This window comes from Paracoccus sp. FO-3 (assembly GCF_006386455.1).
Lineage (GTDB): Bacteria > Pseudomonadota > Alphaproteobacteria > Rhodobacterales > Rhodobacteraceae > Paracoccus > Paracoccus versutus.
In genome coordinates this window covers 1-45,164 of sequence record NZ_VCBQ01000038.1, presented here as the reverse complement: position 1 = coordinate 45,164, position 45,164 = coordinate 1, and the positions used below count along the sequence as shown (strand labels likewise).

The window sequence follows — 45,164 nt, the reverse complement described above, 5'->3', positions numbered from 1 at the left end:
CCGGCCCCCGCCGCCGCCGTTCCAGCCGCTGCCGCGCCGGGCGTCGGGCGGCGAGCCGCTGTTTCTGGCCGGCTGGCACTGGCAGGCGCGCACCTTGCGCGCCCGCGCGGCGCAAGCCGTGGCCCAGGGGCGGCCCACCGAACTGCTGCTGCTGACCCCCAGTTTCCTGCCGCATCGGCGGACCCGCGCCGCGGGCGGCTGGTGGGAACAATGGGGCGGTGTTTGGGGCGCCTCGCTGCCCAGAGACCCGCCTGTCATATTTCTGAGCAAGAATGCGCGCATTCTGCGCGAGCGAGGAAATTTGCCTGGACGGCGGAGCGAGATCAGCGGAAAATCGCCGCAAAACGCAAAAATTGAATCGCTTTAACATTTTAAAGGAACGACTGTGCCGGCCAGGCGCTTGTTGCGCAGGCGCCCGCAAAAAGGGATAAATGCCCTGCGTCGGTGCAGAAATCAGGAGACCGAATTCATGACTCGCAAAGTCACCAAGGCCATCTTCCCCGTGGCTGGACTGGGCACCCGCTTTCTTCCCGCCACCAAGAGCATTCCCAAGGAGATCATGACCTTGGTGGATCGCCCGCTGATCCAATATGCCATCGACGAGGCACGGGCGGCAGGGATCGAGGAGTTCATCTTTGTCACCTCGCGCGGCAAGGGCGCGCTCGAGGATTACTTCGACCACGCCCATGAGCTCGAATCGAGCCTGAAGAAATCCGGCAAGAACGAATTGCTGGACATCCTGCGCTCGACCAACATGGAATCGGGCGCCATCGCCTATGTCCGCCAGCACAAGGCGCTGGGGCTGGGCCATGCCGTCTGGTGCGCCCGCCGCCTGGTCGGCGACGAGCCCTTTGCCGTCATCCTGACCGACGACGTCATCATGGGCGAGCCGCCCTGCCTGCAACAGATGATCGAGGCCTATCAGGAAACCGGCGGCAGCATGGTCGCCACCATGGAGGTTCCGGCCGAGAAGACCAGGGCCTACGGCGTGCTGGACGTGTCCGAGGACATGGGCGCCATCGTCCGCGCCCGCGGCATGGTGGAGAAGCCCAAGGACAACCCGCCCTCGAACCTGGCCGTGATCGGCCGCTACATCCTGGCGCCCTCGGTGCTGAGCAACCTCAACAAGCTCAAGCAGGGCTCGGGCGGCGAGATCCAGTTGACCGACGCCATCGCCGACGAGATCGCCGAGGGTCGCGACGTGTTCGGCCTGCGCTTCCGCGGCCAGCGCTTCGACTGCGGCTCGAAGGCGGGCTTCCTGCAGGCGACCGTGGCTTTCGGCCTGGCGCGCGACGATCTGAGGGATGAATTTGCCGACTATCTTTCCGACGTCCTGGCAATGCGCAAGGCGGCGGAATAAGCGGGCATGACGAACAAGGTTCTGGTGACCGGCGGCGCGGGCTATATCGGCTCGCACGCCTGCAAGGCATTGCGCGCGGCGGGCTTCGAGCCCGTCACCTATGACAATCTCTGCACCGGCTGGCGGCAGGCGGTGAAATTCGGCCCCTTCGAGCAGGGCGACCTGCTGGACCGGGCCCGGCTGGACGAGGTCTTTGCCCGCCACAAGCCCGTCGCGGTGATGCATTTCGCCGCGCTGAGCCAGGTCGGCGAGGCGATGCGCGAGCCGGGCAAGTATTGGCGCGGCAATGTCAGCGCCTCGCTGAGCCTGATCGAGGCGACGCTGGCGGCGGGGGTGCGGAATTTCGTCTTCAGTTCGACCTGCGCCACCTATGGCGACCATGACGGTGTCGTGCTGGACGAGACGACCGCGCAGACGCCGCTGAACGCCTATGGCGCCTCCAAGCGCGCGATCGAGGACATGCTGAAGGATTTCGGCGCCTCGGACGGGCTGAAATCGGTGATCTTCCGCTATTTCAACGTGGCCGGCGCCGACCCGGATGCCGAGGTGGGCGAGTTCCACCAGCCCGAGACGCATCTGATCCCGCTGATCCTGGACGCCATCGACGGCAAGCGCGCGGCGCTGACCATCCACGGCACGGATTATCCGACCCCGGACGGCACCTGCATCCGCGACTATGTTCATGTGATGGACCTGGTGGACGCGCATGTGCTGGGGCTGAAACACCTGCTGGACGGCAAGGTGGCCGAGGGCGGGCACGAGGTCTTCTGCCTGGGCACCGGCAACGGTTTTTCGGTGCGCGAGGTGATCGACCATTCCCGGCATGTCACCAACCGCCCGGTGCCGCTGACCGAGGGGTCGCGCCGTGGCGGCGATGCCGTCAAGCTGGTCTCGGGCAGCGAGAAGGCGGTCTCGGTTCTGGGCTGGAACCCGGCGCGCTCGACCCTGCCGCAGATGATCGGCGACGCCTGGCGCTGGCACCAGAACGGCGGATATGAGGCCTGACCCGGCGGTTCTGCTGGATGTCTCGCGGCTGATCTCGCGGCTCGGCGGTGGCCCGGCGACGGGCATCGACCGGGTCGAGGCGGAATGGCTGGCCCATCTGCAAGACCGCCCGCATCTGCTGCTGTGCCGGGTGCGGCGCGGGCAGTTGCTGCTGCCGCCCCAGGCCGGGGCGGCGATCCTGCGCTGGCTGGGCGGGGCGCTGGACGACCTGCCGCCGCCCGACCTGCTGGACCGGCTGCGCGGGCGGCGCACCCTGGCTGCGCGGGCCGAGGCGGCTTTGCGCGGCATGGCGCTGGCACGGGCCGGTCGCGACGGGCGGGGCCTGGGCCGCGCCGCCCAGGCGCATCTGGGGCAGGGCGTCTACGTCAACGTCGGCCATGCCAACCTGCAACCGGCGCTGCTGGCGAACCTGCGCCCCCTGCCGCGGGCGGTGCTGATCCACGACACCATCCCGCTGGACCATCCCGAATTCACCCGTGCCGGCCAGGCCGGGAAGTTCCGCGACCGCTTCGCCGCCGCGCTGGGGCAGGCAGAACTGATCCTGACCGTTTCGCAGGCCACCCGCGCCGATGTGCTGCGCTGGCGCGAGCGGCTGGGGCTGCCGGGCCATGCGCCGGTCGTCGCCGCGCCCATCGGCACCAGGCTGGCCGCGCCCGATCCGGCCGGCCTGCCGGCCGGCCTGGACCTGTCGCGCCCCTTCTTCATCACCCTGGGCACCATCGAGCCGCGCAAGAACCACGGGCTGCTCCTGGACGCCTGGCAGTTGCTGGAGCGCGGGCCGAAGCCGCCGCAGCTGTTCGTCATCGGCCGCCGCGGCTGGGAGAATCGCGCGGTCTTTGCCCGGCTCGACCGCCTGCCGCCGCGCGGGCCGGTGCAGGAGCTTTCCGACCTGGACGACGGCGCGGTGGCGGCGCTGCTGAACCGCAGCCATGGGTTGCTGATGCCCAGCCGGGCCGAGGGCTTCGGCCTGCCGCTGACCGAGGCGGCCGGGCGCGGCATCCCGGTCCTGGCCACGCCCTTGCCGGCGGCGCGCGAGATGCTGGGCGATTACGCGACCTGGCTGTCGCCCGACGCCCCCGCCGACTGGGCGGCCGAGATCGCGCGGCTGGCGGCCGCCCCGCCGCTGCGGCGGCCGGCCTGGCCGGTGCCGGCCTGGGACGGGCATTTCGCGCATTTCCACGCAGGGTTGAGCGAAACATTGCGCCTCTCGGAGGTTGCGTCTATGTGACGGGCAGTAAAAGGTAAAAAGAGTTCCCGTGCCGCGCCCGTTCAGGATTATCCGGCGTAAACTGAGGCTCCGCGCCCGCCGTCAATGGCTGCTGGGGCGCGCGATCCGCCGTCGCCGGCAGTTGCATCCGGTCTGGGACCGCACCGCCCGAATCGCGCCGGGCGACATCCTGCTGTTCATGACCATGCGCAACGAGGCGCCGCGCCTGCCGTGGTTTCTGGACTATTACCGGGCGTTGGGCATCCGGCACTTCCTGGTGGTGGACAACGGCTCGCAGGATGGCGGGCGCGAATACCTGGGCGAGCAGCAGGACGTCTCGGTCTGGCTGACCCATGCCAGCTACAAGGCGGCGCGCTTCGGCATGGACTGGATGAACTGGCTCTTGCACCGCCATGGCGCGGGGCATTGGTGCCTGACGGTCGATCCCGACGAATTCCTGGTCTATCCCCATCACGACACCCGGCCCCTGCAGGCGCTGACCGACTGGCTGGACGCCAGCAACATCCGCGCCTTCTCGGCCATGCTGCTGGACATGTATCCCCAGGGCTCGCTGGCCGCCGAGCCCTATCGCGCCGGGCAGGATCCGTTCCAGATCGCGCGCTGGTTCGACCCGGCCAATTACGTCATCCGCAAGAACGGCGAATACGGCAACCTGTGGATCCAGGGCGGGCCGCGGGCGCGGGCCTTCTTTGCCGACGATCCCGAAAACGCCCCGGCGCTGAACAAGATCCCGCTGGTGCGCTGGCAGCGGGGCCAGGCCTATGTCAGCTCGACCCATATGCTGCTGCCGCGCTCGCTGAACCTGGTTTATGACCAGGACGGCGGCGAAAAGGCCTCGGGTTGCCTGCTGCATGCCAAGTTCCTGTCCAGCTTCGTCGAGAAATCCGCCGAAGAGCTGAGCCGGCGCCAGCATTACGCCGACAGCCAGGAATACCTGGCCTATCACGCCGGGCTGCGCGACGACCCGGATTTCTGGTGCGAGCAGTCCTGCGCGCTGCGGGACTGGCGCCAGCTCGAGGATCTGGGCCTGATCTCCAAGGGGAACTGGGCATGAGCGACGCGCCGGTGCGGCTGGGCGTGGTCATGCTGTGCCACGAGGAACTGCCCATCGCCGCCCGCATGGCGCGGGTCTGGGCCGAGGGCGGGGCGGCGGTCGCGGTCCATGTCGATGCCCGGACGGCCGAGGATGCGGTCCGGCCCATGCGCGCCGGGCTGGCCGACCTGCCGCAGGTGCTGTTCAGCCCGCGCCATCCCTGCGAATGGGGCACCTTCAGCCTGGTGCGCGCCACGCAGGACGCCGCATCCCTGCTGCTCGGGCGGTTCGGGGACGTGACGCATGTGCTGGTCGTCTCGGGCGCCTGCCTGCCCTTGCGGCCGGTGGCGGATCTTTGCGCCTATCTGGCGTCGCATCCCGGACGCGACTTTATCGAAAGCGTGACGGCCGAGGATGTCGGCTGGACCGTCGGCGGGCTGAACGAGGAACGCTTCACCCTGCATTTCCCCTTTTCCTGGCGGCGCCGGCACAAGCTTTTCGACCGCTATGTCGCGCTGCAGCGCCGGCTGGGCTACAAGCGCCGCATCCCGCGAGGCCTGGTGCCGCATCTGGGCTCGCAATGGTGGTGCCTGACGCGGGCCACGCTGGGCGCGATCCTGGCCGATCCGCGCCGGGCCGAGTTCGACCGCTATTTCAGCCGGGTCTGGATCCCGGACGAAAGCTATTTCCAGACCCTCGCCCGCCGCCATTCCAGAAGCATCGAAAGCCGCTCGCTGACGCTGGCCAGGTTCGACGACCAGGGCAAGCCCTATATCTTTTACGACGACCACCTGGAGCTTTTGCAGCAATCGCGCTGCTTTGTCGCGCGCAAGATCTGGCGGGGCGCGGATCGGCTTTACCGGCATTTCCCGCCGGCCGAGGCCGCGGTCCCCCCGGCCGCCGAGCCCCGGCCCGAGCGGGTAGAACGCATCATCGCGCAGGCGGTGGCGCGCCGGCGGCTGGGCCGGCCGGGGCTTTACATGCAAAGCCGCTTTCCGCTGAAGGATCGCGAGAACGGCAAGACCGCCGCGCCCTATGCTCTGTTCCAGGGCTTCACCGACCTGTTCCCCGGTTTCGAATCCTGGCTGGCTGGGCGGATCGACGCCGATGTGCATGGCCATGTCTTCGCCGTGCAGGGCGTCGAGTTCGCCGGCCGCAAGCCGCTGGGGCCGGGGGCGCTGCCCGACAGCGCCGGGCTGCGCGACCTGGACCAGCGCGGCTTCCTGGCCAACCTGATCCGCAGCTCGCAGCGGATGCAGGCCTGGCAATTCAGCCCGCGCGACGGGCAGGAAATGAACTGGTTCCTCGCCACCGATCCCAATGCGCGCATCTTCGTCGTCACCGGCGCCTGGGCCGTGCCGCTGCTGCATTCCGACATGCCCTTCGACGACATCCGCCGGGTCGCTGCCATCCTGCAACGCACCGAACTGGCGCAGATGGAGGTGCTGAACTCGGTCTGGCTCAAGGCGCGCACGCAGGTCTGGGATCTGGGCGATGTCTGCGCCCGGCCCGCGGCCGTGCTGGGCGGCGTCCTGCAAGGGCTGGGCGGCGATGCCCGCGCCGCCGCCGACCTGCCCCGGATGTGCGACATCGCCGGCATGGGGCGGTTCCTGCAAAGGCTGCGCAATGCCGGGCTGCATCCGCGGCTGATGGGGGATTTCCCGGTGGCCGATCCCGCCCCGCCGACCAGCCAAGGAAACCCCGCGCCATGACCCAGCCCTTTCGCAGCTTCGTCATCTTCGCCGAGATGCGCACCGGCTCGAACCTGCTCGAGGCGACGCTGAACGCCGTCAAGCGCGTCACCTGCTTTGGCGAGGCCTTCAACCCCTACATGATGGGCTGGCCCGACAAGGACGAGCTGAAGGGCATCACCATGGCCGAGCGCGAGGCCGATCCCCACCGGCTGCTGGCCGCGATCTTCGACAAGCCGAACCACCTGCCGGGGTTTCGCTATTTCCACGACCACGACCCGCGCGTCTTGGACGCCATCATCGAGGATCGGTCCTGCGCCAAGATCGTGCTGACCCGCAACCCGGTGGACAGCTATGTCTCGACCGCGCTGGCGCGGGCGACGAACCAGTGGAAGCTGAACGAGACCGAGACCCCGATCCCCGCCGCCGTGCGCTTCGACGGCGCCGAGTTCCGGCAGGCGGTGGGCGAGATCGAGGCGTTCCAGCTGAAGGTCATGCACCGGCTGCAAGTGACCGGCCAGGCCGCCTTCTGGCTGGGCTACGAGGATCTGCGCGACGCCGAGGTGATGACCGGCCTTTTGCACTGGCTGGGCCGCACCGACCTGGAGCGGGTCGAGCCGGCCAGCGACCAGGTGCCGCAAAACCCGCGCGAACTGTCCGAGAAGGTCGAGAATTTCGACGAGATGCAGGCGGAACTGGCGCGCCTCGACCCGTTCATGCTGCGCCGCATCCCGAATTTCGAGCCGCGCCGCGGTCCCGCCGTGCCCTCGTTCCTGGGGGCCGAGGCGGGCAGGGGGCTGATCTTCATGCCGGTCAAGGGCGGGCCGACCGGCCGGGTCTCGGACTGGCTGCGGGCGATGGGCGAGGTCGCGGGCGATTTCACCCAGGCCAGCCTGCGGCAATGGAAGCGCCAGCATGGCGGCCATCGCAGTTTCACCGTGCTGCGCCATCCGTTGCTGCGGGCCTGGAAGGCGTTCGAATCGCTGACCCAGGGCAGGAATGCCGAATTGCGCGACCTGCTGCGGCGGATCCATCGCGTGCCGCTGCCGCCCGATCCCGAGCTTGCGGCGCTGGACCAGGGCCGCAAGGCCGAGCTGTTCGCGGCCTTCCTGGACCTGCTGCGCCGCAACCTGAACGGCCAGACCACGCTGCCGACCTATCCCGGCTGGGCCAGCCAGTCCGAGGTGCTGGCCGGTTTCGCCCGTCTCGGCGCCCCCGACATGGTGCTGCGCGAGGCGGACCTGCCGCGCGAGCTGTCCTGGCTCGCCGCCAGCGCCGGCATCGGGGCGCCGGCCGAACCGCCCAAGGCCGAGCCCTTCCCGGATTTCCTGAACGACCAGGAACTGCGCGCCGCGGCGAAAAGGGCCTATCTGCGCGACTACGTCGCCTTCGGCTTTGCCGGCCAGCCCTAGCCTGGCCCGGCCCAGCCGTGACTAGCCCTGCGGGGTCATGGCCTTGCGCTGGCGGTTGCGTTCCAGCCCCAGCTGCCGCTCGCGCCAGATGATCAGGATGCCGGCGGTGATGACCAGCGCCGCGCCTGCCAGCATGACCAGCGTCGGCGCCTCGTCGAAGATGAACCAGCCGATCAGCAGCGCCAGCAGCATCGAGGCATATTCGAAGGGTGCGACCAGCGAGGCATCGGCATAGCGATAGGCCGAGGTCAGCAGGATCTGCCCCAGCCCGCCCAGCAGCCCGATCGTGACCAGCAGCGCGGCGGTCTCGGCATCGGGCCAGACCCAGCCGAAGGGCAGCGTCAGCAGCCCCAGCAGCGTCGACGTGACCGAGAACCAGAACACGATGGCCGAGGTGCGTTCCTCCTGCACCAGCTTGCGCACGAAGATCTGCGCCAGCGCCGTGCAGGCGGCGCCCGACAGCGTGACCATGGCGCCCAGGCTTTCCCTGTAGCCCATGGCGGCGCCGAAGCTCAGCCGCGGCGACAGCACGATGACCACGCCGACCAGCCCCAGCACCACCATGGACAGGCGGAACAGCCGCACGTCCTCGCCCAGGAACATGGCGGCGAAGATCACCGTCAGCAGCGGCGCGGCATAGCCGATGGCCGTGACCTCGGGGAAAGGCAGCAGGGCCAGCGCCCAGAAGCCCAGCCCCATGGCCGCAGTGCCGATCACGCCGCGATAGAAATGCCCCATCGGGCGAAAGGTCTTCAGCCCCACGCCCAGCTCGTGCCGGAAGGCCAGCCAGACCAGGATGACCGGGATGGCGAAAAGCGAGCGGAAGAACACCTGCTGGCCCGGCGGCACGCCCAGGCCCCCTTGGGCGGTGGCCTTGACGATCGAGGCCATGATGGTGAACACCAGCACGCTGAGGCATTTCAGCAGGATGCCGCGCAGCGGGCTTGGGGGCGTATGGATCATGGCAATCGCTCGCATGCCCAGCGTGCCGCATCGGCGACCGCGGGGTCGGGGTCATCGGCCAAGGATTCGGCCAGCGGGCGCAGATGTGCAAGCCCCGAATTGCCGATGGCGTAAAGCACGTTGCGCACCATGCGGTCGCGCCCGATGCGCTTGATCGGGCTGCCCGAGAAACGCTCGCGGAAACCCGCATCGTCCAGCGCCGCCAGTTCCGCCAGCGCCGGCGCGCCATGGGGCCCGTGATAGCGCAGCTCGGTCGCTTCCTGCGCGAACTTGTTCCAGGGGCAGGCGGCCAGGCAATCGTCGCAGCCATAGATGCGGTTGCCCAGGCTCGGCCGCAGCTCGGGGTCGACCGGCCCCTTGTGCTCGATGGTCAGGTAAGAGATGCAGCGCCGCGCATCCAGCTGGTAGGGCGCCGGAAAGGCCCCGGTCGGGCAGGCGTCGAGGCAGGCCCGGCACGAGCCGCAATGGCTGCGTTCCGCCGCGTCCCTGGGCAGCTCCAGCGTGGTGAAGATCGCGCCCAGGAAGAACCAGCTGCCCAGCTCGCGCGACAGCAGGTTGGTGTGCTTGCCCTGCCAGCCCAGGCCCGCCGCCTGGGCCAGCGGCTTTTCCATCACCGGGGCGGTGTCGACAAAGACCTTGATCTCGCAGCCGGTCAGCCCGACCAGCCAGCCGCCCAGGCGCTTGAGCCGTTTCTTGACCAGGTCGTGGTAGTCCTTGCCCTGGGCATAGACGCTGACCGCGCCGCGGTCCTTGTGGCCGATGACCTCCATCGGATCATGCTCGGGCGTGTAGAGCTCGGCCAGCATGATGACCGAACGCGCCTCGGGCCACAGGCTTCCCGGCGAGGCGCGCCAATGCGCCCGCTCGGCCATCCAGCCCATCTGGCCGTGGCGGCCCTGCTCCAGGAAGGCGGCCAGCCGCTCGGGCAGCTGCGGGTTGGCGTCGGGGGCGCAAATGCCAAGGGCCGAGAAACCCTCGGCCCGTGCCTGCTGTTCCAGCCGCGAACGGATCTCCGCCGGGTCGGTCGGCCTAGAAGTCGAGCAGCGCATAATGCGGCGCCGGGTGGACGCCCGGCAGGTGGTCGGCCAAAAGGCTGCGGAAGGCGGGCCGCGACTTGATCTTGGCATACCATTCCTGCACCTCGGCCGAATGGGTCCAGTCCACGTCCGAGATATAGTCGAGGCAGGACAGATGCGCGGCGGCGGTGAAATCGGCCAGCGTCATCACGTCGCCCGCCAGCCAGCGCCGATGTTCCAGCAGGCCCTTCATGTAGTCCAGGTGATAGCGGATTGCCGAAAGCCCGGCCTTGACCGTGCGCGAATCCGGGTAGCCCAGGCGCATCACCTTCTTCCAGACCCGCTCGTTCATCACCGGGCGCGTCACCTCGGCGTTGAACTTGTCATCGAACCAGGCGCAAAGCCGGCGCACCTCGTAGCGCTCGGCCGGCAAGGCCGGCATCAGCGAGGGCTGCGGCTGGATCTCGTCCAGGTATTCGCAGATCGCCTGGCTTTCGGCCAGAAGCCGGCCGTCCATGCGCAGGACCGGCAGCTTGCCCGCCGGGTTGCGGCGCATGATTTCCGAGCCCGGCTCCCAGAAACGGTCCTCGACCAGCTCGACCTCGATGCGCTTTTCGGCCAGCACCAGACGGACCTTGCGGCAAAAGGGCGACAGGGCGACATGGTAAAGGCGAATCGTGGAACTGGGCGAGGGCGTGTTCATGGGTGGAAAAACCGGTTCGTTCTCGGGCTTCCGGTTGATACGCTTGGGGACGCGCAGTTTCAACCGCGATGCGCGGCAGGGCGCGGATCAGCGCCCAAGCCCCAGGCAGGAATCGCGGCCATCCGCCCGGATCGTCTCGGCGCCGCTGACGATCGAACGGGTGCGGGCCGAGCCGGTCTGCGGGTTGCGCGTGCGCGGCGCCGGCAGGATCGAGGCCAGCGCCGCCGCCTGCCGCAGGCTCAGCTTGTCGGGCGTGGTCTTGAAATAATACTCCGAGGCGGCCTTGATGCCAAAGACGCCGCGGCCGAATTCGGCGATGTTCAGGTAGACCTCGACGATGCGGCGCTTGGACCACAGCGCCTCGATCATCGGGGTATAGGTCGTCTCCATCACCTTGCGCGGCCAGCTGCGCCCCTGCCACAGGAAGACGTTCTTCGCCGTCTGCTGGGTGATGGTCGAGGCGCCGCGCGACGAGCCCGAGGCGATCACCCGGCGGATCTCGACCATGTCGAAGCCCCAGTGGTTGCAGAAATTGGCGTCCTCGGCCGCGACCACGGCGCGGACCATATGCGCCGAGACCTGGTCCAGGCCGACCCATTCGCGCGTGGCCCGGCCGGGAAATTCGCGCTGGCCCTGGATGATGGTCCAGGTGGTCGGCGGGTTGATGAAGGAAAACAGAAAGACCAGCACGAACATCAGCGCCAGCAGCCGCGCGCCGATCCAACTGGTCCAGGACCAGAGCCACCGCACCAGGCGGCGCAGCGGCCGCCCGACGCGCAGGCCGCGGCGCCGGCGCGTCACCTGCGCCTCGGGGTTGTCGTCAAGGGTGTCCGTGCGGTGGGGCATGGGGGCGTCCTGTCACGCCCATGCCCCTTGCGTCAAGCGTCAGGCCGAGGGCGAGGGGTCCGATCCCTCCGCCGTGGCCCCAGGGTCCGGCCGGTCCACATGCGGCATGCCGAGTGCCGTGCCCAGCTTGCCGCCGGCAAAGGCCTTGCGCAGGCGATCCTCCTCGGCCTCGGGCAGCGAGCTTTGCAGCACCCGGCCCCTCAGGTGGAAGCTTTCCAGCCGCGCCAGCACCTTGTCGGCGGTCATCTTGCGCACCAGGATGAACACGGCCGAGCCGCCGGGCGGGACGGATTGGCCAAGCTCGCGCATGAAATCGTCGTTGATGCCGATGTCGGACAGCGTGCCGGCGATGGCGCCCGCGCCCGCGCCGACCGCGGCGCCGATCAGCGGGTTGAGGAAGATCAGCCCGACCAGCGTGCCCCAGAAGCCGCCGCCAAGCGCGCCCGCCGCGGTCAGGTTCACGGCCTGGTGCAGCTGGATATCCTCGGCCGAGGGGCGGGTGACGACCACGGCATCCTCGAGCTCGATCAGATATTCCTTCTGCATCTTGACCAGTTCGGTGCGCAGCTCGAAGCCGGTCGCCTCGTCGTCGAAGGCGATGACAAGCAGGTCGGACATGGCGGAAATCCCTCTTGGCTGATGGCGGGCCAACGCCCCGCCCGCATCGCGGGTTCCTTGCTGCGGCACAGGGTCGCGGCCGCCGAAATCCCCGCCTGCTTCTTTCGTGGCCAAATATCCTCGGGGGTCCGGGGGCAGACAGCCCCCGGCCGCGACGGAGCGGCCGGGCGCCGCCGCCCGCCTATTCGCCGCGCGGAAAGCGCTTGGCCTCCTCCAGCACGTTCAGGTCCATGTGGTTGCGCATGTAGCGTTCGGATGCCTTCATCAGCGGCTGGTGGTCCCAGGGGAAATAGGCGCCGTTGCGCAGCGCCTCGTAGACCACCCGGCGCCGGGCCTGGCTTTCGCGCACCTCGGCGTCATAGGCGGCCAGGTCCCAGCGCGCCCCGGCCATGTCCCGCATCCGCGCCAGCACCCCGGCCGCCGCCGGATCGGCGGCGCGGTTCACCCGCTCGTCCGGGTCCGCGGCCAGGTCGAACAGCATCTCGGGATCGGCCGCGCAGGCGATGTATTTCCAGTCGCCGTCGCGCAGGCAGACCAGCGGCGCGATGCTGCCCTCGGCCGCGTATTCCATCGCTACCGGCCCGCGCGCCCCGGCGCCCTGCGCCAGCGACCGCCCGTCGGTCCAGGGCGCGACCTCGGCCATCGAGATGCCGGCAAGTTCGCAGAGCGTCGGCAGCACGTCGATGGTCGAGACCGGCGTGTCCACCCGCCCCGGCGCCATGCCCGGCGCCGCGATCATCAGCGGCACCCGCGCCGCACCCTCGAAGAAGTTCATCTTGAACCACAGCCCGCGGCTGCCCAGCATCTCGCCATGGTCCGACAGGAAGACCACGATCGCCTCCCGCCGGGTGCGCTCCAGCACGTCCAGGATCTCGCCCAGCTTGTCGTCGATATACGAGATATTGGCGAAATAGCCCTGCCTTGCACGGCGGATGTGATCGGGCGTCACCTCAAGGCCCCGCCAGTCGCAGGCATCCATCAGCCGCTGCGAATGCGGGTCCATCCGGTCATATGGGATCGCCTCGGGCGGCTCCAACTCGGGGATGCCCTCGTAGAGATCCCAATACCTCCGCCGGGCGACGAAGGGGTCGTGCGGATGGGTGAAGCTGACGGTTAGGCACCAGGGCCGCGCGTCGCCGCCGCGCGCCAGGTCGTAGAGCTTGCGGGTGGCGTGATAGGCCACCTCGTCGTCGTATTCGTATTGGTTGGTGATCTCGGCCACGCCGGCGCCGGTGACAGAGCCCAGGTTGTGATACCACCAGTCGATGCGCTCGCCGGGGCGGCGGTAATCCGGGGTCCAGCCGAAATCGGCCGGATAGATGTCGGTGGTCAGCCGTTCCTCGAACCCGTGCAGCTGGTCGGGGCCGACGAAATGCATCTTGCCCGACAGGCAGGTCTGCCAGCCCGCCCGGCGCAGGTGATGGGCATAGGTCGGGATGTCCGAGCAGAACTCGGCCGCATTGTCATAGACCCGCGTGCGGCGCGGCAATTGCCCGGACATGAAGCTGGCGCGGCCGGGCGCGCAAAGCGGGCTGCCGGTATAGGCGTTGGCATAGCGGGTCGAGCGCGCGGCCAGCCGGCGCAGATGCGGCACATGCAGGAACTCGGCCGGGCCGTCGGGGAACAGCACCCCCGACAACTGGTCGGCCATCACGATCAGGATATTGGGTCGTTGCAATTACTTCACCGATGCCATGACTGCTTCCGCGCCGGGTTTTCCATCCAGCGTGGTCACGCCGTCAAGCCATGCCGCCACCGCATCCGGGTTCTCGGCGATCCAGCCCTTGGCGGCCTGGGTCGGGTCCATGCCCTCGTCCAGGATCTTGCCCATCAGCAGGTTCTCCATCTCCACGGTAAAGACCAGCTGGCCGAAGAGCCTGGCGGCATTGGGGCAGGCGGCGGCCCATTCCTTGCGGGCCAGCGTGTGGACGGTGGCGCCGCCGTAATCGGGGCCGAATTCCTCGTCGCCGCCCGACAGGTAGGTGATGTCCAGCGCGACGTTCATCGGATGCGGCGCCCAGGCCAGGAAGACCGAGGGCTGGCCGGCGGCATCGTTGCGCTGGACCTGGGCCAGCATGCCCTGTTCGCTCGATTCGACCAGCTCCCAGTCGCCCAGGCCGAACTTGTCCGCCTCGATCATGGCCTGGATGGTCTGGTTCGCCGGCGCGCCCGGCTCGATGCCATAGATCTTGCCCTGGAAGGCGTCCTTGTGGCCGTCGAGATCGGCGAAATCCTGGACGCCCAGGTCCGCGGCCGCAGCGGTGACGGCCAGGGTGAACTTGGCGCCGGTCAGGTTCTGTACCAGCTCCTCGGTCCGGCCCGAAGCGTCGAGGTCGTCGCGGAACTTCTGCTGCGCCGGCATCCAGTTGCCCAGGAATAGGTCGGTATCGCCGTTCTTCAGCGCCTCGTAGCCGACGGGGACCGACAGCGTGCGCAGGTCGGGCGTATAGCCCAGCCCTTGCAGCAGCGCGGTGGCGACGCCGTTGGTCGCGGTGATGTCGGTCCAGCCGGGGTCCGAGAAGCGGACGGTGCCGCAGCTGGCGGGATCGTCCGCCAGCGCGGGCGCGGCGGCAATCAGGGCAAGGGCAAGCGAGGGCAGCAGGGCGGTTCTGGACATGATCGGGCCTCTGGTTTCCTGCCGCGGCCGGGCCGCGGCTTCCTGCGCCATCAGCCCACAGGCGGGATGCGGGATCAAGAGCCGATGCCGGCCCGCCTGCCGCGGATTTCCCGCCATGCGACGTTCCCGGCCTTGACGCGGCGGGCCTGCTCGATCAATGGTGGCGCCGTTCGGGGCCTGTAGCTCAATGGTCAGAGCAGGGCGCTCATAACGCCTGGGTTGGGGGTTCGAGTCCCTCCGGGCCTACCAAACCCCGCCATTTTTCATTGTCCTGAAATCGCCCTGTCCATCGACAAGGCGGCCGCCCGTCATCCCCCGCCTGCGCCCAGCCGTTTCAGACGCCGCGCCGGTCCAGGAAGCCTGCCAGCACATCGGACAGGCGCTCGGCCCAAAGCTGCTGGCCCGCCGCATCGGCGATCAGGTCGTTCCTGACCTCGATCAGCACGTTCGGGCGGCCATGCGCCAGCGCATGGCGGTCGATGGAATCGCCGTCGAGATGGCCGGAATAGGGCTCGTTCTCGCCGGTGATCCAGCCCAGGTCGCGGCATTCGCGCACCAGCGCCGGGCCGAGCCGCTTGTCGCGATGCGAATAAAGCACCCCCACCGCCCAGGGCCGGCGCGGCCGGCCGCGCAATTGCCGGGTAAAGCTGTGGATCGCGCAGATCGCCCGGCGCGGATGCATCGCCGCCAGCCGGGCATAGGCCTCGTGATAGGGGCGGTAGAGCCGCTCGAGCCGCCTTTCGCGCTCGGCCGCGTCGATATGGCGGTTGGCGGGAATCACCGTGCCGTCATAGATGCGCATCACCAGCGTCGGGTCGTCCTCGCCCCGGTTCGGGTCGATCACCAGCCGCGAGAAATCCGACAGGATCGCCGGCGCGTCCAGCCGCTCGGCCAGCGCGCGCGTCAGCCCCGCCGCGCCCACGTCATAGGCGATGTGGCGCGCCATGTCCTCGGGCGCGATGCCCAGCTCGCCGCCGCCGATCCAGCCCGGCACGCGGTTCGTCGCATGGTCGCAGGTGATCAGCCAGCGCGAGGGCCGGTCCTCTCCGATCGTTGAATAGGGCTGTGCCGTCATCCGTCCGTCGCCTTTCCGCTGCAAGGTTTAGGCAATCGCCGGACCAAGCACCAGTTGCCGCAAGCGCTCCGATAGGCCATAACAGCGGCGACGATAGCGCAAACATGCACGGAGAGACGGATGAGACGGCATCGCAAGGTCAAGATCGTGGCAACCCTGGGCCCCGCATCCAGCGATTTCGCCACCATCCGAGCCCTTTTCGAGGCCGGCGCGGACGTGTTTCGCCTGAACATGAGCCACGGCACGCATGAGGAACAGCGCGCCCGCTATGACATCATCCGCCGGGTCGAGGCCGAATCAGGCCGCCCCATCGCCGTGCTGGCCGACCTGCAAGGGCCCAAGCTGCGCGTCGGCACCTTCGCCGACGGCCCGCACGACCTGGCCGACGGGCAGGCCTTCCGCTTCGACCTGGACCCCGCGCCGGGCGATGCCAGCCGCGTCCAATTGCCGCATCCCGAGATCTTTGCCGCGCTGGAGCCCGGCGCCGAGCTTCTGGTCAACGACGGCAAGATCCGCCTGCGGGTCGAGGCCTGCGGCGCCGATTTCGCCGATTGCACGGTGACGGCGGGGGGCGCGATCTCGAATCGCAAGGGCGTGAACGTGCCCGACGTGGTGCTGCCGCTGGCGGCGCTGTCGGACAAGGACCGCGACGACCTGGAATTCGCCTGCGCGATGGGCGTGGACTGGCTGGCGCTGAGCTTCGTGCAGCGCCCCGAGGACGTGATCGAGGCGCGCGAGCTGACCAAGGGCCGCGCCGCCATCCTGTCCAAGATCGAAAAGCCCGCCGCCGTGCGCGCGTTTTCCGAGATCCTCAAGGTCTCGGACGGGATCATGGTGGCGCGGGGCGACCTGGGGGTCGAACTGCCGGTCCATTCCGTGCCGCCGATCCAGAAGCGGCTGGTGCGCGCCTGCCGCTCGGCGGCAAAGCCGGTGATCGTCGCCACGCAGATGCTGGAATCGATGATCGAAAGCCCGATGCCGACCCGCGCCGAGGTCTCGGACGTGGCCACCGCCATCTACGAGGGCGCCGATGCGGTGATGCTCTCGGCCGAAAGCGCCGCCGGGGCCTATCCGGTCGAGGCGGTTGCGACCATGGACAACGTCGCCCGCTCGGTCGAAAGCGATCCGACCTATCGCGACATCATCGAAAGCTCGCGCAGCGCCAAGCGCCAGACCGTGGCCGATGCCATCGTCGCCGCGGCGCGCGAGATCGCCGAGACCACCGACATCTCCTGCATCTGCGCCTTCACCCAGTCGGGCACCACCGCCAGCCTGACCGCGCGCGAGCGGCCGCGGGTGCCGATCGTCGCCATGTCCTCGGAACAGGACACGCTGCGCCGGCTGTGCCTGACCTGGGGCACGCATTGCGTGCAGACCCCCTCGCTCGAACGCTTCAAGCAGGCGGTGGTCAATGCGGCCAAGGCGGCGCGGGATTTCGGCTTTGCCGACGAGACGAACCAGATCGTCGTCATGGCCGGCGTGCCCTTCAACGTGCCCGGCACCACCAACATCCTGCGCATCGCGCCATGCGACGAGCGCTTGATCTATCGTACCGATCCAGAATAAGGCGCGGGTTCAAAGAGATCCGCAACGGAAAGGTAATCCGATGATCGACATCCTGCTGCTGGCCGGCGTGGCGCTTTGCGTTCTTTCGGTCCTCATGGCCATCGTGTCGGTGGCCCGCACGCAGGCCCCACGCGGTGCCGCCATCCTGCTGGTGCTGGGCCTTGCGATGCTTCTGGCCGGGGGGTGGCTGGACCAGCGGCCCTTCGGCGTGCAGTCCCTGCAGGAAAGCTGGCAGCGGCTGGTGAACGGGCAGGTGACGACGGGCACCGATCCGGTGACCGCCCCCGCGCCCGAGGCGCCGGCCGAGGAGGCGCCGGCGGAAACCCCGGCCGCCGATGCGCCTGCGACCCCGGCGGTTGAGACCCCCGCTGCCGAGACCCCTGCGGTCGAAGCGCCCGAAGCGGATGCGCCCGAGGCCGCGGCCCCTGCGGCGGAAGAACCCGCCGCCGAAGAGCCTGCTGCCGAAGAGCCTGCTGCTGAAGCCCCCGCCGCCGATGCCGCCGCCCCGGATGCAGGCGAGGGCGAGGCGCAGGCCGAGGGCCAATAGCCCTTGCCAATCCGCGCGTGCCCGCTTATAGCGCACGCTTCCACCCACGCGGCCGGCCGATGGCATTGCCGAGTCGCGTGTTCACTCTGACCGCAAGGAGAGTAAAATGCCGAAGATGAAGACGAAAGCGGCCGCCAAGAAGCGGTTCTCGATGACGGCCTCGGGCAAGGTCAAGGCCGGCCCGGCCGGCAAGCGCCACGGCATGATCAAGCGCTCGACGAAATTCATCCGCGATGTGACCGGGACCATGATCCTGTCCGATGCGGACGCGAAGATCGTCAAGAAATACATGCCCTACAACCGCTAAGGAGAACCGGACATGGCACGAGTCAAATCGGGTAAGATCACCCACGCCCGCCACAAAAAGGTTCTGGACGCGGCGAAAGGCTATTACGGCAACCGTTCGCGGAATTTTCGCACTGCGACCCAGGCCGTGGACAAGGCCAACCAGTATGCGACCCGCGACCGCAAGACCCGCAAGCGCAACTTCCGCGCGCTGTGGATCCAGCGCATCAACGCCGCCGTCCGCGCCGTCGATGCCGAGATGACCTATTCGCGCTTCATCGCCGCGCTGGCGAAAGCGGGCATCGAGGTGGACCGCAAGGTCCTGGCCGACTTGGCCGTCCACGAGCCCGAGGCCTTTGCGGCCGTCGTCGCGCAGGCGAAAGACGCCGCCTGAGTCGGGGCGAGAGGATGAAACGGATGAAACCCGCGCTGCTTCCGGCGCGGGTTTTTTCGCGGCCGGACCATGGGGGGCGAGGGGGGCTTTGCCCCCACGCCGGGCCGGCCCCTCGATGGGGCCGGCCCGGCGTTCCCCCAGGATATTTGGGCACGAAAGAAGCCGGGGGTCGTGACCTTTTCGGCGGAGGCCGGCGCTGATGTCCCCGGATCTGTCTTCCCCGCGCTATCCCGTTCGCGTGCCCTTGCAGCGCAAGCCGATCGGGGTGATCGCCAGCGCCCTGGCCGCGCGGCGCAACGTGCTGGAGCTGATCCCCGAGATCGCCACCCGCCAGCCCATGGTTTCCGGGCGGACGGGCGCGCGCTGGCACATGGTCATGGACCCCGAGGCATTGCGCCGCGTGCTGAAGGACCGGGTCGAGGATTATCCGAAATCGCTGGTCACCCGGCTGATCCTGGAGCCCGCCATCGGCAATTCGCTGTTCGTGGCCGAGGGCGCGCATTGGCGCTGGCAGCGCCTGGCCGCGGCACCCGCCTTTTCCCAGCGCCATGTCGAGGCGCTGGCCCCGGTGATGACCGCCGCCGCCGAGGCCTGCGTGCGCCGGCTGGCGGCGGCGTCGGGGCGGGTCGAGATCTTTTCCGAGACCGCCGCCGCGACCTTCGAGGTGATCTCGGACGTGACCTTTTCCGGCGACGAGGGGTTCGACCGCGACGCGGTGCATCGGGCGATCGACGCCTATATCGCCGGCGCGGCGCGGGTTTCGGTATTCGACGTTCTTGGCCTGCCCGGCTGGATTCCGCGGCCGGGGCGGTTGTTCTCGGGCAATGACCTGCGGCGGATGAAGCGCCTGGCCGACCAGGCGATCCGGCTGCGCGCCCGGTCCGGCCCGCATCCGGTGCCGGACCTGCTGGACCTGTTGCGGGCAGGGGTGGACCCCGAGACCCGGCGCCGCATGAGCACGCCCGAGCTGCGCGACAACCTGCTGACCTTCATCGTCGCGGGGCACGAGACCACGGCGCTGGCCCTTGCCTGGGCGCTTTACCTGCTGGCCTTCGATGCGGAGGTCCAGCACCGCGCCGCCATCGAGGCGGTCGCGGTGCTGGGCGGTCGCGCCGCGACCGCCGCCGACCTGCCGCGCCTGACCTATATCCGCCAGGTGGTCGAGGAGGCGCTGCGGCTTTATCCCCCCGCCGCCTTCCTGTCGCGCACCGCGCGCACTGCCGACGTCCTGGGCGGGCGCGAGGTGCGGCGGGGCGACACGGTCATGCTGCCGATCTATGCGCTGCATCGCCACCGCCTGCTTTGGGATGATCCCGACCGTTTCGACCCCGAGCGCTTCGCGCCCGGCGTGACCCGCGACCGCTATGCCTTCCTGCCCTTCGGCGCCGGTCCCCGGATCTGCATCGGCGCCAGCTTCGCCATGCAGGAGGCGGTGATCATCCTGGCCACGCTGGTCGCCCGCTTCCGCTTTGCGCTGACCGAGCGCCAGCCGCAGCCGCGCATGATCCTGACCCTGCGGCCGCATGGCGGGCTTTGGCTGCAGGTCGCGGAACGCTCTTGAAAGCCCGCGCGGGCCGGGCCAAAGTCGCGCCATGATCACCATCTATCACAAGCCGACCTGCTCGACCTCGCGCAAGGTCCTGCAGATGATCCGCGACGCCGGGCATGAGCCCGAGATCGTCGACTATGCCCGCGCGGGCTGGAGCCGCGGCCAGCTTCTGGGCCTGTTCGCCGCCGCCGACGTGACGCCGCGCCAGGCCTTGCGCGTCAAGGGCACCGATGCCGAGGCCCGCGGCCTGCTGGACGCCGGCGACGCCGACATCCTGGCCGCCATGGTCGATAACCCGCTGCTGGTCGAGCGTCCCTTCGTCTGCGGCCCCGGCGGGGTGCGGCTGTGCCGCCCGGCCGAGCGGGTGGCGGAAACCTTCGCCCGCTGAGGCTTTTCCCTGCGGCGTCCGCGTGCTAATCGGCGCGGGCAAACCGCAAGGAAAGCCTGCCCATGTCCGACCAGTCCGACCTGACCACCCTTCGCCAGTCCTATCTCGACCGCATCTCGACCGCCGCCGACAGCGACGCGCTGGAGCAGGTGCGCCTGGCCGCCCTTGGCAAGAAGGGCGAGATCAGCGGCATGATGAAGGAGCTGGGCCGGATGACGCCCGAGGAGCGCCAGACCACCGGCGCCGCCCTGAACCGCCTGAAGGACGAGATCGACGCCGCCCTGCGCGCCCGCAAGCAGGGGCTGGAGGATGCGGCGCTGGATGCGCGGCTGAAGCAGGAATGGCTGGACGTGACCCTGCCCGGACGGCCGCGTCCGCAGGGCACCATCCACCCGATCAGCCAGGTGACCGAGGAGGTCACGGCGATCTTTGCCGACATGGGCTTCCGCGTGGCCGAGGGGCCGCAGATCGAAAGCGACTGGTTCAACTTCGACGCGCTGAACATCCCGCCCGAGCATCCCGCCCGGCAGGAGCATGACACTTTCTTCATGGCGCGCTCTGCCGACGACCCGCGCCCGCCGCATGTGCTGCGCACCCATACCTCGCCGGTGCAGATCCGCGCCATGCAGGCGACGGGCGCGCCGATCCGGGTGATCTGCCCCGGCCGCGTCTATCGCATGGACATGGACCAGACCCATACGCCGATGTTCCACCAGGTCGAGGGGCTGGCGCTGGGCAAGGACATCTCGATGGCGAACCTGAAATGGACGCTGGAGGAGTTCTGCCGCGCCTTCTTCGAGGTGGACGAGGTCGAGCTGCGCTTCCGCGCCTCGCATTTCCCCTTTACCGAGCCTTCGGCCGAGGTGGACATCCGCTGTTCCTGGGAAGGCGGCAAGCTGGCCATCGGCCAGGGGGAAAGCTGGCTCGAGATCCTGGGCTCGGGCATGGTGCATCCCAAGGTGCTGGCGGCCGGCGGCATCGACCCCGAGGAATGGCAGGGCTTCGCCTTCGGCATGGGCATCGACCGCATCGCCATGCTGAAATACGGCATTCCCGACTTGCGGGCCTTCTTTGAAAGCGATCTGCGCTGGCTGCGGCATTACGGATTCGCGGCGGGGGATGTGCCGAGCGTGAGCGGTGGGCTGTCGCGGTGAGCTTTCGCAGTCACGTGGTGGCTGCCATCGCGGGTGCCTTCATCGGCTATCCGATCACCGCGGGCTTGGAACTTGTCGTAAAGCATCTCGGCCAACTGTATCATGCGCCGGCTGCTTTGGTCTGGCAGGCCGATGACCGTCCTGGTGAGGCCAACTGTTCCAACCTGGAGTATTGCGGCGGGGGCGTCTATTTCCTTCTGGAAAATTCGGGGAGTGATCTCTTACAGGATGTCAGCCTGAACTTTCGCAAGCCTGTCGCAAATATCTATCGGGATCCGATCGTCACGATCGCCTGGGAGAAAAACGGGTCTTTCTTTCAAGTGCCGAACATACCGGCGCATCATGTGTTCGGGATCCTGGTGACAGGGGTGAAGAAAGCGGACATCGCCGGCGTCTGGGCAAATGGTTCCCTGGTTCCGGCTGGGACCGTCCAGCTATTCGGCCAGAAGCGCGGCCCGGTGAAGAACGGACTTATCGTGTTCTTCGGCGTGATTTCGATCATGTCGATTTTTGCCGGGGCGGCCGCGATGGTCGTCGCATGGATAACTCACAAGGAAATCGAACTCCTGAAGTGATCCGCTGGCATAGTCGGCATGCCGGAAAGCCATGCCGCCTCGATCCGCAGCCTTTATCGCCAGCCCGACCCCAACCGCCGCCGCATCTCGTCCTTGTCGTCCTGGATCATGCCGGGGATCAGGAACAGGTCGATCAGCGCCCAGAGGCACACCAGCCCGACCAGCGGCCAGCCGATCAGCACCGGCGTCAACAGCCAGCCCAGGCCCCACAGCAGCAGCATGACGACGCCGCTGGTCCAGCGGCCAAGATACATGCGATGCGCGCCGAAACCCCAAAGGAAGATCGCCAGCAGGTAAGCCACCAGCGGCGATTTCGCGTCATTCGCGACCCTCTGTTCGATCAGCAGTTCCCTTTGCGTGTCCATCGGCTCCGTCCATGTTAATGCAATTCACATATAGGCCGGATGGGCGTCGCAACAAGGGCGGGCCGATGCGCGGGATATTTTGCCCATCTCGCGGCGAGCCCCGCCGGATGCCGGGCCTTCGCATCCGGGTGGCACCACCCTACCAATCCGCCGCGCCATGCGCTAAGGGACGCGCAAACGTGACGGAGCCGCGCTCATGAAATTCACCCTCTCCTGGCTCAAGGAGCATCTCGACACCACCGCCAGCCTCGATGAGATCACCGAGGCGCTGACCGACCTTGGCCTCGAGGTCGAGGGCGTGGCCGATCCGGCGGCGAAGCTGGGGGCCTTTACCCTGGCCAAGGTTCTGCATGCCGAGCAGCATCCCGATGCCGACCGGCTGCGGGTCTGCCGCGTCATGACCGACGAGGGCGAGAAGCAGATCGTCTGCGGCGCCCCCAACGCCCGCGCCGGCATTACCGTGGTGCTGGCCAAGCCCGGCGACTACGTCCCCGGCATCGACGTGACCCTGGGCGTCGGCAAGATCCGCGGCGTCGAGAGCCATGGCATGATGGCCTCGGAACGCGAGCTGGAACTGTCGGAGGAGCATGACGGCATCATCGAACTGCCCTCGGGCGAGGTGGGCGACAGGTTCGTCGACTGGCTGGCCGCGAACCGTCCCGAGGCGGTCGATCCGGTGATCGAGATCAAGATCACCCCGAACCGCCCCGACGCGCTGGGCGTCCATGGCATCGCCCGCGACCTTGCCGCGCGCGGGCTGGGCCGGCTGAAGCCGGTCAGGGACGTGACCGTGCCGGGCAGCTTCGCCTCGCCCATCAAGGTTACGATCACGCCCGAGATGGCGGAAAAGGCGCCGTTCTTCAGCGGCCGGCTGATCCGCGGGGTCAGAAACGGGCCGTCGCCGGACTGGCTGCAAAAGCGACTGACCGCCATCGGGCTGCGGCCGATCAATACGCTGGTGGACATCACCAATTTCTTCACCTTCGACCTGAACCGGCCGCTGCATGTCTTTGACGCCGACAAGGTGCGGGGCGACCTGACCGTGCGCGCCTCGGCCGAGGGCGAGGAATTGCTGGCGCTGGACGGCAAGACCTATGCCTTCGCCCCCGGCACCATGATCATCGCCGATGAGGCCGGCCCGGAAAGCATCGCCGGCATCATGGGCGGCGAGGAGACCGGCTGTTCCGAGGAAACGGTGAACGTCTTCCTGGAAAGCGCCTATTGGGATCCCATCGCCATCGCCACGGCGGGCCGGGCGCTGAAGATCAGCTCCGACGCCCGCTATCGCTTCGAACGTGGCGCGGACCCGGCCTTTACCCGGCCGGGGCTGGAACTGGCGACGCAGATGATCCTGGAGCTGTGCGGCGGCGAGGCTTCCGAGGTGGTGACGGCGGGCGCGGTTCCCGACACGACTCGCAGCTACCTTCTGGAGCCGGCGCGGGTCAGCAGCCTGGTCGGCATGGACATCCCCGAGGCCGAGCAGCGCGCGACGCTGGCCGCGCTGGGTTTCCGGCTGGAGGGCGACCGGGCTTTCGTGCCCAGCTGGCGACCCGACGTGCAGGGCAGCGCCGACCTGGTCGAGGAGGTGGCGCGCATCGCCAGCCTGACCAAGCTGCAGGGCCAGCCGCTGCCGCGCCCGCAGGCGGGCGTGCCGCAGCCGGTGCTGACCCCCTTGCAGCGCCGCGAACAGGCGGCGCGGCGCATGGCGGCCTCGCTGGGCTACAACGAATGCGTGACCTACAGCTTCATCGACCATAAGGCCGCGGCGCTGTTCGGCGGGGGTTCCGAGGCGGTCAGGATCGAGAACCCGATCAGCAGCGAGATGACGCATATGCGCCCCGACCTGCTGCCGGGCCTGCTGGCGGCGGCGGCGCGCAACCAGGCGCGCGGCTTTGCCGACCTGGCGCTGTTCGAATGCGGCCCGGTCTTTTCGGGCGGCGAGCCGGGCGAGCAGGATCTGCACCTGTCGGGCATCCTGGTCGGGGCGAACGCGGCGCGCGACCCCTATGCCTCGCGGCGCAAGGTGGACATCTACGACGCCAAGGCCGATGCCGAGGCGGTGTTGCAGGCCATCGGCGCCCCCGCGAAAGCCCAGATCAACCGCAAGCTGGACGGCTGGTGGCATCCCGGCCGGGCGGGGAACATTGCGCTGGGGCCGAATACGCTGGCCACCTTCGGCGAGATCCATCCCCGCGTGCTGCGCCATTTCGGCATCAAGGGCGCGGCGGTCGGCTTTACCCTGCGCATCGCCGCCGTGCCGCTGCCCAAGGTCAGGACGCCCTCGCGCCCGGCGCTGGTGCTGTCGGACCTGCAGGCGGTCGAGCGCGACTTCGCCTTCGTGGTGGATGGCGGCGTCGAGGCGCTGGCGCTGGTCAATGCCGCGGCGGGCGCGGACAAGGCGCTGATCGAGCGGGTGACGGTCTTTGACCAGTTCACCGGGCTGGAAGGCGGCAAGAAATCCATCGCCATCACCGCGCGGTTGCAGCCGCGGGAAAAGACCCTGACCGATGCCGAGATCGAGGCGGTCAGCGCCAAGATCGTCGAAAAGGTCGGCAAGGCCACCGGCGGCGTGCTGCGCAGCTAGGGCGGGCCATGGGGCCGGGGTCCGCGCCCCGGCCTGATGCCCCGGTTCAGTCGGTGAAATAGCCCAGCGTTTCGAAATCGCGGGCGTAATGGTCGCGCACCCGGATCCGGTCCACCTGGTCCCAGGCGATCTCCAGCGGGTCGGGGCGCAGGTCATGGGTCAGGCTTTCGGGCGGGGCGACGCCCAGCCATTCCGCCATGCGGGCGACCGGGGCCTGCAAGCCGTCCTCGAAGCGGAAGGTCTCGACCTCGCTGCCCAGGAACTCCCATTGCGGGCGCAGGTGGTTGTCCAGGCAGAAGGGTTCGCGCTTCTGGCGGTTCAGCCAGTCCTCGAGCCAGAGCGAGAAGACGGGCAACCCCTTGAAGAAGTTCTCTTTCGCCAGATGCGCCCGCATCCGGTATTCGCTGGCGACCCGGTCGTAGGGGTTGCGCACCACCGTCAGCGCATGGTCGAAATACCCCTCGCCCAGAAGCGCGCGGATGTCCTGCATGCGCAGGTGCTGCGGCGTGCATTTCATCGCCGCGGGAATGCCCTGGCTGAACAGGCGCAGCGGCGCGACGCCCTGCATCCAGTTCTCGATCGACGTGCCGCCGGTCTTGGGGATGTGGATGAAAAGGATACGTTTTCCGTTATACTCGATAAAAGGCATGCAACCATCCGGGAAAGTTTCCCGGACGGTCCATGAATTGCGCATCGGATGCAAGCCCTGCCGCGATGCCGGTCAGGCGGCGCCGACCTCGATGCCGCGCTGCACGGCGGGGCGGGCAAGGAAGCGGTCCAGATAGGCCCGCACATTGGCGAACCCGTCCATGCCGGTTTCGGCCTCGGCCTCGTAGTTCACGCGCACCGTGCGCAGCCAGGGGCCGGTGGCCATGTCGGCGATGGAATATTCGCCGGTGATCCAGTCCCGCCCCTGAAGCTGCTTGTCCAGCACGCCCAGCAACCGCCGCGCCTCGTTGTAATAGCGGGTGCGCGGGCGGGGATCCTCGATCTCGCTGCCCTTGTAGCGGTGGAAATAGCCGACCTGGCCGAACATCGGCCCGACCCCGCCCATCTGCCACATCAGCCACTGGATCGTGTGATAGCGCGCAGCCCCCGAGGCGGGCAGGAATTTCCCGGTCTTGTCGCCCAGATAGATCAGCATGGCGCCGGTCTCGAACAACCCGATGGGCTGGCCGTCCGGCCCGTTCGGGTCGATCATCGCCGGGATCTTGTTGTTGGGGTTCAGCGACAGGAATTCCGGGGTGAACTGGTCCTCGGGGTCGCCGATGCTGATGCGGTGGGCGTCATAGTCCAGCCCGCATTCCTCCAGCATGACCGAGGTCTTGATGCCGTTCGGGGTGTTCAGCGTGTAAAGCTGGATCACGTCGGGACGCCGGGGCGGCCAGCGGCGGGTGATCGGAAATTCGGAAAGTGCCGTCATGTCGTTTCCTGTCGAGTCCTGTCTCATGTTGCAAGGGGTTAGCGTGATGTGGCAGCCTTTGCCGGAACGCGCGCAACAGGCTGGGAAAGGTAAGCCCATGTTCAAGGAGTTCAAGGAATTCATCGCCCGCGGCAATGTCATCGACCTTGCCGTCGGCATCATCATCGGCGCAGCCTTCACGGCGATCGTGAATTCGCTGGTCGCCGACCTGATCAACCCGATCATCGGGCTGTTGACCGGCGGCACGGATTTCAGCGGGCATTACCTGGTGCTGAAGGGCGAGGTTCCGCCGGGCACCAGCCTGCAGGTGGCGCGCGATTCGGGCGCCTCGGTCTTTGCCTATGGCGCCTTCCTCTCGGCGATCATCAATTTCCTGATCATCGCCTGGGCGGTGTTCCTGCTGGTCAAGGCGGTGAACCGGGTGCAAAGCGCCGCCACCCGCAAGAAGGAGGCCGAAGAGGCCGCCCCCGCCGGCCCGACGCAAGAGGAACTGCTGATGGAGATCCGCGACGAGCTGCGCGCCCGCCGCGCCTGAGGCGAAAGCGACCCAGGAAGGCAATGGCGCGGCCCCCCTTTGGGGTCGCGCCTTGTCGTCCATGGCGGCGATTTTCGCTTATATCCCGGCTCTGGCGGCGCTATGGTCGAAGAAACCGGCGCCGGCCGGCAGCCGCGAGACAGGGATCGCCCCGATGATCGAGCTTGACGCAACGGATCGCCGCATTCTTTCCGTCCTGCAACGCGACGGGCGCATGACCAATGCCGACCTGGCAGGCGAGGTCGGGCTGTCCCCCAGCGCTTGCCATCGCCGCGTGCAGCGGCTGGAAGAGGCGGGGGTGATCCGCGGCTATGTCGCGCTGCTCGACGCGCGCAAGCTCGAACGCCCGACCACGGTCTTCGTCGAGATCACGCTGTCCGGCCAGGCCGACGAGTTGCTGGAGGCTTTCGAGCGCGCCGTGCGCACCATCCCCGACGTGCTGGAATGCCACCTGATGGCCGGCTCGGCGGATTACCTGCTGAAGGTGGTGGCCCAGGACACCGACGATTTCGCCCGCATCCACCGCCAGCGGCTGGCCAAGCTGCCGGGGGTGCAGCAGATGCATTCCTCGTTCTCGCTGCGCACGGTGGCCTTCACCACGGCGCTGCCGGTGTGAATGTGCCGGCGTGAATGAAAAACCCCCGTGCGTGGCACGGGGGTTTTCCTGAAACGAACGTGTCGCTCGTCTTACAGCGCGCCTTCGCGTTGCGCTTTCTTGCGCGCCAGCTTGCGGGCGCGGCGGACGGCCTCGGCCTTTTCACGGGCCTTCTTGACCGAGGGTTTCTCGAAATGCTGCTTGAGCTTCATTTCACGGAACACCCCCTCGCGCTGAAGTTTTTTCTTCAGAGCACGAAGCGCCTGTTCGACGTTGTTGTCGCGAACACTTACCTGCATGTGGTTGTCACCACCTTCCTAGGTTAAAGTTGAGCTGATTTGCAGGACGCGGCCTTCTAGCAAGCCGAATCGGCTTTGTCCAGATTTTCTGGACCCGCGCTGCAGGAAGAAAAAAGGAGAGTGCCATGACGGATGACCGCGAGCGGCTGATCGAGGCCGCCCTGTCCCATGTCGTCTTCGAGGGCATGGGGGAAAAGGCCATCGCCGAGGGCGCGCGCGACATCGGCATGAACCCGGCGCTGGCGCGGGTGCATCTGCCGCGCGGCGGCGCGGATCTTGCCGCCGCCTATCACCGCCGGGGCGACCAGGCGCTGCGCGACTGGATGGCCGCGCATCCGCCCGAGGGACGGTTTCGCGACCGCGTCTCGGCGGCGGTGATGCAGCGGCTGTCGCTGAGCAACCGCGAGCTTGCGCGGGCGGGGGCGGCGATCCTGGCCCTGCCGCAGCACGCGGCGCTCGGCGCGCGGCTGGTCTGGGAGACGGCCGATGCGATCTGGGACGGGCTTGGCGACCGCTCCGAGGACGTGAACTGGTATTCCAAGCGCGCGACGCTGTCGGCGGTCTATGGCGCGACGGTGCTTTACTGGCTGGGCGACGATTCGCCCGAGGCCGAGGAGACGCGCCGCTTCCTGGACCGCCGCATCGAGGGCGTGATGCGCTTCGAAAGCCTCAAGGAACGGGTCGGCGGGCTGCCCGGCGTCTCGACCCTGGCCGGGCTTGCGACGGGCTGGATCAGGCGGCCGGAAAATCGCAATCTGCCCGGAGCGTTGCGCGCAAATCCGCGCGCCCGGACGGAAGGAGGCGACGGGTGATTCCCGATGTGATGCAGGCGATCGAGATTTCATCCCCCGGCGGGGCCGAGGTGCTGCGGCCGGTGACGCGGCCGGTTCCGGTGGCCGGGCATGGCCAGATCCTGATCCGCGTCGCCTGGGCGGGGGTGAACCGTCCCGACGTGCTGCAACGCGCCGGCTCCTATGCGCCGCCGCCGGGGGCCTCGGACCTGCCGGGCCTGGAATGCGCCGGCGAGGTGGCGGCCGTCGGCCCAGGCGTCACGCGCTGGAGGCCGGGCGACCGGGTCTGCGCCCTGCTGCCGGGCGGCGGCTATGCGCAATACGCGACCTGCCCGGCAGACCACGCCCTGCCGATTCCGCAGGGCCTGTCGCTGCGCCTGGCCGCCGCATTGCCGGAAACCGCCTTCACCGTCTGGTCCAACGTGGTCATGCGCGGGGCCCTGCAGCCGGGCGAGCGCTTTCTGGTCCATGGCGGCTCCTCGGGCATCGGCACCATGGCGATCCAGATCGCCAGGGCGCTGGGCGCGCGGGTCTGGGCGACGGCGGGCTCGGCCGAGAAATGCGCGGCCTGCGAGAGGCTGGGCGCCACCGCGATCAACTATCGCGAGCAGGATTTCGTCGCCGTGCTGCGCAAGGCCGGCGGCGCCGATCTGATCCTCGACATGGTCGGGGGCGACTATATCGCCCGCAACGTCCGGTGCCTTGCGGATGACGGCCGGCTGGCCATGATCGCCTTCCTTGCCGGTCCCAAGGCCGAGATCAATTTCGCCCAGATCATGGCCCGGCGGCTGTCCGTGACGGGTTCGACCCTGCGCCCGCAATCCGACCTGGCCAAGGCCCGCATCGCAGGCGCGTTGCAGGAACGGCTCTGGCCGCTGGTCGAGGCCGGGGCGGTGCGCCCGCTGATCGACAGCACCTTCCCGCTCGCCGAGGCGGCCGAGGCGCATCGCCGCATGGAGGGCAGCGGCCATATCGGCAAGATCCTGTTGCGGGTTTCGGTCGAGGATTGACCGCTCCGGCGGTTTTGGCACGGCCCGGTGCCTCCGGCGGGGATATTTGAAGCACGAAAGAAGCCGTTAACCGAATCGCAAGGATTTTCTGCCAGTTTGGAATCACGGAACAGGCGGGGACGCCGATGGCCGTCACGGAAGAAGCCACACCCCGACCTTCAGCTCCGGCGGGCGGGGTGTGTGCTTTTCTTTCGTGTCTAAATATCCCCGCCGGAGGCATCGTAGCCGTTCCGTCAGCGCGGCGCCGGCATCAGGAAGCTGCCCTGGCAATCCCGCCTGGCATCCTCGGCGCAGGCGCGGGGCTGCAGGTCGCGGGTCAGGCAGATGCGGATCTCTTGCAGGGCGCGGGCGCGGCAGGTCACGGTGATGCCGTCGCGCGCCAGGCCGGGATTGGCCTCGATGAAGGCGTCTTCGATCACCTGGGCGGGCAGGGTGACGTCGCGGTCGAGCCGGCGCAGGGTTTCGGGCAGGGCGATCCGGGCGGCGGCCTCGCGGGTCAGGGCGAAGTAGTCCCGCGCCGGCAGGCCCGAGCAGCGCCCGTGCTTCTTCCATTGATGCCAGGCCAGGCCGCCCGTTCCCATCACATCCGCCATGGCGCGGGTTTCGCGGCGCGGGGGGTCGCGGGCCTCGGTCCGGCAATATTCTGGCCAGCCGCGTTCGTATTGCGGCCACAGGCCATGGACGACGAAGCCAAGCTTCCGTCCGCTCGCGCATTGCTCGGCATCGCGCTCGGCGCGGCACCAGCTGGGCGACCAGCTGAGCGACAGGACGTAATAGTCGAACCGTCCCGCGATGTCCTGGGCCAGGGCCGCGGGGGCGAGCAGGAGGAAGGCGATCAGGATGGCCGGTTTCATGGTGGGGAACCTAGCGCCGGTCCTTGCCGCGCGCCACGAATTTCAGGCTTTATTTTGGCCCCTTCCGGCCCTATATAGCCTGTCAATCCCCCGAAAATGGAATGGCACCCCGCCGAAAGCCGTTTTCCCCGGCCGGAAAAGATATTGTTAAGGAGAAGGTCATGAACAAGCCGCTGATGGCCAAGGCCACCGCCGTCTGGCTGGTCGACAACACGACGCTGAGCTTCAAGCAGATCGCCGATTTCTGCGGCATGCACGAGCTTGAGGTCCAGGGCATCGCCGACGGCGACGTGGCGGTCGGCGTCAAGGGCTTCGACCCGGTCGCCTCGAACCAGCTCGACGCCTCCGAGATCGAGAAGGGCCAGAAGAACCCGCTGCACCGGCTGAAGCTCAAGCACAACCCCGCCGCCGAGGGCGAGGAGAAGCGCCGCGGCCCGCGCTATACGCCGCTTTCCAAGCGCCAGGACCGGCCCGCCGCGATCCTGTGGCTGGTCAAGTTCCATCCCGAGCTGGGTGATTCGCAGATCTCGAAGCTGGTGGGCACCACCAAGCCGACCATCGCCTCGATCCGCGACCGGACGCATTGGAACATCCAGAACATCCAGCCCATCGACCCGGTGGCGCTGGGGCTGTGCCGGCAGTCCGAGCTGGACGCCGCCGTGCAGAAGGCCGCCAAGCGCAAGGCGGCCGAGGGCGGCGCCATGACCGACGACGAGCGTCGCAAGCTGCTTTCGACCGAGACCTCGCTTGCCATGTCGGACGAGCCGCGCCTGCCCAGCTCGATCGCCGGGCTGGAGAATTTCAGCCTCAGCAAGGATGACGACAAGCCCGAGCGGGACGACAACCTGGATGCGGACAGCTTCTTCAACCTGCCCGATGCGGATGACGACGAGGACGAGGATCACTGAATCCCGCAAACCCCGGAGCTCGGCTCCGGGGTTTTTTCTGGCCGGTCAGATCGACAGGCAGATGTATTTCATCTCCAGGTAATCCTCGATGCCGTGGCGCGAGCCCTCGCGGCCGAGGCCGGATTGCTTGACGCCGCCGAAGGGCGCCACCTCGGTCGAGATGATGCCGGTGTTCACTCCGACGATGCCGTATTCCAGCGCCTCCTGCACGCGGGTGATGCGGCCGATGTCGCGGGCATAGAAATAGGCGGCGAGGCCGAAGATGGTGGCATTGGCGCGCTCGATCGCCTCTTGCTCGGTCTCGAAGCGGAACAGCGGCGCCAGCGGGCCGAAGGTTTCCTCGCTTGCCACCTTCATCCTGTCGGTGATGCCGGTGACGACGGTCGGGTCGAAGAACAGCCCCTCGCGCGGCTTGCCGCCGGTGACGACGATGGCGCCACCCTCGACCGCGTCCTGGATATGCTCCTGGACCTTTTCGACCGCATCCCGGTTGATCAGCGGGCCGGTGGTGACGCCTTCCTCTAGCCCGTCGCCGACGCGCAGCTTGTCGACCGCCACCGCCAGCCGCCTGGCGAATTCGTCATAGACCCCGGCCTGCACATAGATGCGATTGGCGCAGACGCAGGTCTGGCCGTTGTTGCGGAATTTCGAGGCCATGGCGCCTTCCACCGCCGCATCCAGGTCGGCGTCGTCGAAGACGATGAAGGGCGCGTTGCCGCCGAGTTCCATCGAGCATTTCAGCACCTGGTCCGCGGCTTGGCGCAGCAGGATGCGGCCGACCTCGGTCGAGCCGGTGAAGGTCAGCTTGCGGATCAGCGGGTTCTCGCAGAATTCCTTGCCGATGTCGGAGGAGCGCGACGAGGTCACGATGCTGAACAGCCCCTTGGGCAGGCCGGCGCGTTCCGCGAGCACGGCGAGCGCCAGGGCCGAGAGCGGCGTTTCGGCGGCGGGGCGGCCGACGAAGCCGCAGCCGGCGGCGATGGCCGGGCCGCATTTGCGGGTGATCATCGCATTGGGAAAGTTCCAGGGCGTGATCGAGCCGACCACGCCGATCGGCTGGCGGATCACCGTCAGGCGCTTGTCAGGCTGGTGGCCGGGGATGGTTTCGCCGTAGATGCGCTTGGCCTCTTCGCCGAACCATTCGATGAAGCTGGCGCCATAGGCGATCTCGCCCTTGGCCTCGGGCAAGGGCTTGCCCTGTTCGGCGGTCAGGATCTTGCCCAGGTCGTCTTGGTTTTCCATCATCAGGTCGAACCATTTGCGCATGATCTGGGCGCGTTCCTTGGCGGTGCGGGCGGCCCAGCCCTTCATCGCCTCGGCCGCGGCGGCGATGGCGCGGGCGACCTCGGCGCGGGACAGGTCCGCCACCTCGGCGATCACGTCGCCGCGCGCCGGGTTCACCACCGGAAAGGTCTTGCCGTCATCGGCGTCGATCCATTCGCCGACGACATAGGCGCGGGTCTGCAAGAGCGAGGGGTCTTTCAGCAACATCTTCAGGTCGGTCGCATGTCTGGTCATGGCGGGCTCCTTCCGTTCGGGTCGGGTGCAGGCTTGCGCTTTTGCCGGGCCAACGCAAGCCGCAGCTGCCGCGTGCCGGGATCGAGCAATCGTGATGAACCGGATGGCGGGCTGCGGCGTTGCCTTGCCATCGTCAGGTTTTCCCTCTTGGCGTATTCGACTGGGCGGCGTCTCTCTCTGGCGCCGCCCTTTTTCGTCGCTTCTGTTTCGCCGCGGCAGGGATTATTCCTTGGGCAAACCCGGTGATGGGCCGGATTCAGGGTACTTGGAAAACGGTGAAATGCGGGAGCTGGATGAGCTGAAGGCGCTGGGCGATCCCGGCAAGGCGGCCGAGATGGCGGCCTATCACAAGGCGCCGCGCGAATATCTGGGCGTGGCGGTGCCGGTGATCGATGCGCTTGCCCGCGGCTGGCGGGCGGGGCTGGACGTGCCGGGGCGGGTCGATCTGGCGCGGCGGCTTTGGGACAGCGACCTGCACGAGGCGCGCATCGCGGCGGCCAAGCTGCTGACCCAGGCGCGGATCCGGCCCGACGACGCGGCCTGGGATCTGATTGCCGGCTGGGTGCCGCAATTCGACGGCTGGGCGATTGCCGATCACGCCATGAAGGCGGGCGAGCGCCGGCTGCTGGCCCGGCCCGAGCGGCTGGACGAGGTCGAGGCCTGGCTGGACCATCCCCGCTTCTGGGTGCGCCGCGCCGCGCTGGTCGGCACGCTGCCCTGGACGCATATCCGCAATCCCAAGCCGCAGGACCTGGAGCGGCGCGAGCGTGTGCTGGCCTGGCTGGACCGGCTGGCCGACGACCGGGAGTGGTTCGTGCAAAAGGCCATCGGCTGGTGGCTGCGCGAACTGTCCAAGCACGATCCCGGCCGCGTGCGCGACTGGCTGGCCGCGCATGGCGCGCGGCTGAAGCCCTTTGCCCGGCGCGAGGCGGGGCGGTGGCTGCCGGAAAACCGCGGCGGGACGGTGCAGGACCGGCCGGGCGGCGATCAGCTGCCATAGACCTCGATCGTGGGCAGGTCGGTCAGGCTGACGCCGATCAGTTGCAATGCCGGCAGCGAGACCTGGCTGCCGCCGCTGGCCGGGCCGTCCAGCGGGATCAGCCGCACCTTGGCGGATTTGCCGTTCGCCGGGTTCACGATGCGGCCGTCGGTTTCGGATTTCACCAGCGGGGTCTTGATCCAGAAGCCGGGCTGCGAGGGATCGCCCAGCGAGGCGATGGTGGTGCCGATCCGACGCTCGCCCGTGGCGGGCGGGGCGGCGGCGGCGGCCTTCTGCTCGCGGGTGGTGGTGTCGAATTGCGCCGCCGTGCGCGCCGCGGGCGAGGGGCGGGCGGCCGCGGTCAGCACCGAGCCCGCCGCGGTTCCGGTGCCGGCCGTCGCGCCGTCGCTGCCGGCGGTGGTGCCGGGCGTGCGGGGGGTGGTCTGCGTTGCGGGGGTGCAGGCGGCCAGTGCCAGCAGCGCCAGCGCGCCCAGCAGGCGCAGGATCGGCTTGGTCATCGGCATGCGCTTGTCCTTCATCCTTTTCAGGTCGGGGCGAGGCTAGACCCGGCCGGCCCCTGCTGTCCAGCCGAGCTTCCATTCATGGTTACGAGACCATCAACGGATCGGCCGGCTTGTGCCGATGCCGGCCCGTGCTTATCTTTGCGCCATGGATGTCCAGGCCCCGCTGATAGACCCCTTTGCCAGGCCGATCACCTACCTTCGGGTGTCGGTGACGGACCGTTGCGATTTCCGCTGCACCTATTGCATGGCCGAGCACATGCAGTTCCTGCCCAAGCGCGACCTGCTGACGCTGGAAGAGCTGGACCGGCTGTGTTCCGCCTTCGTGGGCCTGGGCGTGCGCAAGCTGCGCGTCACCGGCGGCGAGCCGCTGGTGCGGCGCAATATCATGGAATTCTTCCGCGCCATGTCGCGCCACTTGGGCGCCGGTCCGAATGGCGGGCTGGACGAATTGACGCTGACCACCAACGGCAGCCAGCTGGCGCGATTCGCCGACGAACTGGCCGATTGCGGCGTGCGGCGGGTCAATGTCTCGTTGGATACGCTCGATCCCGACCGTTTCGCCCGCATCACCCGCTGGGGCAGATTGCCGCAGGTGCTGCAGGGGATCGAGGCGGCGAAGGCGGCCGGCATGCGGGTCAAGATCAACACCGTCGCGCTGAAGGGTTTCAACGAGGACGAGTTGTTTCGCCTGGTCGACTGGTGCGCGGACCAGGGCCACGACCTGACCTTCATCGAGGTCATGCCCATGGGCGAGATGGGCGAGGAAGAGCGGCTGGACCAGTATTGGGCGCTGTCCGACCTGCGCGCGCGCCTGGGCGAGCGCTTCACGCTGACGCCGCTGGCCGAGCGCACCGGCGGGCCGGCGCGCTATGTCCGCCTTGAGGAGACCGGGCAGAAGATCGGCTTCATCACGCCGCTGACGCATAATTTCTGCGAAAGCTGCAATCGTGTCCGCATCACCTGCACGGGCGAGCTGTTCATGTGCCTGGGGCAGGAGGATCGCGCCGACCTGCGCGCGCCGCTGCGTGCCAGCCAGGACGATGCCCCGCTGCGCGATGCCATCCGCGAGGCCATCGCCCGCAAGCCCAAGGGCCATGACTTCGACTATTCCCGCCGGCATGTCGCCGGGCAGGTCAGCCGCTTCATGAGCCATACCGGCGGCTAGTAGCTGGCGCCGTCCACCGCCTGGCTGGCCAGTGCGCGCGGGTTGACCCCTGCGAGGCAGTTCACGTTCACCGCCACCATCTCGGCCCCGTCCGGTCCCGTGCCGAAGGCGTAGGATTCGACGCCGCAGGTCGGGCAGAAGCGGTGATGGATCTGCTTGCGGTTGAACAGGTATTCCGTCACCGGCCCGTCGCTGGTCAGGCGGAAATCCGCCCTGGGCACGAAGGTCAGCACGAAGCCCAGCCGCTGGCAGCGCGAGCAGTTGCAGGTGAAGGTCTGGTCCAGATCGGCATCCACCTCATAGGCGATGCTGCCACATTGGCAGCTGCCTTGGTAGTGCTGTCGGGTCATGGTTTGCCTCCCGTTTTGCGACTCGGGTGCATGGTGGGGCAGGGCGGCGGGCATCGCAAGCGGAAATGTTCCCGAGTTGTTCCGTTTCGGGTTGCCATTTCACTGCGGATGCCTATCTCATGCGCTTGGCGGAATCAGGACGTGATCAGGACTGGCGCGATGGAACAGAAGTTCATCGAGGTTCGCGGCGCGCGCGAGCATAATCTGAAGAACGTGGACATGGACATTCCGCGCGACCAGCTGGTGGTCATCACCGGGCTGTCGGGTTCGGGCAAGTCGAGCCTTGCCTTCGACACCATCTATGCCGAGGGGCAGCGGCGCTATGTCGAAAGCCTGTCGGCCTATGCCCGGCAGTTCCTGGACATGATGGGCAAGCCGGACGTGGACCATATCTCGGGCCTGTCGCCGGCGATCTCGATCGAGCAGAAGACGACCAGCAAGAACCCGCGCTCGACCGTCGGCACGGTGACGGAAATCTACGACTACCTGCGGCTGCTCTTTGCCCGCGCCGGGACGCCCTATTCCCCGGCGACCGGCCTGCCGATCGAGGCGCAGCAGGTCCAGGACATGGTGGACCGGGTGATGGAACTGCCCGAGGGCACGCGCGCCTATCTGCTGGCGCCCATCGTCCGCGACCGCAAGGGCGAATATCGCAAGGAATTCCTGGAACTGCGCAAGCAGGGCTTCCAGCGCGTCAAGGTGAACGGCCAGTTCCACGAGCTGGACGAGCCGCCGACCTTGGACAAGAAGTTTCGCCACAATATCGACGTGGTGGTGGACCGCATCGTCGTGCGCGAAGGCATGGAGACGCGGCTGGCCGACAGTTTCCGCACCGCGCTGGACCTGGCCGACGGCATCGCCGTGCTGGAGACCGCGCCGTCCGAAGGCGAGCCCGAGCGCATCACCTTCTCCGAGAATTTCGCTTGCCCGGTCAGCGGCTTCACCATCCCCGAGATCGAGCCGCGGCTGTTTTCCTTCAACGCGCCCTTCGGCGCCTGCCCGGTCTGCGACGGGCTGGGGGTCGAGCTGTTCTTCGACGAGCGGCTGATCGTGCCCGATTCGGCGCTGTCGGTGGCGCAGGGGGCCATCGCGCCCTGGGCCAAGTCGAAATCGGCCTATCTGACCCAGACCGTCAACGCGCTGGCCCGGCATTACGGCTTCGACAAGAAGACGCCCTGGAAGGATCTGCCGGAATCGGTGCGCCAGATGTTCCTGCGCGGCTCGGGGCAGGACGAGATCCCGTTCCGCTTCGACGATGCCGGCCGCATCTACGAGGTGACGCGCCAGTTCGAGGGCGTGATCCCCAACATGGAGCGGCGGCTGCGCGAAAGCGACAGCGCCTGGGTGCGCGAGGAGTTCGAGAAATACCAGAACAACCGCCCCTGCGGCGCCTGCGACGGCTATCGGCTGAAGCCCGAGGCGCTGGCGGTCAGGATCGCCGGCAGCCATATCGGCAATGTCACCGAACTGTCGATCCGCGAGGCGCTGGCCTGGATCGAGGCGGCGCCCAAACACCTGACGAAGCAGAAGAACGAGATCGCCGCCGCCATCCTCAAGGAGATCCGCGAAAGGCTGGGCTTCCTGGTGAACGTGGGCTTGGATTACCTGACGCTGTCGCGCGCGGCCGGCACGCTGTCGGGCGGCGAAAGCCAGCGCATCCGCCTGGCCAGCCAGATCGGCTCGGGACTGACCGGGGTGCTTTACGTGCTGGACGAGCCCAGCATCGGCTTGCACCAGCGCGACAACGATCGGCTGCTCTCGACGCTCAAGGGGCTGCGCGACCAGGGCAATTCGGTGGTGGTGGTCGAACATGACGAGGATGCGATCCGCCATGCCGACTATGTCTTCGACATGGGGCCGGGCGCGGGGGTGCATGGCGGCCAGGTGGTCGCCCGCGGAACTCCGGCCGAGATCGCCGCCGATCCCTGCAGCCTGACCGGGCAATACCTGTCCGGCGGGCGCGAGATCGCCGTGCCGTCGGAACGCCGCAAGGGCAATGGCAAGGCGATCAAGGTGGTCGGCGCCACCGGCAACAACCTCAAGAACGTCACCGCCGAGTTCCCCCTGGGCAAGTTCGTCTGCGTCACCGGCGTCTCGGGCGGCGGCAAGTCCACCCTGACCATCGAGACCCTGTTCAAGACCGCCAGCCTGCGGTTGAACGGCGCGCGCCAGACCCCGGCCCCCTGCGAGACCATCAAGGGGCTCGAGCATCTGGACAAGGTGATCGACATCGACCAGCGCCCCATCGGGCGCACGCCGCGGTCGAACCCGGCGACCTATACCGGCGCCTTCACCCCGATCCGCGACTGGTTCGCCGGCCTGCCCGAGGCCAAGGCGCGCGGCTACAAGCCCGGCCGCTTCAGCTTCAACGTCAAGGGCGGCCGCTGCGAGGCCTGCCAGGGCGACGGCGTCATCAAGATCGAGATGCATTTCCTGCCCGACGTCTATGTCACCTGCGAGACCTGCAAGGGCAAGCGCTACAACCGCGAGACGCTGGAAGTGACCTTCAAGGGCAAGTCCATCGCCGACGTGCTGGACATGACGGTCGAGGATGCGCAGGAATTCTTCAAGGCCGTGCCCTCGATCCGCGAAAAGATGGACGCGCTGGTCGAGGTGGGCCTGGGCTACATCAAGGTCGGCCAGCAGGCCACGACGCTGTCGGGCGGCGAGGCGCAGCGGGTCAAGCTGTCCAAGGAACTGTCGCGCCGCGCCACCGGCAAGACACTGTATATCCTGGACGAGCCGACCACGGGGCTGCATTTCGAGGATGTGCGCAAGCTGCTGGAAGTGCTGCATTCCCTGGTCGAGCAGGGCAATACGGTGGTGGTGATCGAACATAACCTTGACGTCATCAAGACCGCCGACTGGATCATCGACATCGGCCCCGAGGGCGGCGACGGCGGCGGCCGCATCGTCGCCACCGGCACGCCCGAGGCCGTGGCCGAGGTCGAGGCCAGCCATACCGGCCGCTACCTGGCGCCCATGCTGGCTGCGGCGCGCAGCCGCGCCGCGGAATAGGCGCGGCCGCAGGCCAAGGGGCTACATCGTATCTGCGGGCTCGACACCGGCTGGCGGCGCGGGCCGCGGCCAAGGGCTATGCGACCTCGCCGTGACCCGGTGTGGCTTGACCGAATATGGCGCGATCCTGCCCCCCCCTGCCGCCGGCCGGCACGCCGCCTTGCGGCGATGATCGCCGGCCGGCCCGGCCGGGCAAAATGCGTTCCCCTGGCTGCTGCCGCTTTTTCGATCTGGTCAGGCGTTCGATTTTCGCGTTATCTCCATTTTGCCTGCATCTGTCTTTAGGCTTGATTTCGATCAAGCGGGGCGGATGCAGGATTTCTCCAGTGTTTTCATCCGGCGCAGCGCACCGGATGAACCCGGTAACGAACGCAAAAGGAGCGCGAATTGCCTGTTACAACTGTTAATCTCATGTGGATCGGCAACCGGTCCCTGCTCGATCCCACCCCCTCCAGCAACATCAACCAGGACCAGGCCAATGCGATCATCGGCTGGGAGGCCGAGGGCCGCGAGGAAATCGCGCCCCTCGCCTTGACCGGCGATTATTTCGGCTCAGGCAGCAACAGAAGCTTCAGAACCAGCTATCAGTCGGGTTTTCTGCAACCTGCCAGTCGGTTTTCCTATACCGACCCGGATGGCAGCCCGCAAAGCGACGTCACCCTCAACACCTTTCTCAGCGCTCGCTTTGCTGTTACCGTGCATGATGAGGATGGCGGTGCCAGCGTGGTGGAACTGAACGGCATCCTCATGCAGATGAGCAATGGCGATCTGTTCGTCCGTCCCTCGACGGACACGGCGGCTGCCTGGAGCGCCCATGCCCGCATCTCCAAGATCGAGATCTTGGGCGTGACCCGCTTGTCGGGCGACACGGGCGTCGCCACCATCGGCTTCAGCGCCGAGATCTTCGAGGCCGAGATCGTCTGTTTCACCCGCGGCACGCTGATCGAATGCGCCGGGGGGCTGCGGCCGGTGGAAAGCCTGCGCATCGGCGACCTGGTGCGGACGCTGGACAACGGGCTGAAACCGCTGCGCTGGATCGCCTCGCGCCGGCTGGGCCGGGAACTGGCGGCCACGCCCAAGCTGCGCCCGATCCGCATCCGCGCCGGGGCGCTGGGGCAGGGCGTGCCCTCGGCTGACCTGCTGGTCTCGCCGCAGCATCGCATCCTGGTGCGCTCCAGGGTGGCGATGCGGCTGTTCGGCTGTGCCGAGGTGCTGGTCGCGGCCAAGCAGCTGCTGATGCTGGACGGGGTGGACATCGCCCAGGATCTGGAGGCGGTGGAATATTTCCACTTCGCCTTCGACCGGCACGAGGTCGTCTTTGCCAACGGGGCCGAGGCGGAATCGCTTTACCCCGGCGCGCAGGCGCTGAAAGCCATCGGCCGCAGCGCCCGCGAAGAGCTGTTTGCGCTTTTCCCCGCCCTGCGCGAGCCGGTCGCCCCGCCGGTCGCCGCGCGCGAGATCGTCTCGGGCCGGCAGGGCCGCAGGCTGGCGCTGCGCCATCTGCGCAACGGCCGCCCGTTGGTCGCCGAGGCTGCCGGGCTGCATTGACGCCGCGAAACCGCGATGCAGGCCGCCCCGCCCGCCTTGCGCCGGGGGCGCTTTCTTCCGCCCCTGGCGCGGGCTAAGGTCGCGCCATGACGCAGAATGCCCTGACACCCGAAACCATAGCCGCCCTGTTCACCCGCGACGGGCGCTATCTTTGCGCGCGCTGGGGCCGGCCGGTGGCGCCGGTCATCTTCGGCCTGGCCGACGAAAGCCTGGCGGTGTTTCGCGACGCCACCCGCGCCGTCCTGGCCCATGCCCGCCATCCCATCGCCGAGACCGACCCCGAGATGGGGGCGAACATGATGACCTTTTTCCTGCGCGGCTGGCAGGAATTGCGGGATCTGCCGGATCTCGACCGGCTGACCGGCCAGCCCGGTCTGGCGGCGCGGTTGCAGGGCAGCGATGCCGACCAGTATCGGCTGTTCCGCTTTGACGCCGACGGCGCCATCCGCGCCTGCATCGGTTTCGTGAACATGGGCGGACGGCTGGCCGGGGCCCATCCGGGCCAGCTTGCCGAAACCGTCGCCGTGCGGGCCATGCTGAGCTTTGCCCGCGACGTCACGCCCTCGCCGGAGCTGGCGGCGCTGATCCGGGCCGCCTATGACCCGGTAATGCCGCCCGCGGCGACCGATCCCTCGCATGCGCTGCGGCTGGCGGCGCGTCTGCCGCGGTGACGGCCCTGCGTCACGGGATCAGGACGACGGATCCTGTGGTCCTGCGGGCCTCGACCTCGGCCTGGGCCAGGGCGCTTGCGCCAGCCGATAGGTCCGGGGTTCCGCGGCCCGGAGACGCCCCTCCTGCAGGGCCGCGAACAGCCGCCCGGCCGCCGCCTCGTATTCCGCCCGATCCGCCGTGCAATGCGCGATCGAGGGCCAGGGCAACTATCGCCTGAGAAGGCTGGGTGCGATCCGCTTCGGGCTTTATGCCGCGCCGGACCATGTGCGGCGGCACGGCGCCCCCGAGAGGCCCGAGGATCTGCACCGGCACCCGGTCATCGGCTGGACCGAGGATCTGGCCTATCTGGCCATGGCAAACTGGTTGGAGAGCCGTTGTTCGGGGCTTCGCCCGTGCTTGCGGCTGGCCTCCTTTGCCGCCCAGTTCGAGGCGGTGCGCAAGGGCGCCGGCTGGGCGGTGCTGTCCGACTTCGCCGCCCGCCGCGCCGGTTTGGTGCCGGCATTGCCGGGCGTGTTCCGCCCGGAGTCCGAACTCTGGCTGCTGACCCATGGCCAGTCCGGCGCTCTCCAGCGGGTCAGGCGGGTGCGCGACTGCGTCGCAGCGGCGATAAGGGAGGAGTTGGCGGCCAAAAGCGATGCCGGCTGCGCCTAGCCCGAGTTTCGGTCATGGGCTTGGTCAGGCGGACAGGCGTTTGGTGATGCCGAAGGCGGCCGAGTTGTGGCCATAGGCCAGCGGGTGGCGGCTGCGGATGTCGGTCTTGAGCAGGTCCACCACGTCCTCGAGCCGCACGGTCGGCGGAAACACCCGGTCATAGCCCATCTCGAGGAAGCGCTGCTCGACCTCGGCGAAGGCGCGCTTGCCGATCACCAGGTTGCCGCCGACGTAAAGCAGGATCTCGCCCAGTCCGCGCTCCGCGCAGCGGGCGCGCGGGCCCTGGCAGTCGATCTCGCCATGGCCATAGATCGACGAGACCAGGATGGCGTCGGCCCTTTCCTCGATGGCGGCCTGGATGAACTCGTCCTGGCTGACCATGACGCCCAGGTTCACCACCGCGATGCCGTTTCGGCCCAGCACCGCCGCGATGATCTTGTTGCCGACCGCGTGGCAATCGGCGCCGATCACCCCCAGGATGACCCGGTATTCCGAGACCGCCTCCAGCATGGTTCCTCTCCTTTGCAATGAACCTGCGAAAAGGGGCAGGGGAATCGCTCCCCTCCGGTCAAGTTTTGTGAAGTGATGTGATTAATAGATAAATACCCCTTATCTGTTTCCGGCAGGGGGTGGCCGCCGGCCGGACCTTGACCGGGGGCGTCAGGCCGGGTCGCCGGGTTCCAGATAGGGCAAGAAGGCCGCGATCAGCGCGGGCGGTATTCTCGCCGGTTTCATGGACTTGTTGATATGCACCAATTCTATCTCGATCCGCGCCAGCACCTGGCTTTCCCTGCGAAAGACATGCCGGATGCGCACGCCAGCGCCCCTGATGGAAATCACCGACGTCGCGCAAACGATCAGGTCGTCGAGACAGGCCGGCCTTTGCCAGGCAATATCGGCATTTCGCGCCACGAACTGCTCTCCGTCCGGGCTGACGAGCGGGTATCCGACATGCCTCAGCAATTCGGAGCGGCTTCGCTCGGCAAATTCAAGGTATCTGGAATGATAGACGATGCCGCCGGCATCCGTATCCGCATAGTAAACGCGATAAGCCTGCGTGAATGCAGGGCCATCTTGAAGGGGTTGGTTCAGCTGCATCCCAAGCTTCCTCGCTTCTGCCGGCCTTGGTCGCGGCCGTGACGCCCCGGCCGGAACTGTTCCATTGCTTCGCAACCCTATCAAGCCCTCGCCCCTTTCGCATGGGGGTCGCGCCCGGCTTTTGCACCCGCCATGAACGGTCGATCAAGAGCGCATGAAGGGGATCGCGTTTCCGGTCATCGGCCGGGCCTTGGCGGGAGATTCACCCATGCAGGCCGGTTATCGCCCTTGGCCTGCGGCCGATATTCGGGGCCGCAACCCCTTCCTGCAATGGCGGCGCGCCGGTCCTTGCCCTGCATTCCGATGCGCCGCGGCCGAATCGCCGCCCTTGCCCCTCCGCCAGGCGGGGGTGCGGCGGCAGGCCCGATCTCGCGGGCAATTGACGCAGAATTGACGCGCCGCGGGGTTGCTCCGCTGGGCGGTTCTGCTAACTCCGGCCCAGCAGAAGCCGCATCCCAGCGGCCCAAAGGACAGGCCGAATTTCATGGAACAACTCGCCGGAGCCGGGCAGCCGGTCGATTTCTCGCTTATCGCGCTGTTCGCGCGCGCCTCGCTGACGGTGCAGATCGTCATGGTGATCCTGATCCTGGCCTCGTTCTGGGCCTGGGCGATCATCATCCAGAAGTTCGTCGCCTTCAACGCCGCCCGGCGCGAGGCGGACCGCTTCGACCGCGCCTTCTGGTCGGGCCAGCCGCTGGACGACCTCTACGACCGCATCGGCGAGACGCCCTCGGGCCCGGCCGAGCGCATCTTTTCCGCAGGCATGGCCGAATGGCGCCGCAGCCATCGCGACGACGGCAACCTGATCGCCGGCGTCACCGCGCGCATCGATCGCGCCATGAACGTCACCATCAACCGCGAGAACGACCGCCTGACCCGCGGCCTGCCCTTCCTGGCCACGGTGGGCTCGACCGCGCCCTTCATCGGCCTGTTCGGCACGGTCTGGGGCATCAAGACCGCGTTCGAGGAGATCGCGATCTCGCAGAACACCTCGCTTGCGGTGGTGGCGCCGGGCATTGCCGAGGCGCTGGTGGCGACCGCGCTTGGCCTGCTTGCGGCGATTCCGGCGGTGATCTTCTACAACAAGCTCAGCTCGGATGCCGACCGCATCACCGGGGGATACGAGACCTTCGCCGACGAGTTCTCGACCATTCTCTCGCGCCAGCTGGACGACGAATAAGATGGGCGCGGGGATCGTCAAGCGGGGCCGCAACGGCAAGGGCCGCGCCCGCAGCCAGCCGATGGCGGAAATCAACGTCACGCCCTTCGTGGACGTGATGCTGGTGCTGCTGATCATCTTCATGGTGGCGGCGCCGCTTCTGACCGTGGGCGTGCCCTTGGAACTGCCCAAGACCGCCGCCCAGGCCGTGCCCGCCGAGCCCGAGGAGCCGCTGAGCGTCTCGGTCACGCCCGAGGGGCCGATCCTGGTCATGACCACCGAAGTCCCCGAAAACGAGCTTGTCACCCGGCTGCGCGCCGTCGCCGCCGAGCGGCAGAGCGACAAGATCTACCTGCGTGCCGACGGCGCCATCCCCTATGCCCGGATCATGGAGGTCATGGGGGCGCTGAACGCGGCCGGCTTCAACAATATCGTCCTCGTGACCGAGGCGGGCGGGCCGCGCATGGACGCGGGATCGGACGGCTGAGCCATGGACCGGGCGGAACGCATCGGCTTCTGGGTTTCGGGCGTCGCCCATGCCGGGCTGTTGGGCGCGGCGCTGGTCGGCGGCGCGCTGTTCCGGCCGCAGCCGCTGGAGGCCGTGCGCATGGCCGAGGTCGCGACCATGTCCGAGGCCGAGTTCCAGTCGCTGGCCGCCGCGGCCGCCGGGCGCGGCCCGGTATCCGATGCCGCCGCGACCACCCCGGCGCAGCCGCGTCCGCCCGCCGACGAGAACCGGCTGGGCGAGGTCGAGGCGGTCAGCCCGCCCGCCCCCGATGCGCAGGCGGCAGAGCTGTCCACGCCCCCCTCGCGGCCCGAGGCGCGGCCGGACCTGTCGGATTTCCAGACCCCGAACCGGCCTGTCGCCGTGGCGACCGATGCGCCGCGCCCCGCCGAGCCGCAGAACACCGTGGACCTGGCAGCGCTGCCGCAGGCGTCGGACCGCCCCGATCCGGCGCGCAATCCCGCCCAGCCGCAATCGCCGGCGCCGATCCCGCAGCGTTCGGCGCTGGCCCCGGTCGAATCCTCGCGCCCTCGCGGCCGTCCCGAAGGGCTGGCCGAGGCCGTGCAGGCCCGCCGCGCCGCCGCCGAG

General features: G+C 68.1%; 46 protein-coding genes, 1 tRNA gene and 2 pseudogenes. 31 read left to right on the top strand and 18 right to left on the bottom strand.

All coding sequences use genetic code 11. The annotated features are described in order from the left end of the window. From FE811_RS12540 to FE811_RS12510, 7 genes and pseudogenes are all read left to right on the top strand, one after another. Positions 1-367, top strand: a pseudogene (locus FE811_RS12540) (hypothetical protein); the annotation flags it as partial. Positions 368-469: 102 nt separating this feature from the next. After that, complete coding sequence (locus FE811_RS12535) at positions 470-1,360, top strand: UTP--glucose-1-phosphate uridylyltransferase (protein ID WP_036752388.1); 891 nt, start codon at positions 470-472, stop codon at positions 1,358-1,360. Positions 1,361-1,366: 6 nt separating this feature from the next. After that, a complete protein-coding gene (gene galE, locus FE811_RS12530; RefSeq protein ID WP_116222045.1) occupies positions 1,367-2,365 on the top strand; it encodes a UDP-glucose 4-epimerase GalE in 999 nt (332 codons plus the stop codon). Then, positions 2,355-3,593 carry a glycosyltransferase family 1 protein gene (locus FE811_RS12525; protein WP_116222046.1) on the top strand — a complete coding sequence of 413 codons (1,239 nt, stop codon included), beginning with the start codon at positions 2,355-2,357 and terminating at the stop codon, positions 3,591-3,593. Before galE ends, FE811_RS12525 begins: the two co-directional genes overlap by 11 nt. Positions 3,594-3,621: 28 nt before the next feature. Then, a complete protein-coding gene (locus FE811_RS12520) occupies positions 3,622-4,647 on the top strand; it encodes a glycosyltransferase family 2 protein (RefSeq protein WP_083539053.1) in 1,026 nt (341 codons plus the stop codon). Further along, positions 4,644-6,338, top strand: coding sequence for a beta-1,6-N-acetylglucosaminyltransferase (locus FE811_RS12515; protein ID WP_181180862.1), 1,695 nt, complete (start codon positions 4,644-4,646; stop codon positions 6,336-6,338). The genes FE811_RS12520 and FE811_RS12515 overlap by 4 nt, the downstream gene beginning before the upstream one ends. Further along, positions 6,335-7,729, top strand: coding sequence for a hypothetical protein (locus FE811_RS12510; RefSeq protein WP_116222047.1), 1,395 nt, complete (start codon positions 6,335-6,337; stop codon positions 7,727-7,729). Before FE811_RS12515 ends, FE811_RS12510 begins: the two co-directional genes overlap by 4 nt. A gap of 21 nt (positions 7,730-7,750) precedes the next feature. Here the strand turns inward: FE811_RS12510 and FE811_RS12505 are convergent, their stop codons facing one another. From FE811_RS12505 to choX, 7 genes are all read right to left on the bottom strand, one after another. Then, complete coding sequence (locus FE811_RS12505; protein WP_036752370.1) at positions 7,751-8,692, bottom strand: DMT family transporter; 942 nt, start codon at positions 8,690-8,692, stop codon at positions 7,751-7,753. Next, on the bottom strand, positions 8,689-9,741 hold the full coding sequence (gene queG / locus FE811_RS12500; RefSeq protein ID WP_052095774.1) for a tRNA epoxyqueuosine(34) reductase QueG: 1,053 nt from the start codon (positions 9,739-9,741) through the stop codon (positions 8,689-8,691). The genes FE811_RS12505 and queG overlap by 4 nt, the downstream gene beginning before the upstream one ends. Then, the gene (locus FE811_RS12495) at positions 9,722-10,411 is read right to left on the bottom strand and encodes a glutathione S-transferase family protein (protein ID WP_036752368.1); all 690 of its coding nucleotides are present in this window, start codon (positions 10,409-10,411) and stop codon (positions 9,722-9,724) included. Before FE811_RS12495 ends, queG begins: the two co-directional genes overlap by 20 nt. Before the next feature lie 87 nt (positions 10,412-10,498). Next, positions 10,499-11,257, bottom strand: a complete 759-nt coding sequence (mtgA, locus tag FE811_RS12490) for a monofunctional biosynthetic peptidoglycan transglycosylase (protein WP_072461646.1) — start codon at positions 11,255-11,257, stop codon at positions 10,499-10,501. A 39-nt stretch (positions 11,258-11,296) separates the two neighbouring features. Then, positions 11,297-11,875, bottom strand: coding sequence for a DUF1269 domain-containing protein (locus tag FE811_RS12485; RefSeq protein WP_072461645.1), 579 nt, complete (start codon positions 11,873-11,875; stop codon positions 11,297-11,299). Positions 11,876-12,056: 181 nt separating this feature from the next. Further along, positions 12,057-13,553: a choline-sulfatase gene (gene betC / locus FE811_RS12480; RefSeq protein WP_116222048.1), complete on the bottom strand. Its 1,497-nt coding sequence runs from the start codon at positions 13,551-13,553 to the stop codon at positions 12,057-12,059. Next, on the bottom strand, positions 13,554-14,492 hold the full coding sequence (choX, locus tag FE811_RS12475) for a choline ABC transporter substrate-binding protein (RefSeq protein WP_116222433.1): 939 nt from the start codon (positions 14,490-14,492) through the stop codon (positions 13,554-13,556). 173 nt (positions 14,493-14,665) lie between these two features. Between choX and FE811_RS12470 the strand changes: the two genes are divergently transcribed. Next, positions 14,666-14,741: transfer RNA gene (locus FE811_RS12470), tRNA-Ile, on the top strand. 85 nt (positions 14,742-14,826) lie between these two features. Here the strand turns inward: FE811_RS12470 and FE811_RS12465 are convergent. Further along, complete coding sequence (locus FE811_RS12465; protein WP_116222089.1) at positions 14,827-15,567, bottom strand: N-formylglutamate amidohydrolase; 741 nt, start codon at positions 15,565-15,567, stop codon at positions 14,827-14,829. Positions 15,568-15,687: 120 nt separating this feature from the next. On the opposite strand from FE811_RS12465, the gene pyk reads away from it, so the two are divergent. From pyk to FE811_RS12425, 8 genes are all read left to right on the top strand, one after another. Next, positions 15,688-17,133, top strand: a complete 1,446-nt coding sequence (pyk, locus tag FE811_RS12460) for a pyruvate kinase (protein ID WP_036752328.1) — start codon at positions 15,688-15,690, stop codon at positions 17,131-17,133. 40 nt (positions 17,134-17,173) lie between these two features. Beyond that, the gene (locus tag FE811_RS12455) at positions 17,174-17,680 is read left to right on the top strand and encodes a hypothetical protein (RefSeq protein ID WP_116222090.1); all 507 of its coding nucleotides are present in this window, start codon (positions 17,174-17,176) and stop codon (positions 17,678-17,680) included. Positions 17,681-17,786: 106 nt separating this feature from the next. Next, on the top strand, positions 17,787-17,987 hold the full coding sequence (rpmI, locus tag FE811_RS12450) for a 50S ribosomal protein L35 (protein ID WP_017998717.1): 201 nt from the start codon (positions 17,787-17,789) through the stop codon (positions 17,985-17,987). Positions 17,988-17,999: 12 nt separating this feature from the next. Further along, positions 18,000-18,359 (top strand): 50S ribosomal protein L20, encoded by a 360-nt coding sequence (gene rplT / locus FE811_RS12445; protein ID WP_116222091.1) that lies wholly within the window; start codon positions 18,000-18,002, stop codon positions 18,357-18,359. Between the two features lie 199 nt (positions 18,360-18,558). Beyond that, positions 18,559-19,920 (top strand): cytochrome P450, encoded by a 1,362-nt coding sequence (locus FE811_RS12440; RefSeq protein ID WP_116222092.1) that lies wholly within the window; start codon positions 18,559-18,561, stop codon positions 19,918-19,920. A 31-nt stretch (positions 19,921-19,951) separates the two neighbouring features. Next, positions 19,952-20,296 (top strand): arsenate reductase family protein, encoded by a 345-nt coding sequence (locus FE811_RS12435; protein ID WP_116222093.1) that lies wholly within the window; start codon positions 19,952-19,954, stop codon positions 20,294-20,296. Positions 20,297-20,358: 62 nt separating this feature from the next. After that, on the top strand, positions 20,359-21,450 hold the full coding sequence (gene pheS, locus FE811_RS12430; protein WP_072461640.1) for a phenylalanine--tRNA ligase subunit alpha: 1,092 nt from the start codon (positions 20,359-20,361) through the stop codon (positions 21,448-21,450). A gap of 17 nt (positions 21,451-21,467) precedes the next feature. Then, positions 21,468-22,025, top strand: coding sequence for a hypothetical protein (locus FE811_RS12425; protein ID WP_181180861.1), 558 nt, complete (start codon positions 21,468-21,470; stop codon positions 22,023-22,025). Positions 22,026-22,078: 53 nt separating this feature from the next. On the opposite strand, the gene FE811_RS12420 is transcribed toward FE811_RS12425, so the two are convergent. Then, on the bottom strand, positions 22,079-22,390 hold the full coding sequence (locus FE811_RS12420) for a TM2 domain-containing protein (protein ID WP_116222095.1): 312 nt from the start codon (positions 22,388-22,390) through the stop codon (positions 22,079-22,081). A 196-nt stretch (positions 22,391-22,586) separates the two neighbouring features. Between FE811_RS12420 and pheT the strand changes: the two genes are divergently transcribed. Further along, a complete protein-coding gene (pheT, locus tag FE811_RS12415; RefSeq protein WP_116222096.1) occupies positions 22,587-24,974 on the top strand; it encodes a phenylalanine--tRNA ligase subunit beta in 2,388 nt (795 codons plus the stop codon). A 46-nt stretch (positions 24,975-25,020) separates the two neighbouring features. Here the strand turns inward: pheT and FE811_RS12410 are convergent, their stop codons facing one another. Together FE811_RS12410 and FE811_RS12405 are read right to left on the bottom strand one after the other, a co-directional pair. Further along, positions 25,021-25,623: a sulfotransferase family 2 domain-containing protein gene (locus tag FE811_RS12410; RefSeq protein ID WP_166435537.1), complete on the bottom strand. Its 603-nt coding sequence runs from the start codon at positions 25,621-25,623 to the stop codon at positions 25,021-25,023. Between the two features lie 72 nt (positions 25,624-25,695). Continuing rightward, entirely contained in the window at positions 25,696-26,397 is a 702-nt protein-coding gene (locus FE811_RS12405; RefSeq protein ID WP_036752303.1) for a glutathione S-transferase C-terminal domain-containing protein, read from the bottom strand. 97 nt (positions 26,398-26,494) lie between these two features. Here FE811_RS12405 and mscL point away from each other — a divergent pair, with 97 nt between their 5' ends. Together mscL and FE811_RS12395 are read left to right on the top strand one after the other, a co-directional pair. Then, the gene (gene mscL / locus FE811_RS12400) at positions 26,495-26,932 is read left to right on the top strand and encodes a large conductance mechanosensitive channel protein MscL (protein WP_036752300.1); all 438 of its coding nucleotides are present in this window, start codon (positions 26,495-26,497) and stop codon (positions 26,930-26,932) included. 157 nt (positions 26,933-27,089) lie between these two features. Continuing rightward, on the top strand, positions 27,090-27,548 hold the full coding sequence (locus FE811_RS12395) for an Lrp/AsnC family transcriptional regulator (RefSeq protein WP_175562323.1): 459 nt from the start codon (positions 27,090-27,092) through the stop codon (positions 27,546-27,548). A 71-nt stretch (positions 27,549-27,619) separates the two neighbouring features. Here FE811_RS12395 and rpsU read toward each other — a convergent pair whose 3' ends face one another. Further along, positions 27,620-27,826: a 30S ribosomal protein S21 gene (gene rpsU, locus FE811_RS12390; protein ID WP_011748553.1), complete on the bottom strand. Its 207-nt coding sequence runs from the start codon at positions 27,824-27,826 to the stop codon at positions 27,620-27,622. A gap of 125 nt (positions 27,827-27,951) precedes the next feature. On the opposite strand from rpsU, the gene FE811_RS12385 reads away from it, so the two are divergent. Together FE811_RS12385 and FE811_RS12380 are read left to right on the top strand one after the other, a co-directional pair. After that, positions 27,952-28,638, top strand: coding sequence for a COQ9 family protein (locus FE811_RS12385; RefSeq protein ID WP_116222098.1), 687 nt, complete (start codon positions 27,952-27,954; stop codon positions 28,636-28,638). 11 nt (positions 28,639-28,649) lie between these two features. Further along, positions 28,650-29,627, top strand: coding sequence for an NAD(P)H-quinone oxidoreductase (locus FE811_RS12380; protein ID WP_116222099.1), 978 nt, complete (start codon positions 28,650-28,652; stop codon positions 29,625-29,627). A 233-nt stretch (positions 29,628-29,860) separates the two neighbouring features. On the opposite strand, the gene FE811_RS12375 is transcribed toward FE811_RS12380, so the two are convergent. Continuing rightward, positions 29,861-30,481, bottom strand: coding sequence for a ribonuclease T2 (locus FE811_RS12375; RefSeq protein ID WP_116222100.1), 621 nt, complete (start codon positions 30,479-30,481; stop codon positions 29,861-29,863). Between the two features lie 161 nt (positions 30,482-30,642). Between FE811_RS12375 and FE811_RS12370 the strand changes: the two genes are divergently transcribed. Next, the gene (locus FE811_RS12370) at positions 30,643-31,389 is read left to right on the top strand and encodes a DUF1013 domain-containing protein (protein WP_036752291.1); all 747 of its coding nucleotides are present in this window, start codon (positions 30,643-30,645) and stop codon (positions 31,387-31,389) included. A 45-nt stretch (positions 31,390-31,434) separates the two neighbouring features. Here the strand turns inward: FE811_RS12370 and FE811_RS12365 are convergent, their stop codons facing one another. Next, the gene (locus tag FE811_RS12365) at positions 31,435-32,907 is read right to left on the bottom strand and encodes an NAD-dependent succinate-semialdehyde dehydrogenase (protein ID WP_116222101.1); all 1,473 of its coding nucleotides are present in this window, start codon (positions 32,905-32,907) and stop codon (positions 31,435-31,437) included. A gap of 280 nt (positions 32,908-33,187) precedes the next feature. On the opposite strand from FE811_RS12365, the gene FE811_RS12360 reads away from it, so the two are divergent. Continuing rightward, on the top strand, positions 33,188-33,907 hold the full coding sequence (locus tag FE811_RS12360; protein ID WP_116222102.1) for a DNA alkylation repair protein: 720 nt from the start codon (positions 33,188-33,190) through the stop codon (positions 33,905-33,907). On the opposite strand, the gene FE811_RS12355 is transcribed toward FE811_RS12360, so the two are convergent. Then, complete coding sequence (locus tag FE811_RS12355) at positions 33,895-34,404, bottom strand: hypothetical protein (protein ID WP_116222439.1); 510 nt, start codon at positions 34,402-34,404, stop codon at positions 33,895-33,897. The two genes, FE811_RS12360 and FE811_RS12355, sit on opposite strands and share 13 nt — an antisense overlap. A 124-nt stretch (positions 34,405-34,528) precedes the next feature. Between FE811_RS12355 and moaA the strand changes: the two genes are divergently transcribed. Then, positions 34,529-35,575, top strand: coding sequence for a GTP 3',8-cyclase MoaA (gene moaA, locus FE811_RS12350; protein WP_072461633.1), 1,047 nt, complete (start codon positions 34,529-34,531; stop codon positions 35,573-35,575). Here the strand turns inward: moaA and FE811_RS12345 are convergent. After that, complete coding sequence (locus FE811_RS12345; protein ID WP_036752283.1) at positions 35,572-35,925, bottom strand: GFA family protein; 354 nt, start codon at positions 35,923-35,925, stop codon at positions 35,572-35,574. The two genes, moaA and FE811_RS12345, sit on opposite strands and share 4 nt — an antisense overlap. A 159-nt stretch (positions 35,926-36,084) precedes the next feature. Here FE811_RS12345 and uvrA point away from each other — a divergent pair, with 159 nt between their 5' ends. The 4 genes from uvrA to FE811_RS12325 all read left to right on the top strand — a co-directional run bounded on the left by uvrA (position 36,085) and on the right by FE811_RS12325 (position 41,814). Then, a complete protein-coding gene (gene uvrA, locus FE811_RS12340) occupies positions 36,085-38,943 on the top strand; it encodes an excinuclease ABC subunit UvrA (protein WP_116222104.1) in 2,859 nt (952 codons plus the stop codon). Positions 38,944-39,330: 387 nt separating this feature from the next. Next, a complete protein-coding gene (locus tag FE811_RS12335; RefSeq protein ID WP_244295187.1) occupies positions 39,331-40,491 on the top strand; it encodes a Hint domain-containing protein in 1,161 nt (386 codons plus the stop codon). Positions 40,492-40,577: 86 nt separating this feature from the next. Next, complete coding sequence (locus tag FE811_RS12330; protein WP_116222105.1) at positions 40,578-41,162, top strand: hypothetical protein; 585 nt, start codon at positions 40,578-40,580, stop codon at positions 41,160-41,162. 178 nt (positions 41,163-41,340) lie between these two features. Then, complete coding sequence (locus tag FE811_RS12325) at positions 41,341-41,814, top strand: LysR substrate-binding domain-containing protein (protein WP_140847806.1); 474 nt, start codon at positions 41,341-41,343, stop codon at positions 41,812-41,814. 24 nt (positions 41,815-41,838) lie between these two features. Here FE811_RS12325 and glmS read toward each other — a convergent pair whose 3' ends face one another. Further along, the gene (gene glmS / locus FE811_RS12320; RefSeq protein WP_116222107.1) at positions 41,839-42,324 is read right to left on the bottom strand and encodes a methylaspartate mutase subunit S; all 486 of its coding nucleotides are present in this window, start codon (positions 42,322-42,324) and stop codon (positions 41,839-41,841) included. 150 nt (positions 42,325-42,474) lie between these two features. Beyond that, positions 42,475-42,912 (bottom strand): YbgC/FadM family acyl-CoA thioesterase, encoded by a 438-nt coding sequence (locus FE811_RS12315; RefSeq protein WP_116222108.1) that lies wholly within the window; start codon positions 42,910-42,912, stop codon positions 42,475-42,477. Between the two features lie 484 nt (positions 42,913-43,396). Here FE811_RS12315 and tolQ point away from each other — a divergent pair, with 484 nt between their 5' ends. The 3 genes and pseudogenes from tolQ to FE811_RS12300 all read left to right on the top strand — a co-directional run. After that, the gene (gene tolQ / locus FE811_RS12310; RefSeq protein ID WP_036752275.1) at positions 43,397-44,092 is read left to right on the top strand and encodes a protein TolQ; all 696 of its coding nucleotides are present in this window, start codon (positions 43,397-43,399) and stop codon (positions 44,090-44,092) included. Position 44,093: 1 nt separating this feature from the next. Further along, positions 44,094-44,558: an ExbD/TolR family protein gene (locus FE811_RS12305; protein WP_036752272.1), complete on the top strand. Its 465-nt coding sequence runs from the start codon at positions 44,094-44,096 to the stop codon at positions 44,556-44,558. 3 nt (positions 44,559-44,561) lie between these two features. Further along, positions 44,562-45,164, top strand: a pseudogene (locus FE811_RS12300) (protein TolA); the annotation flags it as partial.

What these genes read in the sequence shown, in the direction of transcription:
- FE811_RS12535 (WP_036752388.1), top strand. Translation starts at nt 470, where the DNA reads ATGACTCGCAAAGTCACCAAGGCCATCTTCCCCGTGGCTGGACTGGGC.
- galE (WP_116222045.1), top strand. Translation starts at nt 1,367, where the DNA reads ATGACGAACAAGGTTCTGGTGACCGGCGGCGCGGGCTATATCGGCTCG.
- FE811_RS12525 (WP_116222046.1), top strand. Translation starts at nt 2,355, where the DNA reads ATGAGGCCTGACCCGGCGGTTCTGCTGGATGTCTCGCGGCTGATCTCG.
- FE811_RS12515 (WP_181180862.1), top strand. Translation starts at nt 4,644, where the DNA reads ATGAGCGACGCGCCGGTGCGGCTGGGCGTGGTCATGCTGTGCCACGAG.
- FE811_RS12510 (WP_116222047.1), top strand. Translation starts at nt 6,335, where the DNA reads ATGACCCAGCCCTTTCGCAGCTTCGTCATCTTCGCCGAGATGCGCACC.
- FE811_RS12505 (WP_036752370.1), bottom strand. Translation starts at nt 8,692, where the DNA reads ATGATCCATACGCCCCCAAGCCCGCTGCGCGGCATCCTGCTGAAATGC.
- queG (WP_052095774.1), bottom strand. Translation starts at nt 9,741, where the DNA reads ATGCGCTGCTCGACTTCTAGGCCGACCGACCCGGCGGAGATCCGTTCG.
- FE811_RS12495 (WP_036752368.1), bottom strand. Translation starts at nt 10,411, where the DNA reads ATGAACACGCCCTCGCCCAGTTCCACGATTCGCCTTTACCATGTCGCC.
- mtgA (WP_072461646.1), bottom strand. Translation starts at nt 11,257, where the DNA reads ATGCCCCACCGCACGGACACCCTTGACGACAACCCCGAGGCGCAGGTG.
- FE811_RS12485 (WP_072461645.1), bottom strand. Translation starts at nt 11,875, where the DNA reads ATGTCCGACCTGCTTGTCATCGCCTTCGACGACGAGGCGACCGGCTTC.
- choX (WP_116222433.1), bottom strand. Translation starts at nt 14,492, where the DNA reads ATGTCCAGAACCGCCCTGCTGCCCTCGCTTGCCCTTGCCCTGATTGCC.
- FE811_RS12465 (WP_116222089.1), bottom strand. Translation starts at nt 15,567, where the DNA reads ATGACGGCACAGCCCTATTCAACGATCGGAGAGGACCGGCCCTCGCGC.
- pyk (WP_036752328.1), top strand. Translation starts at nt 15,688, where the DNA reads ATGAGACGGCATCGCAAGGTCAAGATCGTGGCAACCCTGGGCCCCGCA.
- FE811_RS12455 (WP_116222090.1), top strand. Translation starts at nt 17,174, where the DNA reads ATGATCGACATCCTGCTGCTGGCCGGCGTGGCGCTTTGCGTTCTTTCG.
- rpmI (WP_017998717.1), top strand. Translation starts at nt 17,787, where the DNA reads ATGCCGAAGATGAAGACGAAAGCGGCCGCCAAGAAGCGGTTCTCGATG.
- rplT (WP_116222091.1), top strand. Translation starts at nt 18,000, where the DNA reads ATGGCACGAGTCAAATCGGGTAAGATCACCCACGCCCGCCACAAAAAG.
- FE811_RS12440 (WP_116222092.1), top strand. Translation starts at nt 18,559, where the DNA reads ATGTCCCCGGATCTGTCTTCCCCGCGCTATCCCGTTCGCGTGCCCTTG.
- FE811_RS12435 (WP_116222093.1), top strand. Translation starts at nt 19,952, where the DNA reads ATGATCACCATCTATCACAAGCCGACCTGCTCGACCTCGCGCAAGGTC.
- pheS (WP_072461640.1), top strand. Translation starts at nt 20,359, where the DNA reads ATGTCCGACCAGTCCGACCTGACCACCCTTCGCCAGTCCTATCTCGAC.
- FE811_RS12420 (WP_116222095.1), bottom strand. Translation starts at nt 22,390, where the DNA reads ATGGACACGCAAAGGGAACTGCTGATCGAACAGAGGGTCGCGAATGAC.
- pheT (WP_116222096.1), top strand. Translation starts at nt 22,587, where the DNA reads ATGAAATTCACCCTCTCCTGGCTCAAGGAGCATCTCGACACCACCGCC.
- FE811_RS12410 (WP_166435537.1), bottom strand. Translation starts at nt 25,623, where the DNA reads ATGCCTTTTATCGAGTATAACGGAAAACGTATCCTTTTCATCCACATC.
- FE811_RS12405 (WP_036752303.1), bottom strand. Translation starts at nt 26,397, where the DNA reads ATGACGGCACTTTCCGAATTTCCGATCACCCGCCGCTGGCCGCCCCGG.
- mscL (WP_036752300.1), top strand. Translation starts at nt 26,495, where the DNA reads ATGTTCAAGGAGTTCAAGGAATTCATCGCCCGCGGCAATGTCATCGAC.
- rpsU (WP_011748553.1), bottom strand. Translation starts at nt 27,826, where the DNA reads ATGCAGGTAAGTGTTCGCGACAACAACGTCGAACAGGCGCTTCGTGCT.
- FE811_RS12385 (WP_116222098.1), top strand. Translation starts at nt 27,952, where the DNA reads ATGACGGATGACCGCGAGCGGCTGATCGAGGCCGCCCTGTCCCATGTC.
- FE811_RS12380 (WP_116222099.1), top strand. Translation starts at nt 28,650, where the DNA reads ATGCAGGCGATCGAGATTTCATCCCCCGGCGGGGCCGAGGTGCTGCGG.
- FE811_RS12375 (WP_116222100.1), bottom strand. Translation starts at nt 30,481, where the DNA reads ATGAAACCGGCCATCCTGATCGCCTTCCTCCTGCTCGCCCCCGCGGCC.
- FE811_RS12370 (WP_036752291.1), top strand. Translation starts at nt 30,643, where the DNA reads ATGAACAAGCCGCTGATGGCCAAGGCCACCGCCGTCTGGCTGGTCGAC.
- FE811_RS12365 (WP_116222101.1), bottom strand. Translation starts at nt 32,907, where the DNA reads ATGACCAGACATGCGACCGACCTGAAGATGTTGCTGAAAGACCCCTCG.
- FE811_RS12360 (WP_116222102.1), top strand. Translation starts at nt 33,188, where the DNA reads ATGCGGGAGCTGGATGAGCTGAAGGCGCTGGGCGATCCCGGCAAGGCG.
- FE811_RS12355 (WP_116222439.1), bottom strand. Translation starts at nt 34,404, where the DNA reads ATGACCAAGCCGATCCTGCGCCTGCTGGGCGCGCTGGCGCTGCTGGCA.
- moaA (WP_072461633.1), top strand. Translation starts at nt 34,529, where the DNA reads ATGCCGGCCCGTGCTTATCTTTGCGCCATGGATGTCCAGGCCCCGCTG.
- FE811_RS12345 (WP_036752283.1), bottom strand. Translation starts at nt 35,925, where the DNA reads ATGACCCGACAGCACTACCAAGGCAGCTGCCAATGTGGCAGCATCGCC.
- uvrA (WP_116222104.1), top strand. Translation starts at nt 36,085, where the DNA reads ATGGAACAGAAGTTCATCGAGGTTCGCGGCGCGCGCGAGCATAATCTG.
- FE811_RS12330 (WP_116222105.1), top strand. Translation starts at nt 40,578, where the DNA reads ATGACGCAGAATGCCCTGACACCCGAAACCATAGCCGCCCTGTTCACC.
- glmS (WP_116222107.1), bottom strand. Translation starts at nt 42,324, where the DNA reads ATGCTGGAGGCGGTCTCGGAATACCGGGTCATCCTGGGGGTGATCGGC.
- FE811_RS12315 (WP_116222108.1), bottom strand. Translation starts at nt 42,912, where the DNA reads ATGCAGCTGAACCAACCCCTTCAAGATGGCCCTGCATTCACGCAGGCT.
- tolQ (WP_036752275.1), top strand. Translation starts at nt 43,397, where the DNA reads ATGGAACAACTCGCCGGAGCCGGGCAGCCGGTCGATTTCTCGCTTATC.
- FE811_RS12305 (WP_036752272.1), top strand. Translation starts at nt 44,094, where the DNA reads ATGGGCGCGGGGATCGTCAAGCGGGGCCGCAACGGCAAGGGCCGCGCC.